We start from the raw sequence: 57,671 nt of genomic DNA, 5'->3' as shown, positions 1-57,671 counted from the left end.
ATCCTGTCAGCCCGACAGAAGGAGTGACAGATCAGAGGCCGTTCCCGGGAGACCGGGGACGGCCTCTGCTGTTGGCGAGGCAGTCGACCGCCCCGTGCGGCAACTCCTGGCAACCGGTGTCACCACCTCGCCGCGGTCGCCACCATGATCGCCATGGCCCTCCTCGTTCCCGCCGTGCCCGTTCGTGGCCGCTGGGGCGGGTCCGGGTCCGTCCGGTGGTGCCCTGCGCGTGACCCACGGGACCGTGGTCGACCGGGCCCGTGTGCCCGCGAGCAGGACCGGGAGGTGGCCGCCAGCGCGTCGTCGTGCCACCCGGAGTGACCGACGCCGGGAGCTCGGCCGCGGTGGCCGGGCACGACCCCGACGCCCGCCCCGGACCGCTCGACCCAGCTGGCGGGCTCCATCGGCGGCTGCCCTCGATGCCCGGACCAGCGGGCCCGGCAGGTTCTGATCCATGCTCGACCGGGCACGTCCTGCTCGAGGAGCGGATCCTGCACCAGCACACCGACCAGCGGGGCCTCGGTCCCGGGATGACGGAGAGACGGAGATGTCGAACGTGAGCGATGGAACGGGAACCGGTGGCCTACAGGTCGACCCGGTGCTGCGGGAGTTCGTGGCCGAGGAGCTGCTCGCCGGCCTGGACCTGGAGCCGGCGTGGTTCTGGGGGACGGTCGCGGACCTCCAGCAGCGCTTCGGTGGGCGGGTCGCGGGGCTGCTGAGCCGCCGGGACGACCTCCAGGAGCAGATCGACGCCTGGCACCGCGAGCACGGTGCCGGCGACGTGGCGGCACTGGAGGCGTTCCTCACCGAGATCGGCTACCTGCTGCCGCAGGAAGAGCCGACCCTTCGGGTCGAGCGCGTCGACCGGGAGATCGCCGAGGTCGCCGGGCCGCAGCTCGTCGTCCCGGCGACCGTGCCGCGGTACGCGCTCAACGCCGCGAACGCGCGCTGGGGATCGCTGTTCGACGCCCTCTACGGGACCGATGCGCTGCCGCTGGAGCACGAGCTCGCACGCGGCTACGACGAACGTCGCGGTGCTCAGGTCATCGCCGAGGCCGACCGGCTGCTCGACCAGCACTTCCCGCTCGCCGCGGGCAGCCACGCCGCCGTCACCGCCTACCGGGTGACCGCGCCGGGGGAGCTCGTCGTCGACACCGACGCAGGCACGACCGGGCTGGCCGAGCCCGGGCAGTTCGCCGGCCACCGGGCGGGGGAGGGCGACCGGGCCGCGGCGGTCCTGCTGCGCCGCAACGGGCTGCACCTCGAGCTCACCGTCGACCCGTCGACGAAGGTCGGCGGCCAACACCACGCCGGCGTCTCCGACGCCGTGCTGGAGTCCGCGGTCAGCACCATCGTGGACCTGGAGGACTCGGTCGCCACGGTCGACGGCCCCGACAAGGTCGGTGCGTACCGGACCTGGCTCGGGCTGCGCACCGGCGAGCTCACCGCGACCTTCGGCAAGGAGGGGCGCAGCGTGACGCGCACTCTCCACGGCGACCGGAGCTACGTCGGCGCCGACGGCGAGGAGCTGGTCCTCCCCGGCCGGTCGCTGCTGCTGGTCCGCAACGTCGGGCACCACATGCGCCTGGACGCCGTCCGCACCCCCGACGGTGAGCCGGTGCTGGAGGAGGTCCTGGACGTCCTGGTCTCCGCCGTGGCCGCCCTGTACGACCTGCGCGGCCTGGCCCGGTACACCCACACCCGGGCCGGCAGCGTCTACATCGTCAAGCCGAAGATGCACGGCCCGGACGAGGTCTCGCTCTCGGTGGAGCTGTTCGCCGCGGTGGAGGAGGCGCTCGGCCTGGAGCCACGGACCCTCAAGATCGGCATCATGGACGAGGAGAAGCGGACCTCGGTCAACCTCGAGGCCTGCATCGCCCGCGCCGCCGACCGGGTCATCTTCGTCAACACCGGCTTCCTGGACCGCACCGGGGACGAGATCCACACCGACTTCGAGGCCGGACCGGTGGTGCCCAAGGGCGACCAGAAGACCTCGACCTGGTTGACGACGTACGAGGACCGCAACGTCGACGTGGCGCTGCGCGCCGGGTTCGCCGGGCAGGCGCAGATCGGCAAGGGCATGTGGGCCAAGCCCGCCGCCATGCGGGAGATGCTCGACACCAAGGGCGGCCACCCGCGGGCCGGGGCGAACACCGCCTGGGTGCCCTCGCCCACGGCGGCGACCCTGCACGCGCTGCACTACCTGGAGACCGACGTCCGCGCGGTGCAGCAGGAGCTGGGCGGGCGCCCGCTCGCCGACCGCCGCGACCTGCTGGTGCCACCGGTGCTGGCCGACCGCGCCGACCTGTCGCCGGACCAGCGGGACCACGAGCTGGAGACCAACGCGCAGTCCATCCTCGGCTACGTGGTGCGCTGGGTCGGTCTGGGGATCGGCTGCTCCACCGTGCCCGACCTGGAGGGCGCCGGCCTGATGGAGGACCGCGCCACGCTGCGGATCTCCAGCCAGCAGATCGCGAACTGGCTGCACCACGGCGTCGTCGACGAGGCTCAGGTCCGGGCCACCTTCGCCCGGATGGCGGGCCTGGTGGACGAGCAGAACGCCGGTGAGCCGGGCTACCAGCCGATGAGCGCCGACCTGGACGCCAGTCCGTCGTTCCAGGCGGCCCTGGACCTGGTCTTCTCCGGGCGCCGGGAGCCCAACGGCTACACCGAGCGCGCGCTGACCGTCTGGCGGCAGCGGGCCAAGCAGGCCGACCCCGGCCAGGAGTCGGCGACCCGCAGCGCGGTGCTCGACGACGAAGCACCGAGCCCGGCGCCCTGACCAGCGGCCCGCCGGTCCCCGCGGGGACCGGCGGGCTCCGCACCCAGCCGGACCGACGACGGGGCCGGGCACGGACACCAGTCCGTGCCCGGCCCCGTCCGTCAGCTGTGGGTGCTGCCGTCCTGCCCGTTCAGCTCCATTCCGTTCAGCTCCTGGGCGAGCTTGAGCAGCGCCGAGTGGTCCAGCTCGCCGTCGCCCCGCGCGACGAGCGCACGCACGAGCTGCGTCACGGCGGCGGTCAGCGGGAGTGCCAGCCCCTCGGCGGCGGCGCTGTTCTGCACGATCCCCAGGTCCTTGGCGTGCAGGGCGAGGCGGAAGCCCGGCGCGAACGAGCCGTCGAGGAACGCCTGGCGCTTGCGCTCCAGGACGGTGCTCCCGGCCAGCCCACCGCCGATCACCTGCAACGCGGACGTCAGGTCGGCCCCCTGGGCGCGCAGGAAGACGACGGCCTCCGCGACCATCTGGATGTTCCCCGCGACGATCAGCTGGTTCGCCGCCTTCACCACCTGCCCGGACCCCAGCGGGCCCACGTGCACGATGGTCGTGCCCATCACCTCGAACAGGGGGCGGGCCCGCTCCACGTCGGCCGCGTCCCCGCCGACCATGATCGACAGGACCCCGTCGATCGCGCCCGCCTCGCCACCGCTCACCGGGGCGTCGAGCATCGCGACGGAGCCGGGCAGCGCCTCGGCGCGGATGTCGCGGGTCGCGACGGGGTCGATCGTGCTCATGTCGATCAGCAGCGCCCCCTCCCGGAGGTGCGGACCGATCGCGCTGACGACCGAGCGGACGTCGGGCGAGTCCGGCAGCATCGTGATGACGACGTCGGCGTTCTGCGCCGCCTCGACGGCGTCGTCGGTGGCCGCCAGACCTGCCTCGGCGGCGCGGGCCCGCCCACGGTCGGAGCGCACCACCCCGGTCACGTCGTGCCCGGACCGGGCCAGGTTGCGGGCCATGGGGAGACCCATGATGCCCAGGCCGATGAAGGTGATCGAGCTCAACGCTCGGCTCCTCTCCCGCGCTGGTTGCCCTGCGGGCGCGGGTGGTGGTGGGACGGGCCGCCCGGACGGCGACCCGGGTTGGCAACCGGTTGTCAGCTACGCTAGCCGGGCGCACCGGAACCCGCCAGGTCCCGGGCGGCGCGCCTTCCGTGGCGCCGGCGGCCGGATCCCGCGCGCCCCGGAGACCAGTGACGGCAGGTGCCCGCAGCGGGCGCCGGAGGAGGCAGCGGGATGAGCAGCGGCTACACCGGGGTCCTGGTGACCCCGACGAGCGACCCCTCCGGGGCGGCCGGCACCGTGGTCCTGGTCAACTCCCTGGCCACCACCACGGCGATGTGGGACGGCGTCGTCCCGACGCTCGCCGAGCGCTTCGGCGTCGTCCGGTTCGACCAGCGGGACCGTGGTGGTCCGGCGGCCCGCGAACCGTTCTCCCTCGACGACCTCGTCGACGACGTCGTCGGCGTGCTCGACGAGGTCGGGACGCAGCGGGTGCACCTCGCCGGCATCTCCCTCGGTGGGCTCGTCGCCCTGCGTACCGCCGCCCGGCGACCTGAGCGGCTGCTGTCCGTCACCGCGATGTGCTGCGCCGCCCGGTTCTCCCGGGAGGTCTGGGTCGACCGGTGCCGGCTCGTGCGGGAACAAGGCATCGCCCCGATCGTGCCGATGGTCATGGACCGCTGGTTCACCCCGGAGTTCCAGGCGAGCCGGCCGGACGTGCTCGCCCGCTACCGGGAGATGCTCGCGACCACGGACGCGGCGGGGTACGCGCACGCCGGCGACGTCCTGGCCGATGCCGACGTGCGGGACGACCTGCCCCGCATCACGGTGCCCACGCTCGTGGTCAGCGGCGAGGCGGACACCGCCAACCCGGTCGCCGACCAGGAGCTGATCGCCCGTGCCGTGCCCGGAGCGCGGCTGGAGGTCGTCCGGGGGGCGGCGCACCTGGCCCCGGTGGCCGAGCCCGCCGAGGTCGCGCGGCTGATCGCCGGTCACGCGACCGCGCACCCCGCCTGACGGGGGAGGGGGTCAGCCGCGCGGGGGCGCGGTCGAGCCGCGGAGCACGAACTCGGTGGCCAGCGGTGTCCGGCGGCCCTCCTCGCCCTTCTCGACGGCCGCGATGAGCCGGCGGGCGGCCTCGTCGCCGACCAGGCCGAGCGGGGTGCGGATCGTGGTGAGCGGGGGAGAGGTGAAGTCGGAGCCGAAGATGTCGTCGAAGCCGATCACGCTGAGCTCCTCGGGCACCCGGACGCCGCCGTCCCGGCAGGCCTTGAGCAGCCCGGTGGCCATGAGGTCGTTGTAGGCGAGCACGGCCGTCGCACCGGAGTCGCGGACGCCCTGCAGCGCGGCCTGCCCGCCGTGCAGCGTGGGCTCGCCCGGGCCGATCTCCACGATCGTCATGCCCCGCTCACCGGCAGTCAGGTCGAGCGTGCGGCCGCGCAGCCGGCTCATCCACGAACCCGAGGGGCCGGCCAGGTAGGCGATCGAGCGGTGTCCCTGCTCGGCGAGGTGGTCGAGCGCCGCGCGGATGCCCGGGACGACGTCCGGGACCACACCCGGGATGCCACGGACCTTGCGGTTCACCACGAACAGCGGCTTGCGCTCGGCCAGGGCCCGGATGTCGGCGTTGTCCAGCCGGGTGGCGACGAGGATGAGGCCGTCGACGGAGGCCAGGAGGCGCTGTGCCGTCTCGTTCTCGAGGTCGGCCGACTCCTGGGACTCGGCGAGGATGAGGATGTAGCCGCGACCGGCTGCCACTCGTTCGACCCCGCGCACCAGGTCGAAGTACACCGGGTTGGTGATGTCGGACAGGATCAGGCCGACCGTGTGCGTCCGGCCTGTCGGCAGCGCCCGCGCCATCGGGTTGAGGCGGTAGCCGACCGCATCGGCGACCTCCCGGATCCGCTTCTCGGTGTCGGCGCTCAGTCGTCCGGGGTTGTTCAGCGCGCGGGAGACGGTCGAGGGGCTGACCCCGCTCAGCCGGGCGACGTCGTAGATCGTGACGGGTCCGCGCGCGCGGCCGGCCGAGGTCCCGGTGCCGTTCTGTCTCTCCGTCACACCCGTCCGTCCTGGCCGCTCGGGACCCGCACGACACGGGACGCCGGCGGCATGCGCACTCGGAGGTCGGCCCGATCGTCGGGCCGAGGCGAGCATACCGATCTGGCATCCGGTTGCTGATCCGCAGTCGGTCCGCCCCACCCGGCACAGCGGGCGCTCAGCGCGGTTTGGTCACAGTTTGGCAACCGGTTGACACGGTCCTGTGACAGTTGCCACACTCGGTCCCAGACATCCCGCTCCGGTCTGCTGGGCCGGTGGGGAACCCGAGCCAGAGGAGTCGTCCCCGTTGGATGCCGGTCAAGAGCCTCGCGACATCCGCACCGTCCTCGCGACGGTCTTCTTCCAGCCCGACGAGGTGGAGCAACTGCGTCGCGCCTTCGAGCCGGCGGAGTTCCTCCACCTCAGCCCGGGCGACACCGAGGGCATCGCCCGAGCGCTGGAGAAGGCCGACGTGGCGGTGCTCTGGGGAGACCTCGACGAGCGTCACCTGGCGGCGCCCGAGCTCCGCTGGGTCCACTGCGACCACGCCGGCCTCACCCGGTCTGCCCGCCCCGAGGTGTTCGAGAAGGGCCTGCTCGTCACCGGGTCGGCCGGTCGCTCCGCCCCGGCGCTGGCCCAGCACGCCTTCTACTTCGCCCTGGCGCTCACCTTCGACGCGAAGGGGCTCCTGGAGATGCAGGCCGCCCGCCAGTGGCGCGGCCCCGTCGGCTACGAGAACCGCCTGGCGCTGCACGGCAAGACGCTGGGCATCGTCGGGTTCGGCAAGACCGGCCGGGAGATGGCGCTGCTGGGCAAGGCCTTCGGGATGCGGGTGATCGCCTACCGCCGGCGGGCCGACGAGGGCGCCCCCGGCGTGGACCGACTGCTCGCCGCGGATGCCGGCGACACCCTGGACCCGTTGATCGAGGAGGCCGACGTCATCATGCTCGCCGCCCACCTGAGCGACGAGACGTACCACCTCTTCTCCACCGACCAGTTCGCGCGGATGAAGTCGAGCGCCTACCTCATCAACCTGGCGCGCGGCGGCCTCGTCGACCAGGACGCGCTCGTCGAGGCCCTCCACAGCGGCGCGATCGCCGGCGCCGGACTCGACGTCGCCGACCCGGAGCCGCTGCCGTCGGAGTCCCCGCTGTGGGATGCGCCCAACGTCCTGCTCACCCCGCACATGACGCCGAAGCTGCCCGACCGCACCGCCCGGTCGATCGAGGTCATCGTGGAGAACGTCCGGCGGTACCGCAGCGGCGAGCCGCTGCTGAACGCGCTCACCCCCCGCGACATCTACACCCCCCGCTAGCCGGCCGCGCCGCAACGGCGGCGCGGCCGTACCCCGACACAGCTCGTGTGCGTCAAAGGAGACCTCATGTCCGTGCTTCCTCCCCGCAAGCTCTCGCTCGGGGTCCCCGCCGTGGCAGCGCTGCTCGCGCTGTCTGCCTGCGGCGGCGGGGACTCGCCGTCCGGCGAGTCCCCGGAACCCGGCTCCGGGGGTGCCGGCGACATCTCGCTCGCCGTCCAGGCCGCGCCGAACTCGCTGGACCCCGCCCAGCTCAACGATGGTCAGCAGCGCTACATCTGGGGCAGTGTCTACGACACGCTGCTGTACCCGGGCGAGGATGGGGCCCTGCAGCCGAACGCGGCCGAGAGCTGGGAGTACTCCGAGGACGCCCGGACGCTGACGCTCGACCTGCGCGACGGCATGACCTTCAGTGACGGCGACCCGGTCACGGCCGAGGCCGTGAAGACCACCCTGGAGCGGACCCGCACCACGGTCGGCCCGCAGCAGGGGAACCTCGCCGCCGTCGAGTCGATCGACACCCCGGACGAGGACACGGTCGTGCTGAACCTCAGCAGCCCCGACCCGAACCTCCTCGGCTCCCTGGCCCAGGGCGCTGGTGTGATCGGCGACCCGGACACGATCGACTCGCCCGACACGGCGCTCGATCCCGTCGGCTCCGGCGCCTATGTGCTGGACCAGGACGCCACGGTCGCCGGTTCGAGCTACGTGCTCGAGCGGCGGGACGACCACTGGAACGCCGACGCCTACCCCTTCGAGACGGTGACCGTCCGGGTGATCGCCGACCGCACGGCGGCGGTCAACGCACTCCTGGCGGGCGAGGTGGACGCCGGCGGCGTCGACGCAGCCCAGGCCAAGCAGGCCGAGGCAGCCGGTCTGGGGGTCACGGTGGTCGAGGGCCAGGGCGTCGGCGGGCTCGTCCTCGCCGACCGCGGTGGGCAGGTGGCGCCCGAGCTCGCGGACGTGCGCGTCCGGCAGGCGATCAACCTGGCCCTCGACCGACAGGGGTTCGTGGACGCGATCCTCCAGGGGCTCGGCACGCCGACCACGCAGATCTTCAACCCGGCGTCGCAGGCGTACGTGGAGGCGCTCGACGAGGAGTACCCCCACGATCCGGAGCGGGCGCGGGAGCTCCTCGCCGAGGCGGGCTACGCCGACGGCTTCACGTTGGAGCTCCCGGCCAACCTCATCGTGCAGAACTTCCAGCCCTCCATCACCCAGGCCCTCGAGGACGTCGGCATCACGGTCGAGTGGCAGCCCGTGACGATGCAGACCAACGTGCAGACGACGGACTGGGCCGGGTACTTCAACATCGGCAGCGTGGCCCCGCCGGCCCGGACCGCGGCGCTCTACTACGCGCCCGGTGGCTCGCACAACCCGTTCGGCTACCAGGACCCCGAGCTCGACGCCCTGCTGGAGGAGGCGGCGAACACGGTGGACCCGGACGAGGCCGCCGAGATCTACCAGGAGATCAACGAGTTCGGGGTCGACAACGCGCTCTTCGCACCGATCTTCGCGCTGAGCCAGGGGTGGGCGCTCGCCCCCGGGGTGACCTTCGAGGGCACGGCCAACTCCCCGCAGGACATCCGCTCCTTCGGCGCCGAGTAACAGCGGCGGACCTCGAGTCAGGAGGCCGGTCCGGGTGCGCCCGACGCATCCGGACCGGTCTCCCCGGGGCGCCGACCGACGTGCACCGTGCACGCCGCGGTCGGGCCCTCCCGGCACGCATTGCAACGGGTTGCCGTGGCCACCTGCATCACCGCATGCGCAGGTCGAACGAGAAGCCGCACACTTCGCGGCAACTGGTTGGCAACTGGTTGTCGCCCCGGTCACACCGGTGTTTCACTTCACAGCAACGGGCGCTCGGTCCTCCTGTGGTGCGCTGACGAGGCGTTCCAGGGCCGTGATCCGGGGGCCAGCTGCCCAGCCGGGAACGGCTCCGGCACCTCCCACCGCCCCTGATCGTCACCGACCTGACCGTCAGCAGGAGGGCCCTTCAGGCCAGCCGCCGTCCTGACCGCCCCTCGACACCGACAAGGGCCCGCATGCTCCAGTACATCCTCCGCAGACTCGCCACCGCGCTGGTCCTCGCGCTCCTGGTCACGTTCTTCGTCTTCTGGTTGCTGAGCTCCTCCTTCGACGGGGTGGCGGCCAGCATCCTCGGGCCGGCCGCGACCCCTGAGTCGATCGAGGCCCTCCAGGTACAGCTCGGACTCGACCGGTCGGTCGTCGTGCAGTACTTCGACTGGCTCGGTGGCGTGCTCACCGGCGACTTCGGGAACTCCTACTTCACCAGCGAGCCGGTGGCGCAGGCCGTGGGATCACGGCTGGGCGTCACGCTCTCCCTGGTGCTCGTCGCGCTGGCGATCAGCGTGGTCATCAGCGTCGCGCTGGGCGTCCTGGCGGCCTCGCGCGCCGGAGCGGTCGACCGGCTCTCCCAGGCGGTCTCGCTGACCGGGCACCTGTTCCCGAACCTGCTCATCGCGATCGTGCTCGTCGTCGTCTTCGCCGTGAACCTGGGCTGGTTCCCGGCAACCGGGTACACGCCGCTGACCGAGAACCCGGGCCGGTGGGCGCTGGCGATCACGCTCCCGGTCATCGTGCTCGTCATCAACGGCATCGCGAACATGGCCGCCCAGGTGCGCGGGACCATGATCGGTGAGCTGCAGAAGGACTACGTCCGGACCCTGCGGTCGCGGGGCGTGGCGACCCGGTCCATCGTCTACCGGCACGCGCTGCGGAACGCCGCCTCGCCCGCGCTGGTGGTCATGTCGCTGGAGTTCCTGTCGATGTTCGGTGGCGCACTGATCATCGAGAACGTCTTCGCGCTGCCGGGCTTCGGGTCGTTCGCCTTCAACTCCGCGCTGCGGGGCGACGTCCCGGTGATCCTGGGCATCACGCTCTTCAGCGTGCTGCTCGTCGTCTCCATCAACCTGCTGACCGACCTCATCAACGGCTGGCTCAACCCGAAGGCGAGGCTCTTTTGAGCGAGGCGCAGGCCACTGAGACGGAGACCGAGACGGAGGCCGCGGACACCACGCCGCGCCGATCGGCGTTCGGCCGGCTGATCCGGGACCCGCAGGCGGTCATCACGGCGACGATCCTCGTCGTCATCGTCCTGCTCGGGCTCCTGGCGCCGCTCATCGCCCAGCACGACCCGAACGAATCGGCGCTCAGCGCGGTGAACGTCGACCCAGGGACCCCGGGCTACCTGCTCGGCGGAGACCAGAGCGGCCGGGACATCTTCGCCCGGCTGCTGTACTCGATCAACACCAGCGTGCTCTCCGGGCTCATCGGCATGAGCGTCGCCGTCGCCGTCGGGCTGACCTTCGGGCTGATCGGTGGCTACTTCGGGGGACGGACCCGGTTCGCCACCGAGTGGCTGTTCAACCTGATCATGACGTTCCCCGGTCTGCTGCTGCTGATCGTGCTGCTGCCGGTGACCGGTGGCGACTTCCGGGCGACGATGCTCATCTTCGGCGTGCTGCTGGCACCGGGCGTCTACCGCATCGTCCGGAACCTGACCGTCGGCGCACGGAACGAGCTCTACGTCGACGCAGCGCGGGTGTCGGGCCTGTCGAGCCCGCGCATCCTGCGTCGGCAGGTGATGCCGACCGTGCGGGGGCCCGTGATCATCTCGGCCGCGTTCCTCACCGGCTCGGCGATCGGGGTCCAGGCCGGGCTGGCGTTCCTCGGTCTGGGGTCGACGGAGGTCCCGAGCTTCGGCGCGATGATCTCCGACGGTTTCCGCAACTACTACGTCGACCCGCTCCAGTTCGTCTGGCCGGCCGCCTTCCTGGGCGTGCTGACCTCGGCCCTGGTGCTCTTCGGCAACTCGCTGCGCGACGCCCTGGAGGGGGCGCGGCCCAAGGCCCAGAAGATCGCGACGCCCCGCGTCGAGGCCGGCTCTCCGGCGTCGAGAGGGGAAGCGGGGGAGGCCCTCGTGCAGATCGAGGGCCTCAGCCTTTCGTACCCGACGCCGTCGGGTGGGGTGAAGGACGTCCTCAAGGGCGTCTCGCTGGAGATCCGGCCCGGGGAGACCCTGGGGCTCGTCGGCGAGTCCGGCTCGGGGAAGAGCCAGACGGCCTTCTCCGTCCTGGGCCTCCTGCCGCCCGACGCCGTCGTGACCAGCGGGTCCATCCGGCTCGAGGGACGGGAGCTCCTCGGGCTGCGCGAGCGTGAGCTGATCCAGGTGCGTGGCCGGGCGATCGCCTACGTGCCGCAGGAGCCGATGTCCAACCTCGACCCGTCGTTCACGATCGGTGCCCAGCTGGTGGAGGGCATCCGGGCCACCTCGGGACTGCCCCGGGCCGCCGCCGGGAAGCGGGCGATGGAGCTGCTCGACCACGTCGGCATCCCGGACCCGAAGCGGGTCTTCTCCTCCTACCCGCACCAGATCTCCGGCGGCATGGCGCAACGCGTCCTGATCGCCGGGGCGGTGGCCAGCCGGCCCCGCCTGCTGATCGCCGACGAGCCGACGACGGCGCTCGACGTGACGATCCAGGCCGAGATCCTCGACCTCCTGCGCGACCTGCAGGCGGAGATGGGCATGGCGATCCTGATGGTCACGCACAACTTCGGCGTCGTCGCGGACATCTGCGACCGGATCGCCGTGATGCAGCAGGGCCGCATCGTGGAGACCGGCGAGGTCGAGGCCGTGTTCCGCGAACCCCAGCACCCCTACACACGGATGCTGCTCGACTCCATCCTCGACGAGAGCCACGTCCGCACGGACTCCCCGGTGCTGGTCGCACCGGGGGCGGAGGGACCCCGATGACCGCGACCGCACCGCTCCTCGAGATCGACGACCTCCGCGTCGCCTTCCCCGGCCGTGGGTTCCGGGCCCGGCCGATCGAGGTCCTGCACGGCGTCTCGCTCACCCTCGGCGAGGGGGAGGTCCTGGGGCTCGTCGGGGAGTCCGGCTCGGGCAAGACGACCATCGGGCGCGCGACGCTCGGTCTCGTCGAGGCGAGCGGGGGGACCATCCGGTTCCAGGACGAGGACATCACCCATGCCGGGACGGCGCAGCGTCGCGCGCTCGCGCGGGACATCCAGGTGGTCTTCCAGGACCCGTACTCGTCGCTGAACCCGGCGCTGACCATCGAGGACATCCTCAGCGAGCCGTTGATCGTCCAGGGCGTCACCGCACGTGATGCACGGGCCCGGGTGCTGGGCCTGCTGGACAAGGTGGAGCTGCCCAAGGACGCGGGGCAGCGGCTGCCCCGGGAGTTCAGCGGCGGCCAACGCCAGCGCGTCGCCATCGCCCGCGCGTTGGCGCCGGGGCCGAAGCTCATCATCTGCGACGAGCCCGTGTCGGCGCTGGACCTCTCCACGCAGGCTCTCGTCCTCGAGCTCCTGATGGACATCCAGCGCGAGACCGGCGTCTCGTACCTGTTCATCTCCCACGACCTCGGCGTGGTGCGCCATGTCAGCCACCGGGTCGCGGTGATCTACCAGGGCGACATCGTCGAGACCGGACCCGCAGCCGCGGTGACGTCCACCCCTGACCACCCGTACACCCGGCGGTTGCTGCTCGCCTCGCCCGTCGCGGACCCGGTGGAGCAGCGCCGGCGCCGGGAGGAGCGGCACCGCATGGCCCGGCTGGAAGCCGGTGGAGGAACACCCGCCGACCAGCAGGGCGACCCGGCCGGTGAGCAGGACGACCCGAACCAGGTGTCGGGTGCGGTCGCCGGGTGGCCCGGCCCCGCCATCCGGCCGGAGGCCTGAGCAGCCCGACCGTGCCCGCCGGGTCCCTGGCCCCGCAGGTCCGTCCCGTCCGCCCCCGAGCGTCGTCCGTCCCGCCCAGTTCGGGACGAACGACGTCCCCGCCCGCCTCGAGAGGTGCAGATGCCCGACAACTCCGGCCCCACCCAGCGCGATCTCCCTGCGGGGAGCCGCTGGCGCGAGCCGTTCACCGTCCTCCAGACCAACCTCCAGCAGGTCGACGCGGACGTCGATGTCGAGGTCGCGCTCGACGCGGTCGAGGACCACGGCGCGGACACCTGGCTGCTGAACGCCGGCGGGATCTCGTCGTTCTACCCGACCGACCTGCCCTTCCAGACCCGGAACCCGCTCCTGGCCGGCCGCGCGTCCGGGGACCTGTTCGGTGACGCGGTCGCCGCCGCGAAGCGCCGGGCCGTCCGGGTCATCGCCAGGCTCGACATGTCCAAGGTCTCGTCCGAGATCGCCGAGGAGCACCCCGACTGGCTGTACCGCTCCCCGGACGGCGAGCCGCAGCTCTACAACACGCTGTACAGCACCTGCCCCTCGGCGGAGTACTACCAGGAGCGCACCCTCGACGTCGTGGACGAGGTCCTCGACCGGTACGACGTCGACGGACTGTTCTTCAACTGGTTCAACTTCAACGAGCGCGACTACGACGAGGTGAACCACCCGCCGTGCCACTGCGCCGCGTGCCGGGCGGGGTTCGCGGAGTTCAGCGGCGGCAAGCAGCTGCCGACCACGCTGGGCGGTGAGAACTTCGGCCTGTGGCGGCAGTACACCAGCGCGACGCTCGCCCGCCTCACGGCGACGATCGTCGACCACGTCGCGGCGCGCGACCGGGACATCGGCGTCCTGCTCCGACGCGGGGCGCCCATCGTGTACCTGGAGGGCAACAACGCCTACCGCGCGATGCCCGGCAAGGAGTTCTGGCCGCACGCCACCGCCGAGGCGGTGAGCGCCCACGTGTCCTCGCAGCCGGGCTCGGCCGTCATGGTCAACTGCGTCGCCTTCATCGACCACGCCTACCGCATGGGCGCCGAGCAGCCGGAGCACTTCGCCCAGTACCTCGTGCAGACGGTCGCCCGCGGCGGCAACCCGTCGGCGTTCTTCTTCGGTGCACCCGGGCGGCTGCCGATGCAGCGGGCGCTGTCGCTCGGTCGCGAGGTGATGCGGTTCCGGCGGGACCACGTCGACCTCTACCGGCAGCTGGAGCCGGCGGCACCGGTCGCCCTGGTCCGTCCCGACTACGGCTCGGTGACCACCGGCACCTACTGGGAGGTCATCGACGAGTTCCGCGGTGTCTACGAGGCGCTGCTCGAGCAGCACGTGCCGTTCGACGTCGTGCCGGTCGGTGACCTGGCGGCGGTCGCGGCGGCGGGCGCGCTGGACCGGTACTCCCTCGTGGTGCTGCCCGACGTCGGGACCCTCGGCCGCGGTGCCGCCGGGGTCGACGACTACGTCTCCCGGGGCGGGAAGCTGCTCATCACCGGTGCGGCCGGGGTGAGCCGCGACGGCGCGGTGGAGCTGGAGTGCAGCCCGGCGCTGCGCCCGGTGACACCCGCGCTGGCCGGCGCCGACCTCTGGTCGACGTACGTCACCGACCGGGAGCAGCCACGGATGGCCGAGCACCACTACGACGCGCCGATCCTCCCGGTCATGGGCCGCTACCAGCGCTTCGAGTGGCGACCGGACGTCCGCACGGTGGGCTTCGTGCTGCCCCGAGCACCGCACGGACCGCCGGAGCTCGCCTACGGGCACACCGCGAGCGACGACCCGGACCGGGTGCAGCGCCGGTTCGGCAGCGGGGAGGTCGTGCTGGTGCCCTGGACCGTGGGGCGGACCTACCGCGAGTACGGCAAGACCGACGTGCGGGACCACCTCGGCAGCGTGGTCCGGTCGCTGGTCGACCCGGCGGTCACCGCGGAGCTGCACGACCGCGTCGAGGTGGTCGTGGGGGAGAGCGGTGGCAGCACGGTCGTGCACCTGCTCAACCACAGCGGCGCACGTCGCCGGTCCTACGGCGCGCACGTCCCGGTCGCGGGGGGCTCGCTGCGCCTCCGTGGGCGGGGCGCGGAGGACCTCCGGGTCGACGCCCTCGTGGCCGGCGTCCCCCTGCAGACCCGCGCCGACGGTGCGGACCGGGTCGTCGACCTGCCGACCGTCGGGCTCTTCGAGGTCGTCCGGATCACCGCGGCGAGCTGAACCGGCCGCCGTCCCCAGTCGTGCCAGGAGCCCGGGCAGATCGCCATCTGCCCGGGCTCCTGGCACGGGCGCGCTGCCCAGCGGGTAGGTGGGCGAGGCCGACTCGGCGGGACGGGTCGACGTCCGGGCCCGTCGACCACCCGTCGTGGTCGGCCTCGTCGACGGTGGCGCGACTGCTCCGGACGCCGGGCACGCACCCCGCCCTCGGCCGGGTGGCCGAGGGCGGGGTGGGACTCAGTCCTGCGTGCTCGTCGTCCCGCTCGTCGCCGGTGCCGCGGTGCTGTGCACCACGACGTAGGGCTGGTCGGACAGTGATGCACCGAGCCCCGGGATCAGCACCGGGTGCTCGCCGTCGACCTGCACCTCGGCGAAGAAGAGCAGGGGGAACGGTGCCGTGGTGTAGTCGGCCGGGACGGCGGCCTCGAAGTGCTCGCCGACGCGGCTCATCTCGACCGACTGCACCGCCTCGGCCTGGTTCAGGTGTCGGTAGCGCAGGACGGCGCCGGACACCGGCGCGTCCACGACGAGCCGGACGGCGAACGGCTCCCCGTGGGCGTACCGCTCGGCCGTCTCGAAGCGGCCGGGGACGACCGTGCGGCTCTCCCGCTGGGCGAGGGCCGGGGAGGGGGAGACGGGCTCCACCGCTCGGGCCCGCTGGAGCTCGATGCGGAGCAGGTAGGCGTCCTCCCGCATCGCCATGAGCCGGTCCTTCCACGTCCCGCGTTCCATCGCGCCCGATCCGAAGGCCAGGTCGTCCTGGTACACCCCGGCCACGAGGGCCGGGATCTCGCCGTAGGCCTTGTGCGACTGCTCGAGCAGGCGCGCGGACTCCTCCAGGTGCGCCACGTCCCTCGTGCGGGCGAACAGGGCGTAGGCCACCGCGGCACGGAACTTGCCGGCGAAGAAGCGCGTGAGCTGGACGAGCACCCGCAGGTCGATCAGCGTCCGCTGGGTCTGCGGGTCGGCGGGATCGCCGACCTCGACGGCGCGGTCGGTCGCGGCGCTCCCCTCCGCTGCCATCGTCTCCAGCCACGCCGCGACCTCCAGCGGCGTGTATCGGGCGTCGAGGGACCCGCCCAGCGCGTCGTCGCAGTACTGGGCGACGGAGTAGAAGAGCGTGGGGTCGAACGGGCTGACCCCCTCCCAGGTCCGCGGCTCCGGGGTGTCGTACACGTAGTGCGTCATCTGCCGCCAGAACGACACCGCCAGGTCGGTGTACATCTCCGGCCAGTAGTGGTTGTTGGCGCCGCTGACCCCGTGCACGACGGTCACCAGCGGCAGCACCCGGCTGAGCAGGGCGAGGGCCTCCTCGAGGTCGGCAGCCGCCGCGCCGTAGTCGTCCCGGAGGAAGCGACGCCACACCTCGGGGTCGGTGCTGGGGTCGTACAGCAGCCGCCCCCACAGCAGGTAGGTGTACCGGTACTTGCGCCAGTCGTGGACGCCCAGCCGGAGGTCGTCGCGGACGTAGGGGTCGCGCCGGCCGGGCTCGCCGGTTCCCCGCCGGCCCTTGAAGTACAGCGGCTCGCACAGGTCGACGCCGCGCGAGCCGCCGATCGTCGCCATCCGCCCGAAGCCGGCCGCCATCGCGGGGTCGCCCCACAGCAGCAGCTTCTGCGTGCCGGGCCACATCCGGAACATGAAGTCGATGGGCTGGTCCTCGGCGAGGAAGTCGGCGTAGCCGTAGCGGGTGAAGCGCCGCTCGACGTCGGTGACGCCGGTCATCTTCCGGTTCATCCCGGGCCAGGCGAACGGCGTGAGCTCCTGGGGGCGGATGGACGTCTGGTGGTAGGGCAGCCCCATGTGCTCGGCCCAGTACTTGCCGGAGATGACCGGCCGGATGTTCGGCTTGACGACGCTGTCGCGCAGCGCCTGGTCGACCCCCTTGGCGTGCATGTCGACCTCGATCGGCCGACCCACGCCGGAGATGGCCTCGAAGACCACGTCCCAGAACGTCTCGTGGCCCTCTTCGTGGATGCCGCCCTCGTGGTGGACCCGGAACGTCAGCCCGTCGATCTCGGGGATGCGCTCGAGCAGCTGGCCGAGCCCGGCGGCGGAGTACTCGGCGTGCGACTCCGGGCCGATCCCCAGGATCGGGTACCAGTGGGGGGAGTCGTAGCCGTAGTCGTAGGCGTGGTTCCACAGCCCGAGCTGGAAGGACATCCCGCGGCGCTTCGTCTCCTGGGCGATGTACGCCAACGCGTCGAAGTTGCGGTCCCGTTCCCCGTCGGTCACCCCCTGCGCGCGCACGGAGTGACCCGGGACGTCGAGCAGGAAGGGGTAGGGGAAGCAGAGGTAGTTGTCGGTGGCGGTGCGGCTCTCGAACCCCGTGCCGTAGTTGTACTGCATCCCGAAGGCCAGGTGGAACCGGTTGAACCGCTGCATCGCCAGGTGGTCCAGGTACTCGGTCCAGAAGGCCCGGTCGTGGAACCACGGGGAGTCCTCGTGGACGCTGGAGAACGCGCGCTGGATGCCGCGGACCGGGACGTGCGGACGCTGGACCTCGGACTCCCCGACCTCGAAGGAGGCCACGCCGCCCGCGGCCAACCGCTGGGCGACCTCCGTGAGGGCGTAGGTGAACCCGCGGTCGTCGGTCGCTGCGATGGACAGCCGGCGACCGTCTCCGGCGGCCGCCTCCACCGACATGGCGTAGGACTCGGCCTCCTCGGGGCAGGCCGGGCCACCGGTGCGGCGGAGGTCGTCCGGGCTCCCGAGCCTGATCGACAGGCCGCTCGCGGCCTCCGTCTCCGTGCCGCTCGCCGTTCCGACGTGCAGGCCCGTCGACCGGGCGTCGGCGGCCTCGCGGAGCTTGCTCAGCGCCCAGTCGACGGCCGGTCGTTCGGTGAGCCCCGGTGGGGCGGTCACCAGGATGGACGTCGGGTGGGGCATGGGGGCACACCTCTCCGTGCTCGGGGGCCACAGCTGGTCCGCGCGGGACGACGCCGTCGGCGCGTGGAGCTCGTCGCGTCGGCACCGGTCACCGGCACTGTGGACGGCGAACCTATGCACGGTGCGCGAGGCAGGTCAACCTCTTTGGCATCCGGTTGCCAATGAGTCGGGGGCGTCGATCGGGGCCGGCGCACCCCTCTGGCCGCCTTGTGCGCCCTGGCGCGGGACGTGACCGTCCTGTGATCTGTGCGACAGGTTGTGGCAACAAGTGGCAATCGGTTCACCGTGAGCTGCGCCACTGCTTGGCTGAGGTCAGCCAGAGGGCTCCGGTGTGCGGATCAACACCCGCGGCACCACGGGTCCTCCCGTGTCCGGCCCGTTCGCGCCGGTAGGTGCGCATCACAAGGGAGTGACCATGCTCGCCCAGTTCACCCGTCCGCGGCCTGTGCCGCGGCGTCTCGTTGCGGCCCTCGGGGCCACGGCGCTCCTCTCGACGGCCGCCTGTTCGGGCGGGTCGGAATCGTCCGGCGAGGGGGGAGGCGCGTCCGGTGCCGGCGATGCAACCCTCGCGCTGCCGATCCAGGCCCAGCCCAACTCGCTGGACCCGGCGCAGTTGCAGGAGGGTCAGCAGGCGTTCATCTGGACCGCGCTCTTCGACTCGTTGTTCGTCCTGGACGAGAACGGCGAACCGCAGCCGTACGCGGCCGAGAGCTACGAGTACTCCGACGACCTGCAGACCCTCACGCTGACGCTGCGCGAGGGCATGACGTTCAGCAACGGCGACCCGGTGACCGCCGAGGACGTGGCGGCCACGCTCGAGCGCACCCGCACCACGCCCGGGCCGCAGCAGCCCAAGCTCGCCAGCGTGGAGTCGGTCGAGGCGCCCGACGAGCGCACGGTCGTCCTCGACCTCTCGGAGCCGGACCCCACCCTGCTGTCCAACCTCGCGCTGGCCGCCGGCGTCATCGGGGACGCCGAGACGCTCGACGACGACTCCACGGCGCTCGACCCGGTCGGCTCGGGGCCGTACGAGCTCGACACCGAGGCCACGGTGACCGGTGCCACCTACGTGCTCAACCGCCGGGACGACTACTGGAACGTCGAGGACTACCCCTTCGAGACCTTCCGGGTGCGGGTGATCCAGGACCAGACGGCGGCGTTCAACGCCCTGCAGTCCGGGGAGATCAACGCCGGTTCGGTGCAGCCGGCCCAGGCCCAGCAGCTCCAGGGGGCTGACTTCACCATCTCCGAGCTGTCGCCGAACGCCACCGCGAGCATCAAGATCCTGGACCGGGAGGGGACCATGGTCCCCGCGCTCGCCGACGTCCGGGTGCGCCAGGCGATCAACATGGCCTTCGACCGCGAGGGGATCGTCGAGGGAATCCTGCAGGGCAACGGTGAGCCCACCGAGACCCTCTTCGCCCCGGGCACGCCCGGGTACGTCGAGCCGACCGTGTACGACTACGACCCCGAGGCCGCCCGCGCGCTGCTCGCCGAGGCCGGGTACGCCGACGGCTTCGAGCTGACCCTGCCCGCCACGTTGGTGTCGACGAACTTCCAGCCGACGGTCACCCAGGCCCTGGGTGAGGTCGGGATCGACGTCACGTGGGAACCGCTGCCCCCGACGGACACCGGTTCGGCCATCCAGTCCGGGGCGTACCCGGCGGCGTTCTGGATCGAGAGCCTCGACGTGCCGTCGCGGGTGTTGCAGGACCACTACAGCGCGACGGGCTCGGTCAACCCGTTCGACGTCACCAACCCGGAGATCGCGTCGCTGTACGACGAGATCGCGACCACGACCGACGTGGACGCGCGCACCGAGCTGTACGAGGAGGCCGGCACGGTCGTGGTGGACCAGGCGCTCGACGCGCCGATCGGTGTCATCGGGACGCGATGGGCCACCACGGACGGGATCGAGTTCGTCGGTACCGGCGCCCGGCCGCTCAGCACCATCCGGGCGTTCGACGTCGCCGAGTAGGTCCAGCCGCACCCGCTCGCACACGGGTCCCGAGTGGCGTCCGCCGCTCGGGACCCGTGCGCGTGTCGGCGCCGAGACCGGGGCTCAGTCCTCCAGGTCTGGGACGAGGGAGCTGAGGAAGGCCCGGATGACGGTGGGCACGCTCACCGTTTCGCGGTCGAGCAGCCACTGGGCCTGGAGGCCCCTCACCAGGGACACGGTCATGGTGGCGAGGGTCTCCGGGTCGAGGGGGGAGTGCAGTCGTCCCTGCGTGGCCAGGGTGGCGAAGGCCAGGCGGTAGAAGTCGCGCAGGGCGCGTGACTGTTCCGCGTAGTACGAGTGCGCGGGGTGGTGCGGCGACGTCGCCTCGGCCGACAGCACCACGTGGAGCTCGATGATCCCCGGCCGCTGCTCGTTGTCGACGAGCACGGCGAGCATGCCCCGGAGGGCTTCCAACGGGTGGGTGGCGGGGTCGAGCGCCTGGGCGGAGTGCAGGTACTCGGTGCTCTCGTCCGCGCGCAACCGGAGGACTGCGGCCAGCAGGTCCTCCTTCCGGCTGTAGTGGTGGAGCAGGGTCGTGTAGCCGAGGTCGGCCCGTCGGGCGACGTCCTTCATCGTCACCCCGTGGAAGCCGGTCTCGGCGAGGGCGTCGACGCACGCCTCGACGATCCGGTGCCGGATGTCGGCGGACTTGGCGTACGGCCCGCGGGTCGATGGCGTCGGCACGAGTTCTCAGCTCCAAAGTCGTATTCGGATCCAACATTGATGGTAGCGTGACGGCCACCACGCTCCCCGCGGACGTTTCCATGACCGACGGTGCTCCGGGCCTCGCCTGCACCCCGGCGCCGGGCTTGGCGTGGCCGCCGACGGCGCTCGCCGTGGCGTGCCGACGGAGGACTGACATGACCAGCGATCTGACCACCATGCCGTGGGACCCGACCGGCTTCTCCGCCCCCGGGCGGTTGCCGATGACCGCCCTGCGCCGGACCCCGGAGGTCCCGCTGGACGGTGACTGGCAGTTCCAGCTGCTGCCCGCCCCCACCGCCGCGCTCGGCAGCGAGTGGAAGACCGTGCGCGTACCGAGCCTGTGGACCATGTCCGAGGACGCCGACCGGCCGCACTACACGAACGTCCCCATGCCCTTCGACGAGGTGCCGCCGCAGATCCCGGCGGCCAACCCCACGGGTGTGTACCGGCGGACCGTGGAGTTCGTCCCGCCCGAGGGGCGGCGGGTGGTGCTGCACGTCGGCGCCGCCGAGGGGCTGCTGCGCGTGGCGGTCAACGGCCGGCCGATCGGGGCCAGCAGCGACTCGCACCTGGCGGCCGAGTTCGACGTCACCGATGCCGTGGTCGCCGGGACCAACACGATCGAGCTGGTCGTGGTGAAGTGGTCGGCGGTCAGCTACCTGGAGGACCAGGACCACTGGTGGCAGTCCGGGCTGGCCCGCTCGGTGTTCCTCTACACCGTTCCCGAGGTCCGGCTGGCCGACGTCGTCGCGGTCGCCGACTTCGACGCGGCGACCGGTCGCGGCTCGCTGCAGCTCACCGTGGAGACCGACGGGCTGGCCCACCTCCGCGACAACGACTTCTCGGTGGAGCTGTCCGTGTTCGGCCGGAGAGAGACGCTGCCGGTGTCCCCGCGGATGACGGCGCCCACCCTGCCCAAGGCCGGCCGGGAGCGCACCAGCCGCCCCGAGCCCCGGCTGCCGGCCGACTTCATGGACATGGTCAGCCTGACTGCGGCGCAGGCGCCGATCCCGCCGGAGCTGCGGGCCATCCCCGGCATGCTGGGGCAGGGCATGAAGCTCACCGCGGCGCCGGCGGGTCGGGCGGTGTTCTCCCTCGCCGAGCTCGAGGTGGAGCCGTGGTCGGCCGAACGGCCGCAGCTCACCGACGTCGCCGTCCGGCTGCTGGCCGCCGACGGCCGGGTCGTCGACGAGACGCAGCTGCGGGTCGGGTTCCGGCGGGTCGAGATCGTCGGGCGCGACCTGCTCGTCAACGGCCGCCGCATCCTCGTCCAGGGCGTCAACCGGCACGACGTGCACCCGCGCACGGGCCGGGTGATCACCCGGGACGACATGCTGGCCGAGCTGTCGCTGCTCAAGCGGTGCAACGTGAACTCGATCCGCACCGCGCACTACCCGAACGACCCGGTGTTCCTCGACCTCTGCGACGAGATCGGCTTCTACGTGGTCGACGAGGCCGACGTGGAGGGGCACGCGTTCGCCTCGACGATCCCCGACGACCCGCGGTACCTGACCCCGATCGTGGAGCGGATCACGCGGATGGTGCTGCGCGACCGGAACCACCCCTGCGTGATCTCCTGGTCGCTGGGCAACGAGACCGGGTACGGGGCCGCGCACGACGCCGCCGCCGCGTGGATCCGGCGCTTCGACCCGACCCGTTTCGTGCACTACGAGGCCGCGGTGGCCACCGACTGGTACGGCGGCCACGCCGCCACCGACGTCGTCGCCCCGATGTACCCCTCGTTCGACGCGCTGGCGGCGTACTCCGCCGACGCCCGGGCCGACCGGCCGTTGATCACCTGCGAGTACGCCTATTCGCAGGGCAACTCGACCGGTGGCCTGGCGGAGTACTGGCAGCTGTTCGAGACCCTGCCGGGGCTCCAGGGCGGCTTCCTGTGGGGCTTCAAGGACCAGGCGCTGGACCCGGACGGCGACGGCCGGTACCGCTACGGCGGCGACTTCGGTGACGAGCCGAACAACGGGCCCACCCTGCTGTACGGCATCGCGTTCGCCGACCTCACGCCGAAGCCGGCCCTGCTCGAGCTGCGCGGGATCTTCAGCCCCGTGCGGATCGTCTCCGGCCCCGAGGAGGTCGCGGCCGGCCGGCTGCGGCTGCTCAACCGGCAGACCTTCGCCGACCTGGGCGGCGCCGAGCTCGCACTGCGGATCGAGACCCGGACCGGGCCCGTGGGCGAGGTCGTCCTCTCCTGCCCCGACGTCCCGGCCGGCGCCGAGGTCGACGTGCCGCTGCCCACCTCGATCCGGGAGCTGCTCACCTCGGTGTCCCCGCTGGCCCTCACGCTGAGCGTCGCGACGCGGGAGGACGCCCTCTGGGCGCCGGCGGGGACCGTCGTCGCCGAGCAGCAGGTGGTGCTGCCGCGCCGCCCGGAGCCGGAGCCGGACACCGGGACCACGGTGCCGCCGGTCGACGGCTCCGGGACGCTGCGGCACCCGCTGCTGCGCCGGGCCCCGCAGCTGTCCCTGTGGCGGGCGCTGACCGACAACGACGGCTCCTTCAGCCTGGACCAGCGCTTCGTCCGCAGCGGCTTCTTCCGGCTGACCGCGCAGGAGGTCACCACCGAGGAGAGCGCAGCCGGCCTGGTGGTGCTGACCCGGTACGCCGCCGCCTGGGGGGACGAGGTCGTCCACCGCCGCACCATCCGCGGTGTGGGCGAGGGCGACGTCGTCCTCACCGAGCAGGTGACGCTGCCCGAGGGCACCACCGACGGGCTCCGGGTCGGGATGGAGTTCGAGCTGCCCGACGGCTTCGACCAGGCCGAGTGGGTCGGCCTCGGGCCGTGGGAGAACTACCCGGACCGGGCCGCCTCCGCGCTGCTCGGCGCGTGGTCGAGCCCGATCGACGACCTCGCGGTGCCCTACGTCCTCCCGCAGGAGAACGGCACCCGTGGCGGGGTCACCGAGCTGCGGCTGTCAGGCCCGGCCGGTGAGGTCCGGGCCACCTCGACGACCCCGCTGCACATGAACGTCAGCCGGTACACCGTCGACCAGCTCGAGGACGCCGCGCACTGGTGGGAGCTGCCCTCGAGCGCGACCACGGTGGTCCACCTCGACGTCGCCCACCGCGGCGTGGGCACGGCGCTGCTCGGCCCGGACACCCGCAAGCCGTACCGGCTGTCGGCTCGCGAGCACGCCTGGGAGTGGCGGCTCACCCTCGCCGGCCCCCGCTGAAGCACCCGGCGCCGGGTCCCCGGCGCCGCCGAACCAGGAGGAGATCGATGCTCAAGCCCCGCGCCACCCCGACCCGTGAACTGGTGAACCTCGACGGCCTGTGGCGCTTCGGCATCGCCGGCCGCGTGCAGGACGAGCCGTGGACCGGCCGCCTGGAGACCACGCTGGAGGCGGCGGTGCCAGCCAGCTACAACGACCTGTTCGCCGACCGGGAGATCCGTGACCACGTCGGGTGGGTCTGGTACCAGCGCTCGGTGCGGGTGCCCCGCGGGTGGGCCGGCGAGCGGGTGCTGCTGCGGTTCGACTCGGCCACCCACGAGGGCCGGGTGTACGTCGACGGCCACCTCGTCGCCGAGCACGTCGGCGGGTACACCCCGTTCGAGGCCGACATCACCGACGTCGTCCGGGCGGGGGAGGAGTTCCGCCTCACCGTCGGGGTCAACAACGAGCTGACCAACGTGACGCTCCCGCCGGGCACGCTCACCGTGGAGCAGTCCGGCCGGCGCAAGCAGACCTACCTGCACGACTTCTTCAACTACGCGGGGCTCGCGCGGTCGGTGTGGCTGTACAGCCGCCCCGCCACGCACGTCGAGGACGTCACGGTCGTCACCGGTGTGGACGGGGCGGCGGGCACCGTCGACTACGCCGTGCGCACCAGCGCCCCGGCCGACGTCCGGGTGCGCGCGCTGGACGTCACGGGCGCCGAGGTCGCCGCCGGCACCGGCGCGGAGGGCAGCCTGCGGATCGAGGACGTCACGCTGTGGCAGCCCGGCGCGGCCCACCTCTACGACCTCGTGGTCGAGGTGGTCGACGGTGACACGGTCGTCGACAGCTACACCGAGGCCTTCGGCGTCCGCACCGTCGAGGTCCGCGGCACCCAGTTCCTGATCAACGGCGAGCCGTTCTACTTCACCGGCTTCGGCAAGCACGAGGACACCCCCATCCGCGGCAAGGGCCACGACGACGCCTACCTGGTGCACGACTTCCAGCTGATGGAGTGGATCGGCGCCAACTCCTTCCGCACCTCGCACTACCCCTACGCCGAGGAGGTGCTGGAGTTCGCCGACCGGCACGGCATCGTCGTCATCGACGAGACCTCGGCCGTCGGCCTCAACCTCGCCGTCACCGGCGGGATCACCGGCGCGGTCACCACGCCGACCTTCTCCGCGGAGACCTTCAACGACCAGACGCAGGCGGTGCACGCCCAGCACCTCCGCGAGCTGATCGCCCGGGACAAGAACCACCCCAGCGTGGTGATGTGGTGCATCACCAACGAGCCCTCCTCCAACGAGGAGGGCGCCCGGGAGTACTTCGAACCGCTCGTGCAGCTCACCCGCGAGCTGGACCCGACCCGCCCGGTCACCTACGCCGTGGTCATGTTCGCCAACCCCGGCAACGACCGCATCGCCGACCTGTTCGACGTGATCTCGCTGAACCGCTACTACGGCTGGTACGTCGCCAACGGGGACCTCGTCACGGCCGAGGACTACCTGGAGCGGGACCTGCGCGGCTGGGCGGCGAAGTACGACAAGCCCATCCTCATGACCGAGTACGGCGCGGACACGATGCAGGGGCTGCACTCCCTGTGGGACATCCCGTGGACGGAGGAGTACCAGCGGGACTTCCTGGAGATGCACCACCGGGTGTTCGACCGGGTGGCGGCGTTCGCCGGCGAGCAGATCTGGAACTTCGCCGACTTCCAGACCACCCGGGCGATCCACCGGGTCGACGGCAACAAGAAGGGCGTGTTCACCCGCGACCGGCGCCCCAAGGCCGCCGCGCACGAGCTGCGGCGCCGGTGGCTCGGTCTGCAGAACCGCAAGCCGGGCACCCAGCGGTGACCGTCCCCGCCGGCGGGGACCCGGTCGTGCCGGTGGCCGGCGGTTCGCCGCAGATCACCGCCGTCCCGGCCACCCCGCCGGCGGGGCCCCGGCAGCCGGCCGGCCTGGCCCGGGCACGCCTGGTGCTGCTGGTGCTGGCCGGCTTCGGCTCCTCGATGGCCCTGCTCGCGCCGATGGCCTACTCCCTGGCCGTCCGGGTGCAGCAGCTGGCCCCAGGGCAGCCCGAGGTGCTGGGGTTCGTCCTCGGCGGTGGCTCGGTCGTCTCGCTGCTCGCCGCCCCGGTGCTCGGGACGCTCAGCGACCGAACCCGCACACGGCTGGGCCGGCGCCGTCCCTGGCTGCTCGCCGGGACCACGGTCGGCCTGGCCGGCATCGTGACCATGTCCGTGGCGGACGGCCTGGCGGTGCTGACCGCGGGCTGGGTGATGACCAGCCTCGGCTGGAGCACGGCGAACGGCGCCCTGACCAACATGCAGGCCGACCACCTCCTGCCCCGCCAGCGCGGCAAGCTCGCCGGGTACACCGGGTTCACCTCCCAGCTCGCCGCGGTCGTCGGCATCCTCCTCGCCGGCACGGTGTCGATCGACGGCCCGCTGCTGTTCCTGCTGCCCGGGCTGACCGGCGCGGCGTTCGTGCTGCCGTTCCTGGTGTTGCGGAGGGAGGAGGACTCCCGGGAGCTCCCGCTGCCCGGCAGCCTGACCCTCGGCGGGCTGCTGCGCTCCTTCACGTTCAGTCCCCGGGCGCATCCGGACTTCGCGTGGAACTGGCTCGGCCGCTTCTCGGTGTTCCTGGGCGTCTCGCTGACCACCACGTTCAGCACCTACTTCTACGCCGCACGGCTGGACGTGGGCCTCGCGGAGGTGGCCGGGTTCGTCGCGGTGACCGCGTCGGTGGGCATCGTGGGCAGCTTCGTGGGATCCCTCGGCGCGGGCTGGCTGTCCGATCGGCTGGGCCGCCGCCGGCCCTTCGTCGTCGGCGCCACCGTGATCCTGGCCTCCGGTGCGACCGTGCTGGCCTTCGCCTCCTCCTTCGCCACCCTGCTCACCGGCACCGCCCTCACCTCCACGGGCATCGCCGTGTTCGCCGCAGTGAACCAGGCGATCGTGCTCGACGTGCTCCCCGAGCGGGACACCGCCGCCGGGCGGTACATGGCGATCTTCACCTTCAGCCAGCGGGTGCCCAGCAGCCTGGCGCCGTTCCTCTCGCCGGTCGTCATCACCATCGGCGCCACGGCCGGCGGGGCCAACTACACCCTGCTCTACCTGCTGGCCGCCGGGCTGGCTCTGATCGGCGGACTGGTCATCGGGCTCCGGGTGCGCGGCGTCCGCTGAGCCCGGGTGACCCTCAGCGCGGGCCCGCGGCCGAGGCCGCGGCCACCCGGCCGAGGCCCTCGACCAGTGCGGGGAGGCGGGTGCGCAGGTCGGCGAGGACGGCGACGTGGTCGGCCGTGGCCTCCACCGGCGGTGGCTCGTCCTCCGGAGGGGCGAGGAGGGCGGGCGCGTCCTCGAGGTGGGCACTCTGGCCCAGGGCGTACAGCGCCAGCGCGGCCGCGCCGAGCGCACCGCCGCCGGCATCGGACCCGACGTGGACCGGACGTCCCAGGGCGGCGGCGACCGTGCTGCGCCACAGCGGCGAGCGGAAGGCGCCGCCGGTCACCCGGACCGTGGTGATCGGGGCGACCGCGTCCAGGACGTCCAGCACCACCGCCAGCTGGGTGGCCACGCCCTCCACGGCGGCGCGGACCAGGTGGGCCCGGCTGTGCCCCCGGCGCAGCCCCAGGTAGGCGCCGGGGATGTCCGGGTCCCACAGCGGCGCCCGCTCGGCGACCAGGTAGGGGATCATGACGAGCCCGTCGCTGCCGGCCGGTGCCTGCGCGGCCAGCTCGAGCAGGGCCTCGTCGTCCCCGTCCGGGCCGGTGAGGTCCGGCGCCAGCGCCGAGCCCGCCCACCGGACCACGTGCGCGCCGTTGCTGAGGGCGCCGCCGGTCACCCAGTGGTCGGCGGTCAGGGCGTAGCAGAACAGGCGGCCCGCCGGATCGGTCGTCGGCCGGTCGACGACGGTGCGCACGGCACCGCTGGTGCCGAGGTTCAGACCCGCGGTGCCCGGCCGCATCGCGCCGGTGCCGAGGTTGCCCAGCGGCCCGTCCGCGGCCCCGACGACGACCGGGGTCCCGGGGCGCAGGCCGGTGCGGTCGGCGGCAGCGGGGGAGGAGCTGAGGATGGCGGTGGTGGGCAGCACCTCGGCCAGCTGCTCCGCGCCCACCGACGCCAGCCCCAGGGCGTCGGGGTGCCAGTCACCGGCAGCCAGGTCGAGCAGCCCCGTGCCCGAGGCCGAGGACAGCTCGGTCACCAGGCAGTCGGTCAGCGCCAGCAGCACGTACTCCTTGAGCCCCACCCACCAGCGGGCGGCCGCGCAGGTCCCCGGGTCGTGCTCGGCGAACCACATGAGCTTGGTCAGCGGGGACATGGGGTGCACCGGCGTGCCGGTGACCCGCTGCAGCTCCGTCGCGCGGCCGGACTCCCGGAGCGCCTGCGCCTGGGCGGTCGCCCGCGCGTCCGCCCAGGTCACCAGCGGTGTGAGCGGGCGGTGGTGCCGGTCCAGCGCGATCAGCCCGTGCATCGCCGTGCCGACCGACACGGCGGTCACCGGAGCCCCCGCCGTGGCGGCGATGCACTCCTTCAGCGCCCCGAGCACGCCGGCCACGATGGCGTCGGGGTCCTGCACCTGCCAGCCGGCCCGCGGCTCGGAGAGCGGGTACTCGCGCAGCGCCGTGGCCTGCCAGCCGCTGCCGGGGGAGAAGGCCACGGCCTTGGCCGCCGTCGTGCCGACGTCCAGGCCGATGATGACGTCACCCGGAGGGCCGCTGGCACCGCCTGGGGTGCCTGGCGTCACCGCCGGCCCGACAGCTCGGCCGCCCGGTCCCGCACCGCACGGACCAGTTCCTGGTCATCGGCCAGCGCGGGATCGAGCGCGGACAGCACCCGGGGCGCGACCTCCGCGGGCTCGCCTGCGGCCAGGGCGCGGAGCTCGTCGGCGCGGACGTCCTTGACCGGCGCCCCGGCGCCCTGCAGGTGCAGCAGCCACGCTGCCAGCACCGTCACGGCAGGCTCGGGAAGGCGCCCGGCGGTCCGTTCCCACCGGAGGACCGGCAGGAACCGGACCGGCAGCTTCTGCGAGCCGTCCGTGGCGATCTGGGCGAGCGAGTGCCGGATCCGCGGGTTGGCGAACCGCTGGACGAGCGCGGCGCAGTAGGCCGCGACCTCATCGGGAGAGACGCTCAGGTGGGGCGTGCACACGTCCCACCAGCCGTGCAGCAGCGCGAGGCACCGGTGGTCGGCGACCGCCTCGGCCACCGTGGCGTGCCCGCGCACGGAGCCCACGTACGCGAGCAGCGAGTGCGCACCGTTGAGCAGCCACAGCTTGCGCTGCTCGAACGGGGCGACGTCGTCGGTCAGCACGGCCCCCGCGTCCTCCCAGGCCGGCCGCCCGCCGGGGAACCGGCCGGAGACGACCCACTCGCTGAAGGGCTCGGTGACCACCGGCGCGAGGTCCTCGGTGCCGGTGGCCGCGCGGACCGTGTCCCGGTCGGCGGCGGTGGGCTCGGGGGTGATCCGGTCGACCATGGTGGTCGCCGTCGTCACCTGGGCACCGATCCAGTCGGGCAGGGTCGGGTCCACGGCCGCGGCGAGGGCGAGCACGACCTCGGAGAGGGCGGCGCCGTTGTCGGGGAGGTTGTCACAGGGGACGAGAGCCAGCGGCCCCGCGTCGGCAGCCCGTCGGGCCAGCAGGCCGGCGACGATCCGCGCGGGCACCGAGCCCACCGGGGCCCGGGGGTCCCGGCGCAGCGCGGCGAGGTCGGCGGCGACCTGCGGGTGGTCGGTGTCCAGGCCGCCGGCCGGCCGCCGGTGGTAGCCGGCCTCGGTGACCGTGGTGGTGAGCACCCGGACCGCCGGGTCGGCGAGCAGCGTCAGCCACGCGTCGGAGTCCGCGGCGGCGTGGGCGCGGACCACCGACCGCACGACGTCGAACCGGTCGCCGTCCGGGCCGCGGGTGACGAGCGTGTAGAGCCCGTCCTGCGTGGTGAGCGCCGTGGCCAGGTCGGGCCGCCGACCGGTGAAGGCCGCGATGCCCCACGGCTCGGCGGCGCGGTCGGTGTACCAGGCCTGATGGGCGCGGAAGAAGCTGCCCAGTCCGAGGTGGACGGCGCGCACCGGGGGCGGCGCGCCGGGTCCACGGCGCAGCGGGGTGGCCGTCACAGCTTGAAGACCTCCCGTGGGCGCCGGTCGACGAGGTCGACGGCGATCTCCCGAGCCTCGTCCTCCGGCAGTCGGTGCTCGGCGACGAGCCGGGCCAGGTAGCCGCAGTCCAGGCGCCGGGACATGTCGTGCCGGGCCGGGATCGAGCAGAAGGCGCGGGTGTCGTCGATGAAGCCCGACGTCCGCCGGAAGCCGGCGGACTCGGTCACCGCCCCCCGGAACCGGCGGACGGCGTCCGGCGCGTCGAGGAACCACCAGGGCGCGCCGACGTAGACCGACGGGTAGAAGCCGGCCAGCGGACCCAGCTCGCGGGAGAACGCCGTCTCGTCGAGCGTGAAGAGGACGAGGTGGAAGCCCGGGTGGACGCCGAAGCGCTCCAGCAGCGGCCGCAGCGGGTCGGTGAAGTCGGCGCGCAGCGGGATGTCGTGGCCGGTGTCCGGGCCGAAGTCGGAGAGGGTGGGGCCGTGGTGGTTGCGGCGCACCCCCGGGTGGATGGTCATCACCAGGCCGTCGTCGCAGGACATCCGGGCCATCTCGAACAGCATGTGCCGGCGCAGCGCGACGCCCTCGCCGGGTGACGCCGTCCCGGCCAGGGCCGCCCGGTAGACCCGCTCCGCCTCGGCTGCGGACAGCGGCTCGGTGCCGACGTCCTCGTGGCTGTGGTCGGCCGAGGTCGCGCCGTGCACACGGAAGTGTGCCCGGCGCTGCTCCATGGCCTCGACCCAGCCGGCGTAGCTGCCGGTGTCGATGCCGCTGACCGCGCCCAGCCGGGCCACCGCGTCGGCCCAGCCGGGGGCCGCCGCCTCCAGGTACCGGTCGGGTCGGAAGGTCGGGACGACCCGGCCCGCGAACGCCGGGTCGGCGGCCAGCTCGGCGTGGGCGGACAGGTCGTCGCAGGGGTCGTCGGTGGTCGCCAGCACCTCGATGCCGAAGCGCTCGAACAGCGCCCGCGGACGGTAGGCGTCCTTGGTCAGCCGCTCGGCCACCTGGTCGTAGATCGAGTCCGCCGTCGCCACGGAGGGACGGACGGTCACGTCGAACACCTCGGCGAGCTCCGACTCCAGCCAGTAGCGGGTCGGGGTGCCCGCCAGGGCCGGCCAGTGCTCGCAGAGCAGCCGCCACACCTGCCGGGCCTCCGCCTCTGGCAGCGTCCCGCGGCCGATCCCGAGCGCGGACAGCGGGACGCCGCCGGCGTGCAGCAGGCGGGTGACGTAGTGGTCCGGGGTGACGAAGAGCGCGGCCGGGTCCGTGAAGGGGACGTCGTCGGCCAGCGCGCGGGGGTCCACGTGGCCGTGCGGCGAGAGGATCGGCAGGTCGCGGACCGCCTCGTACAAGGTCCGGGCGATCGCCCGGGTGCCGGGGTCTGCGGGGAAGAGCCGGTCCGGGTGCCGGTCGAGGGCGGGGGCGGACATGTGCTCATGGTGTGCAACGGATCACTGTCTGGGAACCGGTTGCCACGTGTTGCCGTCCGGAACCCGGCCAGCGGCGGTGGGCCGCGCGGGACGCTTGCCACCGCCGTCGCAGGCGGCGCATGGTGCCGTCATGACGCAGGTGTCCTCCCCCGAGTCCCAGGCAGCCGGCCGCGCCGCGACGATGGGCGGTGCGGACCAGGCGCTCGAGGCCGACCAGGTGACCGGCTTCCTCACCGACTGCCTGGCGGCCGAGGACCTGGACGGGCGCAGTGTGTGCGTGATCGTCCCGGACGCCACCCGCAGCTGCCCGCTGCCGATGCTGCTGTCGGCGGTGCACGGGGCGCTCGTCGGGCGGGTGAGCCGGCTGACCGTGCTCATCGCCCTCGGGACCCACGCGGCCATGACCGAGGCCCAGCTGGCCCGGCACCTCGGCCACCCCGCCGGTGACCTGGCCGCCCGCTATCCGGGCATGACCGTGCTGAACCACGAGTGGGCCGACCCCGGCACGTTCGTCTCGCTGGGCACCATCCCGGCCGAGCGGGTCGCCGAGCTGTCGGAGGGACGGCTGCGCGAGAGCGTGGACGTGCGGCTCAACCGCGCCGTCGTCGAGCACGACGTCGCGCTGGTGCTCGGGCCGGTGTTCCCGCACGAGGTGGTGGGCTTCTCCGGCGGCAACAAGTACTTCTTCCCGGGGGTCGCCGGCCAGGAGATCATCGACCTCTCCCACTGGTTGGGTGCGCTGATCAGCAGCGCGGAGATCATCGGCACCCGCGGCACCACGCCGGTGCGCGCGCTCATCGACGAGGCCGCGGCTCTCGTCCCCGCGCAGCGGCTGGCGATCTGCGTGGTGGCCCAGTCCGGGACGGGCGCGCTGCACTCGGTGGCCTTCGGTGACCCGCAGGCCGCCTGGGCAGCTGCGGCGGAGGTCTCCGCCCAGGTGCACGTCCGCTACCTCGACGCCCCGGTGCGCCGGGTGGTGTCGGTCGTCCCGGAGAAGTACGACGACATGTGGACGGCGGCGAAGGGCTTCTACAAGGTCGAGCCGATCGTCGCCGACGGCGGCGAGGTCGTGATCGTCGCCCCGCACATCACGACGATCTCCGCCATGCACCCGGAGATCGAGGAGATCGGCTACCACTGCCGGGACTACTTCGTGCAGCAGTGGGAGCGCTTCGCCCACCTGCACTGGGGAGTGCTGGCGCACTCCACCCACCTGCGCGGGACGGGCACCTACGACGCCGCGACCGGGGTCGAGCGGCCCCGCGTGCGGGTCACGCTCGCCACCGGGATCCCCGAGGACGTCGTCCGGAGGGCCAACCTGGAGCACCTGGACCCGGCGGAGGTCGACCTCGCCGCCGCCGCGGCCGACCCGGACACCCTGCTGGTGCCCGAGGCCGGAGAGGTGCTGTTCCGGCTGCGCTGACCGTGCGCACCGGCGACGGCAACAAGCGGCAAGGGGGTCGCCTCGTCCGCCGCCGCTGGTGGGATGGCCGGAGCCGACGACGTCCGCAGCGGCGTCCGGGAGCCAGCCGACAGGAGACACCCGATGACCGCGTCCACCGGTGACCCGTTGAGCCCCGAGGAGGCCGCTGCCCTGGGCAGCGGTGCGTCGTTCTGGACGACGGAGGAGACCGGTGGTGCCGCCTCGTTCTGGCTGGCCGACGGGCCGCACGGGGTGCGCAAGCAGGTCGGTTCCCCCGACCACCTGGGCCTGAGCGCCAGCGAGCCGGCGACCTGCTTCCCGCCCGCGGTGGGGCTGGCCCAGTCGTGGGACCCCGAGCTGGCCGCGGAGGTCGGCGCAGCGCTGGGACGCGAGGCCCACGCCCAGGGGGTCGGGGTGCTGCTGGGGCCCGGGGTGAACATCAAGCGTGACCCGCGTGGCGGGCGGAACTTCGAGTACTGGTCCGAGGACCCGGTGCTGACCGGCACCCTGGCCGCGGCCTGGGTGCGGGGCGTCCAGGGAGCGGGCGTCGGCACGTCGCTGAAGCACTTCGCCGGCAACGAGGCCGAGCACGACCGGATGCGGGCCAGCTCCGACGTCGACGAACGACCGCTGCGCGAGGTCTACCTGCGGGCCTTCCAGCGCGTCGTGGAGGAGGCGCAGCCGTGGACCGTGATGGCCGGCTACAACAAGGTCAACGGCGAGTACGTCAGCGCGAACAGCTGGTTGCTCACCGACGTCCTGCGTGGTGAGTGGGGGTTCACCGGCGCCGTGGTCAGCGACTGGGGTGCGGTGGCCGACCGGGTCGCGGCGGTCGCGGCCGGCCTGGACCTGCAGATGCCCGGTCCCGACCCGGACGGGGACGCCGCCCTGGTCGCTGCGGTCGGTGCGGGCCGGCTGGACGCCGATGCGCTGCAGCGTGGCGGCCGGAAGGTGCGGGAACTGGCCGACCGGGTCGTCGCCGGCCGCCGCGGTGCCGCGACCGTGGACGTCGACGGGCACCACGAGCTGGCCCGACGCGCGGCTGCTCGGTGCGTCGTCCTCCTGCGCAACGACCTCGTCGGGGGTGCTCCGGTCCTCCCGCTGGCGCCCGGGGCGTCGATCGCGGTGATCGGCGAGTTCGCCGAGCTGCCGCGCTTCCAGGGCGGAGGCAGCTCGCACGTCACCCCGACGCAGGTGGACGTCCCGGTGGAGCAGCTCCGCGACCGGCACACCGGCGACGTCTCCTTCGTCCGCGGGTTCACCACCGACGGCTCCGGGGACGCCGATGCCCTGCGTGCCGAGGCCGTCGCGGCGGCCGGCGCCGCCCAGGTGGCCGTGGTCTTCGTCGGGCTGGCCGCACGGCAGGAGTCCGAGGGCTTCGACCGCGTGCACATCGAGCTCCCGGCCGACCAGGTCCACCTGGTCCGCGAAGTCGCGGCCGTGCAGCCGCGGACGGTCCTGGTGCTGTCGCACGGCGGGGTGGTCCGGCTGGCGCCGGTCGCCGACGTCGTGCCGGCGATGCTCGACGGCGCGCTGCTGGGCCAGGGAGCGGGAGCGGCGCTGGCCGACGTGCTGGTCGGTGCGGTGAACCCGGCGGGCAAGCTGGCCGAGACGGTGCCGCTGCAGCTGCAGGACGTGCCCGCCTACCTGGACTTCCCGGGCGAGTTCTCCCGCCACCGCTACAGCGAGGGGCTGCACGTCGGGCACCGCTGGTACGACGCCCGCAACCTCGGCGTGACCTTCCCCTTCGGCCACGGTCTGTCCTACACCACCTTCGACGTGACCGGCCTGGAGGTCACCGCCGGCGAGGAGGGGATCACCGCGACGGTGACCGTCACCAACACCGGGGACCGGGCCGGCCGGGAGGTCGTGCAGTGCTACGTCGGCGTCCCCGGGTCGGCGGTGCAGCGGCCGGTGCGTGAGCTCACGGGCTTCGTCGGAGTGACCCTCGAGCCGGGGGAGCGCCGCCCGGTGAGTGTGCTGCTGGGCCGGGGCGACCTCTCCTACTGGCACCCCGTGCTGCAGCGCTGGGTCCTGGAGCCCGGCGAGTACGAGGTGCACGTCGGCGTCTCCAGCCGCGACCTCCGCGCCACCGCGCTCGTCGAGGTCCGGGGCGAGGAGGTCCGGTTGCCGGTGTCGGAGGAGACGACGCTCGGCGAGCTCATGGCCGACCCGGAGGCCGCGGCGGCGGTCGCGCCGATGCTCGGCGCCCTCGGCAGCGGGGACGCCGGCGCGGGGCTCGGCACGGACATGGTCCGGATGATGGCGTCCATCCCCATCGGGCGGCTCCGCGCGTTCGGCGCCGGCCGGACGGCGGCGGAGGACTCCTGAGCGCTCAGTCCGGGGCGTCGGTGGTCGGCGGCACCGGGGGCACGGGGATGCTGCGGCGACGTCCGCGGCGCCCGGTGGACCCGCGGACGATGAGGCGGACGGGGAGCACCGCCGACAGGATCGTCCCCCGCTGCCCGCTGGCCACCAGCGTCATCAGGTGACGGGTCGCCGTCGCGCCCTCCGTGTGCAGCGGTGCCGCGACCGTGGTGAGGCCGGGCGTGATCAGGCCGGAGAGGGAGATGTTGTCGAAGCCGACCACGCTGACGTCCCGCGGGACCCGGACGCCGTGGGCCGTGAGGCCACGGATGAGGCCGATCGCCAGCTGGTCGTTGAAGGCGATGACCGCGGAGGGCAGCCGCACGGAGAGCTCCTCCGCCGCGTGTGTGCCACCGGTCAGGTCCGGGGCGAACGGTCCGACCCGGCGGGCCCGCAACGACAGCGCGGTCGCCGACTCGAGCACGGCGCGCCATCGCGAGCCATCGGCCCAGGACGCCTCCGGGCCCGAGAGGTAGGTGACCGACTGGTGCCCGAGGTCGGCGAGGTGTTGCACGGCGAGCCGGATGCCGCGGGCGTTGTCCGGGACGACCGAGGGCACGTCGACGATGGTCCGGTTGAGCACGATCACCGGCTTCTGCTTGGAGAGCATGCGGATCGCCGAGTCGGACAACCGCGTACCAGCGAGCAGGACCCCGTCGACCAACGGCAACGTGCGTTCCAGCGTCGACCGCTCGAGCCGCTCGGACTCGTGCGCGTCGATGAGCAGCAGGGCGTAGCCCTCCGCGGTGGCCGCTGCCTGGGCGCCGTGGATGATCTCCGCGTAGAAGGGGTTCGCCACGTCCGACACCACCAGCGCCAGCAACCGTGTCCGGGAGATCGCCCGCGCACGAGTCGGGGGCGCGGTCCGGTAGCCGAGCTCGTCGGCGATCCGGCGGATGCGTGCCGCGGTCTCGGAGTTGACCCGGCCGGGGCGGGAGAAGGCCCGGGAGACGGTCGACGGTGCCACCCCCGCTGCCCGTGCAACGTCGTAGATGGTGACGGGCTGGCGGCCGTCGTCGACAGTGCCCGTCATGGCCGGACCCCGGGGGAGTGCGGTCGTGAGAAGGTCTGGCAACCGGTGGCCACGCCGCTATGCTAAGCCCCCGGCCCCGGCTGACCGCGCTCGCGCGTGGGCTGACCGAGGCTCTCCCCGAGCCCCCCGACGTCTGTCGGACCGGCCTTGTGCCGACCCGGGCCGGAGCTCCCCGACACCGGTCCCATCCCGGCCGGTTCCACCCGCGACAGGCAGGACGACGATGAGCGACGCAGCAGCGCCGGACGGCGGACGAGAGACCGGCGGCCGGGCCAACATCGGAGTGGTGGGTCTGGCCGTCATGGGCTCGAACCTGGCCCGCAACCTCGCCAGCCGGGCGGGCAACACGGTGGCGGTGTGGAACCGCTCCCCGGAGCGGACGCAGCTCCTGGTGGCCGAACACCCGGAGGCGGGGTTCGTCGCGGCGGAGTCGATCGACGACTTCGTCGCGTCCCTGGCGCGGCCACGGACCGCGATCATCATGGTGCAGGCCGGGGCCGGGACCGATGCGGTCATCGCGCAGCTCGCCGCGCGGTTCGAGCCGGGCGACATCATCGTCGACGGCGGCAACGCCAACTTCGTCGACACCATCCGCCGCGAGCGCGAACTGCGGGAGCGCGGGCTGGACTTCGTCGGTGCCGGGATCTCCGGCGGCGAGGAGGGGGCGCTGCGGGGGCCGTCGATCATGCCGGGCGGGTCGGCCGAGGCCTACCGCACGCTCGGGCCCATCCTGGCCTCGATCGCGGCGGTCGCCGAGGGAGAGCCCTGCGTCACCCACGTGGGCACCGACGGCGCCGGCCACTTCGTCAAGATGATCCACAACGGCATCGAGTACGCCGACATGCAGCTCATCGCCGAGTCCTTCGACCTGCTGCGCCGGGTGGGCGGGCACGACGTGAAGGCCATCGCCGACGTCTTCGCCGCCTGGAACCGGGGGGACCTCGAGTCCTACCTCATCGAGATCACCGCCGAGGTGCTCCGTCAGACCGACGACCGCACCGGTCTCCCGCTCGTGGACGTCATCGTGGACGAGGCCGGCTCCAAGGGCACCGGCGTCTGGACGGTGCAGAACGCGGTCGGGCTCGGCGTCCCGGTCTCGGGCATCGGCGAGGCCGTCTTCGCCCGCGCGGTGTCGAGCAAGTCCGCGCAGCGGGCGGCGGTCCGCCGGGTCGTGCACAGCCGACCGGCGGTGCAGCAGGCACCCGAGAGCTTCGAGGACGACGTGCGCGCCGCTCTCTACGCCTCCAAGGTGGTCGCCTACGCGCAGGGCTTCGACGCCATCGTCGCCGGCGCACGGCAGTACGGCTGGGACATCGACCTGGGCGCGGTCGCCACCATCTGGCGGGGCGGCTGCATCATCCGGGCCCGCTTCCTGAACCGCATCGTGGAGGCCTACGCCCGCAACCCCGACCTGGAGACCCTGCTCGCGGACGACTACTTCGCCGAGGCCGTCGCCCGGGGCGAGGACGCGTGGCGCCGCATCGTCTCGACCGCGGCGCTGTCCGGTGTGCCGGCGCCCGGCTTCTCGTCCGCGCTGGCCTACTACGACGCGCTCTGCTCCGAGCGTCTGCCGGCCGCCCTCATCCAGGGCCAGCGGGACTTCTTCGGGGCGCACACCTACCGGCGGATCGACGCCGAGGGCGTCTTCCACACGCTGTGGTCCGCCGACCGCAGCGAGATCGCCACGGAGCCGTCCAGCCACTGACGCCGGACGAGATCCTCCGTCCCGGCTCCCCGGCGGGGTGGCCCCCGCCGGACGTCGGCACGGTGGATCTCGTCCTCGGTCCCCGGTGCCGATGGCGCCGCGGCTCGCTGCGCCGTGCGCGACCCGCGAGGAGCGCACCGTGCGGCGGGGGTCTAGGGGTGTTGGGGTGCCAGCGTGCGCTGCAGGGCTTCGCCGTACCGCGCGATGATGCTCTCGGCCGGTGCCGTCTGGAGGTACTCGTCGTCGTAGACCGAGAGCGCCACCATCAGTCCGATGAACTGCGCGCAGAAGAGGTGGGCGCGCAGCGCAGCGTCGGGGCCGGGGAGGGCTGCTTCCAGCGGCTCGGACAGCTGCCTGGTGATGGAGTTCTTGAGCGTGGCGTGGATGTCGGGCCGACCCGAGGCGCGCACGATCGCGCCGAAGGCGCGATGGCCGTGCCGGTGCCCGTCGAGGATGGCCCGCACGGCGCGGGCGCCGATCTGGTCGAGCGGGCCGTCCAGCACGTCGCCCCAGCTCGCGTCGGCGCCCACCGTCTCGATGAAGAGGTGTTCCTTGCTCCGGAAGTGCCGGATCACCAGGGCGGGGTTGACGCCGGCATCCGCGGCGATGTCGCGGATGCCGGTCGCCTCGAAGCCGTCCCGGTTGAACCGCTCCCGGGCCGACCCGCGGATCCGGGCCTTCACGGCGGCGGAACGGTCCGGCCGGCCCGGCTCCGGCGGGACCGTCGGCGGCGCAGTCATCTGCACGACTCCGATCGTCGGTGGCGCGCCACGGTACCGGGGTGCACGCGCCCGTCCACCGGAGCAGCTCAGACCAGGTATCGGCCGCCGTTCACGCTGATCGTCTGCCCGGTGACGTAGCCGGCCTCGTCCGACGCCAGGTAGGCGACCGCGAAGGCGATGTCCTCCGGCTTGCCCGCTCGGCGCATGGGAGTGGTCACCGCGTGGTCGTCGACGTCGACCGGCGACTCGCGCAGCATCGGGGTGTCCACGAAGCCCGGGGGCACGTTGTTGACGGTGATGCCCGCTGGGGCGTACTCCATCGCCAGCGCCTTGGTGAACCCGATGACGCCACCCTTGGACGCGGCGTAGTGGCCCATCGCGGGTGCGCCGGTCTGCGCCGACGAGGACGAGATGTTGATGATGCGCCCCCACTTCTCGGCCAGCATGTCGGGCACGAGTTCCTGGGTGCAGAGGAAGGGGCCCTTGAGGTTGATCGTCATCATGCGGTCCCAGGAGTCCTCGGTGATGTCGAGGAACGGCACGAACCCGCTGATGCCCGCGTTGTTCACCAGGATCGCGACCTGACCGAGCTCCGCTCGCGTGCGGGCCGCGGATGCGGCGACCGTTGCCCGATCGGACGCGTCCCCCGCGCATGCGATCGCCGTCCCGCCGGCGGCCCGGATAGCCGCGACCGTCTCCTCGGCACCCTCGGCGTTGAGGTCCCACACGGCGACCGCAGCTCCCTGGGCAGCGAGGACCGTGGCGATCGCGCGACCGATTCCCCGGCTCCCGCCGGTGACGACTGCGACTCTTCCGTTCAACGACATGGCTGCTCCTCTGCTCGGCGGTCGGGCAGGTCAGGACCCGCCCGTGTCACGACCATGAGTAAACGCCGTTTACAAACGCTGTCAAGGCGGGTCGACCCGACTCGGAGCGACCCGACCGGGATCCCGCCCCGATGCCGCCGGCGCCCCGACCGCGATCCGGGTCACGACGAGTGGCGCGTCCTCCGTCGCGTCCGCGTGGCGGCCCGGGCGCGGGCGGCCAGGAGGACCACCGCGGCGGCCAGCACGGAACCGGCACGACGGCGGCGGCTGCGCCTGCCGGCTCCCGCCGCGCCGTCCGCCGGTCTGCCGGTGGCGCTGACGGAGGGGTGCGGCGGGGCCGGATCGTCCTCGACGCCCGCGGTGCTCACCGCAACGGACCCGGCCGTCGTGTGGTGCTGCGTGGTCACCGGCTCGTAGACCAGGCCGGCATCGTCCTTGCGGGCCTGGGTGATGGCGTCGGCCGCCGTCGCGTCGAGTCGTTCTCCCTGCATGGCGAGCTCTGCTTCGACGGTGGGGACCGGGCCGGTGACGACCCAGGCGGCGGCGTACATCACCACGCGGCAGACCAGGTTGATCCACACCAGCACGGTGACCACCGCCGTGAAGGCGCCGTAGACCGGGTTGTTGCTGGTGCCGGACAGGAACACGGTGGCGAGCTGCTTGAGGACCTCGATGCCGACGGCACCCAGGAGGGCGCCGGTCCAGGTGTTGCGCCAGGGCATCCGGTGACCGGGCAGGCGGGCGAAGACCACCAGGAGCACCGCGGTGTCGACCAGCACGGCCAGGCTGATCGCCAGGAGTTGCACACCGACGGCGGCCGCGGTGCTGGTGGCCACGCCGAGGAGCTCCAGGACCTGGTCGGTGAAGGCGGTGGTCAGGCTGGAGGTGGCCGTGGCCAGCAGCAGCGTGGTGCCCAGCAGGAGGAGCCCGAGCAGGTCGGAGGTCTTCTTGACGACGATGTTGGCGTCCCTGGGGGCCACCGCCCACATCCGCCGCAGCGAGGTGCGCAACGCGCTCAGCACCCCGAGCCCGGAGTACACCAGGCCCGCGGCCCCGGCCAGGCTCGCCGCCAGGCGGTCCGATCCGCCGGCAGCGACCGCCGCCAGGTCCAGGCCGCCGGGGCCGGTCAGCCCGGGCAGGTTCCCCGCCAGCCAGGAGGTGAAAAGCTCCCGCACCTCGGGGAAGAAGTCGAGGGCGGCGTAGGGGATGGCGATGAGCGGGAAGAGGGAGAGGAAGCCGAAGTAGGAGACCGCTCCGGCCAGGTCCTTCCCCAGCATCCCGTTGTAGTGCTCCACCATGCCCACCAGGTGGTCCAACCAGCGACGCCGGGAGCGCTGCTCGGCGAACGCCGTCTTGGCGCGCTCGAGGACGTCAGGCACGGGCGCCGCCCCGGGCCCGCGGGCCGGCGGTGCACGTCAGGGGCACGCGATCACGCAGGCTGTCACAGCAGCAGGGCGGCCGGGTGGTCGGTCACGCCCAGCGGGACGCCGGACCGGTGGGTGACCGGGGCCGACAGCATCCCGGCGATCGCGTCGGCGAGGAAGTCGCCCACCGCCTGCCAGGAGGGCGCCGTGCCGTCCCGCTCGGACAGGGCCTCGACGTCGGCGCACGTCGTCGAGACGATCCGGGTCATCAGCCTGGCTCTCCCCATGGTGACGTCCCGGTCCAGGTGGTGCAGACGCGCGACCACGGAGTGGGTGATCGCCGAGGCGGACGGTGCCAGGTCGGCCGATTCGCGCAGCAGGCCCGCGGCCGTCGGGTCGTGCAGCGCCTGGACCAGGAACCGGGCCCGGCTGCTGGGCTGCGGCAGTGCGGCCAGCGCGTCGGTGAACGGGACCACCAGGCTGCGGACGTCGCCCAGGACGGAGTCGGAACGGGCGGACATCGCCTGCCGCGGCCCCTCGAGGGGGGTGAGGTGGCGGGTGATCAGCGCGTGGAGCAGCCCCACCCGGCCGTCGAAGTAGTACCGCACGGCGGAGTGGTTGGTGTTGCCCGCGCCCTCGGCGACCTTGCGGTCGGAGACCTGGGCGATGCCGGACTCGGCGAACAGGCGCTCGGCCGCGTCCAGCAGAGCCGTGCGCGCAGCATCGGACCGTGCCACCCGAGTACCTCCTCCGTCGACCGCATCCGGCGGGACCCGGGTCACGCTGGCTGGACGCTGACTGTATGAGCCGCGTGGCTCACGTCCACATCGTCTCGTGTTCGGGTGCACGCGTCCGTCGTCGAGGATCAAGCGGAGCTCGTCGGGGAGACGTCGTCCGGCGGTGTGTGGACCCGTCGGTGCAGGTGCTCCATCAGGGAGTCCAGGTGGTGGGCGGTCTCGGCGGCCTCGCGCAGGTGCTGCCGCACGTCTGCGGGCACGGCGGCGTCGTACTTGTAGTGGATCTTGTGTTCGAGGCTGGCCCAGAAGTCCATGGCCGTGGTCCGCAGCTGGATCTCCACCGGTACGTGGACCACCGAGGTGGACAGGAAGACCGGGACGGTGACCTGGAGGTGCAGGCTCCGGTAGCCGTTGGCCTTGGGGGTGGCGATGTAGTCCTTGACCCGCACCACGGTGAGATCGGGCTGTTGCGTCAGCGTCTCGGCCAAGCCGTGCACGTCGGAGACGAAGCTGCACGTGACCCGCACGCCCGCGATGTCGGTGATGCCGGCGCGGATGGCCGGCAGTGACAGGGGCAGGTCCTTGCGCGCTGCCTTGGCGATGATCGACTCGGGGGTCTTGAGCCGGGAACCCACGTGCTCGATGGGGTTGTGGTCGTGCAGGGTGAGGAACTCCTGCTGCAGGATCGTGATCTTCGTCCGGACCGCCTCGATGCCGGACCGGTACTCCAGCAGGAACCGGTTCACCTCCGCCCGGGCGGGCCCGAGGCGTTCGAGGATGCTCAGGTCCGGGGCGGGGTCGTCGGAGAGGACACCGGTGGCGGTCCTCGGTGCCGGCTCCTGGTCCGGTGATCCGGTGGCCGGCACGCTCACCACAGCGAGGGGCCAGTAGCCGACGTTGGGGACCCAGTGACCGTCGTGCGCGAGCGCACTCACCGGGTGCCTCCGCGCGGGGCCACGGTCGTGGTCCGTTGCCCGCCAGGCTCGTAGGGCGTGCGAGGTGCGGCGTCGGACCGGGTCATCGACCGAGCTCTCTGTCCGGGGCGGCGGATGTGACGGGCCTCATCCGCCGCCCTTCTTGGTGCCCATAAGTCATGTGACTTACTGTAGCCCCGTCCCGTACATGGGGAGTCACCTCGCCCCGGGACCCCGCGTGCGTGCCCCGCACCGCCGCCTGACCCTCACCTGGAGCACTCGCATGGAGCCGTTCGCCGCCTCGACCGCAGCGAGTCCCGCCGCAGCCGGTCCCGCCACCGGTGGCCCCGCCGCGGTCGTCCCGCCGGAGGAGGACCGGAAGACCCGCATCGCGCGCTACGTCTTCCTGTTCCTCATCCCCTTCCTCATGGTCACGATGATGTACGCGACGTACGTCGGGACCATGCACTCGCCGCAGCCGCGGGACATGCCGGTCGCCGTGGTCGGGGTCGGAGCCGAGGCCGAGAGGGTCGTCGACTCGCTCGCCGCCGTCCCGGACGACGCCGTGGACCCGCGTCTGGTCCGGTCGGCCGACGAGGCGGTCGCGCTGCTGGAGAGCCGGGAGGTCGTCGGCGCGCTGGAGGTCCCGCGGCCGGGGGCCGACGCAGCGACGGTCTACACCGCGAGCGCGGCAGGGCCCTCGCAGGCCCAGACGGTCCAGCAGCTGCTCGCACCGGTCGCCGTGCAGCAGGGCTGGACCATCGAGCCCCGGGACGTCGCCCCGCTGCCTGCGGGTGACTCGTCGGGCACGGCGGTGCTCTTCGCCGCGATGGGCATGATGCTGGCCGGGTACGTGCCGCTCAGCGTGATCCTGCTGGGCGTGCCACACCTGCTGGCGGTCCGGCGGTTCGTGCCCGTCCTCCTCGGCTGGGCGGCCGGGACCAGCGCGCTCATCTGGCTCATCCTGGGGCCGATCGTCGGGGCCGTGGACGGGCACTTCCTCGGCTTCTTCGGCGTCGGCATGCTGGCCGTCGCCGCGGTCGGGGCGGCCCAGCTGCTGTTCACCAAGCTGATGGGTCCCCTCGCCGTCCTCATCGGCATGCTGCTCTACGTCGTGCTGGGCATGCCGGCCTCGGGCCTGGCGCTGTCGGTCGACGTCATGCCGGGCTTCTTCTCCTTCCTGCACGGCGTGCTGCCGCTCCCGGCAGCGGGGGAGGCCCTGCGCGCGCTGGTGTACTTCGACGGCGACGGGATCGGCAGGCACCTGCTCACGCTGACCCTCTGGGTGGTGGTCTCGCTGGGGCTGTCGCTGCTCAAGGAGCGCGCGAGCGGCCTGGCGGTCCCCGGTGCCCCGCCGGTCACCGACCCGGACGCGCCGCTCCCCGCGCTGGCCGGCGGCCCGCTGCGGTCCTTGCGCTTCCGCTACGTGACCGCGGCGGTGTTCCCGCTGTCCATCCTGGTCATGGTGGTCGGCCTGATGAGCTTCTCCATGCACGAACCGACGGTGCGTGACCTCCCGGTCGCGGTGGTCGCGTCGACGGAGCAGCAGGCGGCGCAGGTCGCCGACGGTCTCCAGTCGAGCCTGGGGTCGATGGTCGACGTCCAGGTGGCCGGCTCGGTGGACGAGGCCACCGACGCCGTCCTCGACGGGGAGGTCGTCGCCGCCTACGTGCTCCCGTCGAGCGCGGGTGGTGAGGCCACCCTCTACACCTCCGCGGGCGCCGGCGTCAGCCAGCAGAACGTGGTGCGTGCGGTGTTCGGCCAGGTCGCTGCCGGGCAGCAGGTCCCGCTCACGGAGACCGACCTGACGCCGCTGCGCGACTCCGACTCCATGGGCAGCAACAGCATGTACGTCGGCATGGCCTGGATCATGGCCGGCTTCCTGATCATGGCCGTGTTCCGCGGGGGTGCTCCCGAGCTGACCAGGTCGCGCCAGTTCCTGCCGCACCTCGCCGGCTGGTCGCTCGGGATGGCCTTCTGGCTGTGGTTCCTCTTCGACGTGATCATCGGCGCGGTCAACGGGAACGCCTGGCAGATGATCGGTTTCGGGGCGGCGACCATCTTCGCCATGGCGGCGGTGACCGGCGTCTTCACCCGGACCCTCGGGCTGGCCGCGATCGTCCCGGTGATGGTCGTGCTGATGCTGGCCGGGGTGCCGGCCTCGGGGGGTGGCCTGTCGCTGTACATGGTCCCCGAGGTCTTCCGGGGCCTGTCGGGCGTGCTGCCCCTGCCCGCGGCGGTGGACGCGGCGAGGTCGCTGGTCTACTTCGACGACGCCGGGGTCGGCCGGGACCTCCTGGTCATCGCGATCTGGGGCGTCGTCGGCGTGCTGCTGAACCTCGTCGTGGACCGGTGGCTGCGGCGCCGGGAAGACGGGGTCGGCATCCCCGGGCCGGACGGCCGTCCCTCGCCCTCCGGGACGGCGGCCGAGGACACGGATCAGGGACGGCATCGACCGGGACGGCACCGATCGGCACGACCCCGACCGGGACGACGCCGACAGCTGGAAGGCGCCGGGTCTCGCTGAAGAGGCGGGCTGGACGGCCACTCGCCGTCCAGCCCGGGCCACGCCCGGGTCGGGGCCGGGCGGGTGGAGGCAACTCCTGGCATCCGCTGCGCTCGCCCGGCCGCGGCCGCGCACCATGGTCGGGGCGTCGGTCCGGGCCGCCCGGCCCGGCCACGTCGCCGGGTGAGGAGTGATCGTGGCGCAGCTGCCGGACGTCGACACCGACTCTCTCGGGCCCGGCCGCTCACGCCGGGACGAGCGGGCGCTGGCGCGCCGGCTGGCCCTGCTGGACGCCGAGCTGGCCGCCGTGCCGGGGGTGCTGGTGGCGTTCTCCGGTGGGGTGGACTCCGGGGTGGTGCTGGCTGCGGCGGTGCGGGCGCTGGGGGTGGAGCGGGTGGTGGCGGCGACGGCGGTGTCGCCGAGCCTGCCGGCGGCGGAGCGGGTGGCGGCGCACGAGTTCGTGGTGGGTCTGGGGGTGCGGCACGAGCAGCCGGGCACCGATGAGCTGTCGCGGCCGGGGTACGTGGCCAATGCCGGGGACCGGTGTGCGTTCTGCAAGTCCGAGCTGGTGGACGTGTTGACGCCGTTGGCCGTGGAGTTGGGGATCGCTGATGTGGTGACGGGGACGAACGCCGATGACCTGCGGGCGGGGTTCCGGCCGGGGATCGCGGCGGCGGCGGCGCGGGGGGCGTGGGCGCCGCTGGCCCGGGCGGGGATGGGCAAGGACGACGTGCGGGCGGCGGCCCGGTTGTGGGGTCTGCCGTTGGCGGAGAAGCCGGCGGCGGCGTGCCTGGCCAGCCGGATCGCCTACGGGGTGCCGGTGTCGGCGGTGGGGCTGGCCCGGGTGGAGGCGGCGGAGGCGGCGCTGCGGGCGGCGTTGACCGGGGCGGGGCACGTGGTGCGGGACCTGCGGGTGCGGGACATGGGGGGCGACGTGGCGCGGGTGGAGGTCGATGCCGCGCTGGTGCCGGTGGTCGGGCCGGAGCTGCTGGCCGTGGTGACCGGCTTCGACCGGGTGGAGCTGGACCCGCGTGGCTTCCGGTCGGGGGCGATGAACGAGCTGCTGCCGGACCCGGTGCGCTACCGCTGAGCCGACCGGACGGCCCGGTGCGCTCAGGCGCAGCGCGGGGTCCGGGCACCGAAGGCCCAACGCAGGGCGACGAACCGGCCCAGGCCGATCACACCGGTGACCAGGGCCACGGTGGCGAGCTGGGTGACCGCACCGCTGCCGGGAGCCACCGTGTCGACCCATCCCAGGGCCACCGAGGTCGCCACCATCCCGCCGAGCGCCAGGCCGCCCCCCTCCCACTGGGCGGCGTGCCAGCTCACCCGCCCACCGGCCCGGAAGGTGCGCCGGCGGTGGAGCTCGTTGGCCACGACCGAGGAGACGAACGCCCCCACGAGATTGGCCACCTGCGCACCGGCCTCCGCGGTGAGCAGGAAGGCCAGGGCGTACAGGACGTTCGCCAGCCCGCCGACGGCCAGGAACCGGAGGAACTGGCCGGCGCCGTCGTCCCGCCCGGCACGATGCACCAGCCGCTCCACGGCACGGCGGGCCGGCGACCCGTTCCCGCGAGTGGTCGTCCGCTGGTCGCTCGTGTCGGTCACCGTGTGGGCCTGCCTCCGGGTGGACCGGCGTCTGTCGCCGGTCGGACACCGCTGAGCCTGCCCGGCCCGGTGACGCCGCACGTCGTCCTGCGGGACCGTGCTGGGCTGCTGCGTCCGCAGTAGCCGGCTACCGCGGGGTGATGCCCGCCCGGATGGCGAAGGCGACCAGCTGCGCCCGGTCCCGGGCCCCCACCTTGGTCATCGCCCGGTTGGCATGGGTCTTGACGGTGAACGGGGAGAGGAAGAACCGCTCGGCGATCTCGGCGGCGTCGAAGCCGGCGGCGATCGCGGCGACGACCTCCCGTTCCCGCGGCGTGAGTGCGGCGAACCGGGCGGCCAGCGCCGGGTCGACGTCGACCGCCCGCTGCTGCACGACGTGGTCGACCACGGCGCTGACCGCGCTGGGGGAGAGCGCCCGGCCGCCGGCGGCCACGGACACGATGGCGTCGGTCAGCTCGGTCGGGCCGGCGCCCTTGCTGAGGAAGCCGTCGGCGCCGGCCCGCAGCGCCTGCAGCACGTTCTCGTCCTGGTCGAAGGTGGTCAGCACCAGGATCCGCAGCTGCTCGGCGGACCGGGTGAACCGGATCCGCCGGGTGGCCTCCACCCCGTCGATGCCGGGCATGCGGATGTCCATCAGGACGACGTCGGGACGCGCCTCGTCCAGCTGCCGCAGCACGGCGAGCCCGTCACCGGCCTCCGCCACCACCTCGAGCTCGGGATGGGCGCTGATGATGGCGCGCAGCCCGGCCCGGATCATCTCCTGGTCGTCGACCAGCATCACCCGGATCACCGCAGCACCCCGTCGACGACGGGCAGCTCGGCCCGGACCCGGAAGTGCCCGCTCTGCACGGCCACGTCGAGCCGGCCACCCGCGGCGGACGCCCGCTCCCGCATCCCGATCAGCCCCTGCCCGGCCCTGTCGACATCGGCCTGCGGGCCGACCTCGTTCACCGACTCCACGGTGACCGCGGCACCGGAGACGTCGACGGTCAGCCGTACCCGTCCGCGGCCGTGCCGCTGGGCGTTGGTCAGTGCCTCCTGGGTGATCCGGTAGGCGGCCGCGCTGATCTGCGGCGGCAACTCGCGGGACAGGTCGCCGAGCACGGCATCCACCTCCAGGCCCGCCGCCCGGACCTTCTCCACCAGGTCGGGGACGTCCCGGTGGCTGGCGACCGGACTCGGCATCGCGCCGTCGTCACCGGTGTGCAGCACCCGGAGGATCTCCTGGGTCTCGGCCAGCAGCGACTTCACACTGCACCGGGCGGCGCCGAGGTGCTCCCGGGCGGGAGCGGCCGATGCGGGCAGCTGCACCTCGGCCGCACCCAGGTGCATGCTCACCACGGCGATCTCGTGGCCGAGGGTGTCGTGCAGGTCCCGGGCGATCCGCAGCCGCTCCTCCACGACGCTGCGCTGCACGGCGGCGTCCCGACCGGCGACCGCCTCGTGGGTCCGCTCCTGCAGCGCCCCCCAGTACTCCCGCTGCCCCCGGATCGCGCTCCCGGTGGCCGCCGCGGCGAGGGCGGTCCCCCCGGCGATCCAGGCGAGCGGGTCGGTGGAGCCGAACGTGCCTGCAGCAAGCCCGACGGCGAGGAGGTTCGCGGCACCGACCACCGGCCCGCTGAGCAGACCGGACACGCCACGCAGGGTGAACAGGAACGTCCCGAACACCGCGACCTGCCACATCACGAGCGGCTCGGCCCCGGTGGCGTGGGCGGCCAGGGGACCGAGGGCGAGCAGGCCGATGCCGAGCAGCGGCCAGCGGTGGCCCAGGACGACGCCGGCGGTGCTGATCAGCAGGGCCGCCAGGCCGCCGGCGCCGTGGTCGTCGAACGGCACGGTGGCGAAGCCGGCCGCGATCGTCGCCCCGATGACGATCGGGGTGCTCACCTCGAGCAGCCGGGGGCGGCGCATCCACACCGGGGGCCGTGGCATGTCCCTCGCACGCGAGGACGACCCGGTCACCGGTCGATCCTCGCACCGGCCGGGTCACGCCTTCGTCCGACAGGCGGCAGCGCATCCCGCCCATCTCCAGCGGGGAGGGTCGCGACGACCACGAACCCGCCGGCCGACGGGGTGTCCACCCGCAACGCCCCGTCCGCCGCCAGGACCTGGTCGCGGGTGCGGCGGAAGCACCGGTCGGGGGAGACCGCCGGTCGGGGCCCGGGGCCGCCGTCGGGGACCCCGACCACCACGAGCACGTCCAGGTGCTGCGCGGACCAGGTGAGCGACAGCGAGAGAGCAGCACCGGGGGAGCGGGCAGTCACGGTGGTCAGCGTCTCCTGCGCCAGCTGCTGGATCGCCAGCTCGCCGGCGGCGGAGAGCGGTCGCCCTTGGCCCACCACCGAGATGCGAAGCGCCGCGCCGCCCGCGCGGAACCGGGTCAGCAGCCCGCCGAGCCACCCGGCGCCGGGGTCCTCGGACGGAAGCGGTTCCGGCAGCACGTCGGTCCTCTCAGCAGGGGCACGTCATCGGCGGGCCGGCCCGGTCGCAGGGCGCGACCGGGCCGGTGGTCGGGAGGTGTTCGAGGTCAGCGCCGACCGGTGGTCTCGAGCTCCGGGACCGCCGGGTCCTCGGCCGGCGTGTCCTCGGTCGGTGCGGCCGGCTCCCCTTCGACGGACACCCGGGGGGTGATCCGCTCGGCCCAGCGCGGGTACCACCAGGTGCGTGCGCCGATGCGGTGCATCACCGCGGGCACCAGCACCAGCCGGACGAGGAAGGCGTCGACCAGGACGGCGGCCCCCATGCCCACGCCCAGCTCGGCGATGATCCGCTCGCCGGTGAACCCGAAGGAGGCGAACACGCAGGCCATGATGGCGGCCGCGGTGGCGATCACCCGGCCCGTCTCGGCCATGCCGACCCGGACGGCGCGGCGGTTGTCGCGGGTGTGCGCCCACTCCTCGTGCATCCGGCTGACCAGGAAGACCTGGTAGTCCATCGACAGCCCGAACACGATCCCGACCACCATCACCGACACGAACGGCTCCACCGGTGCCGCCGAGCCCACCCCGAACAGGGCGGAGCCCCAGCCGAACTGGAAGACCGCGGTGACGATGCCCAGGCCCGCGGCGATGGACAGCAGGTTGGTGACCGCGCCGATCAGCGGCACCAGCACGCTGCGGAACGCCAGCGCCAGCAGCACGAAGCCCAGCACGGCGATGATCGCCAGGTAGACCGGCAGTTTCGAGGTCAGCGCCTGGGCGAAGTCGATGCCGCTGGCGGTGCTGCCGCCGACGTACACCTGCAGGTCGGTGCCGCCCTCGGCGGCCGGGACCACGTTCCCGCGCAGCGCGGTGACCAGGTCGGCGGTCTCCTCGGCCTGCGCGGTGGACGCCGGGGTCACGGTGATCACGCCGATCTCCTGCCCGGCGGCCGGCGGTGCGGTGCTCACCGCGGCCACGTCGTCGACGGCGGAGAGCTCCCCGGCCAGGGCGGTGAAGGCGGCGCGCGAGGCGTCGTCGGGGGTCTGACCGACCAGCAGCAGCTGGGCGTCGAACCCGGGACCGAAGCCCTCGGTCATCACCTGGTGGTACTGCTGGGTCACCGAGTCCGCCGGGTCGCTGCTGGCGTCGGCGGAGCCCAGCCGCATGCTGAGCGCCGGCGCGGCGAGCAGGACGACCAAGGCGGCCGCGACGATGCCCAGCACGCCGGGACGGCGCTGGACGGCGGTGGCCCAGCGGCTCCACAGCCCCCCGCCGGGCTCGGTGACCGGCCCACCGGCGGCCAGGGCGCGGCGCTGGCTGCGGCCCAGCACGCGGTTGCCCAGCACGGCGAGCAGCGCGGGCAGCAGGGTCAGGGCGGACACCACGGTCAGCAGCACGGTGACCGCCGCACCCAGCGCCATGCCGGTGAGGATCCCGATGTCCAGCACGGTCATGCCCAGCAGCGCCACCACGACCGTGGCCCCGGCGAAGACGACGGCCCGTCCGGAGGTGTTCACGGCCTGGGCGATGGAGTCCCGCAGCGGCAACCCGGACAGCAGCGCCTTGCGGTGCCGGTTGACGATGAACAGCGCGTAGTCGATGCCCACGCCGAGGCCGACGAGCGAGCCCATGGCCATCGAGTAGCTGGGCAGGTCGATCACGTTGGAGCCGAGCAGGATCACCAGCGCCGCGACGCCGACCCCGGCGACGCCGGTGATGATCGGCAGCACGGCGGCCCACAGCGACCGGAACACCAGCAGCAGGATCACCAGCGCGCAGAGCACCCCGATGACCTCGGTCACCCCGCCGCCGGTGCTGAAGCCGGGGTCGAAGGCGGACCCACCGGTCACGGCCAGCAGGGTCGCGCTGTCGAGGGAGTCGGCGAGCGCGGTGATCTGTGCGGTGTCGGCGTCCTCGGTCAGCGCCAGTGACGCGTAGGCCACGTCGCCTCCGGCGGAGACCTGTGCGGCGCCGGCGGCGTCGTACGGGCTGACCACGGACTCGACCCCAGGGAGGGCAGCGATCTGGGCCAGCACGTCGGAGACCCGGGCGACCACGGTGGGATCGGTGACCGGGACGCCGTCGGTCTGCCAGACCAGGTCGCCGGTGCTGGTGGCGCCCTCGCCGGGGTCCACCCCGGCCTGGGCGAGCAGGTCGTAGGCGGTGCTGGACTCGCTGTCGGGCAGGTCGGTGGAGTCGGTGAACGTGGACCCGATCCCACCCACCGCCCCGCCGAGACCGACGAGCGCGACCAACCACAGGGCGAGCACGACGAACCGTCCTCGCGCACACCATCGAGCAACAGCAGACACAGCGGGTCCTCCGGGTTCGGTCGGGCAACTGCGATCAGCCTCGGCCGCTCGACCCGTCCGGACGTCGTCCACGGGGACCGATCACGGCTACTGCGATCGCAGCAGCGACCCGCGCGGACGGTGCTGGTCCACACCGTTGCGGCAGTTGCCATGAGTTGTCGCGGCGTTGGACGTGAGACCCACCACGCCTCGCCGATGACCAGGTGAACGGCTCGCACGGGCGGGCCGTCGACCCTGGGAGCAGGCATGGACACCAGCACGGAGAGCGGACCGGACATCGGCGTCGAGGCAGGAGACGGGCGCCGGTCTCTCGCGCGACGTGTCGGGCTCCGCGGGCGGCTGCTGACGGCCATCCTGCTCGTGGCGGTGACCACGCTGACCGTCGGAGGTGTCGGCATCCAGCGGATGGCCGTGCTGAACGACAAGGCGCACGAGGTCTACGACGAGGGCGCCGTCCCGCTCGACGCACTCCGCACCCTGCAGGCGCAGTGGTGGCAGCTGCAGAGCAACATCAACATGCTCAGCATCCCCCGCATCCCGCAGAGCATGGTGGACGAAGCCACCGCGAACGTCGCGGACGTGACCGCGGGTCTGCAGGAGGGGAGCGCCGACCTGCGCGATGCCGATCTCCCCCCGGAGGTCAGCGCGCCGTTCGACACGTTCGAGTCGGCGACCGGGGAGTACCTGGACACGCGGGCCCAGCTCGTCGCGGTCCAGGACAACGCGGCCAAGTTGGCGCTCGTGGGTCAGCTGTCGGACCTGCAGCAGGTCATCTCGTCCTCCATCGAGGAGGCCACCGCCGCGGCGAGCGCATCTGCGGCGGCGACCGCGGGCGAAGCCGAGGACGCATACACCTCGGCGCGCGCCATCACGCTGGCGATCATCGCCCTCGGGCTGCTCGTCTCCGTGGTACTCGCAGTGCTCATCCTGCGGTCGGTCATGACCCCCGTGCGGCGGGTCCGGGAGGTGCTGGCGCAGGTCGCCGCCGGTGACCTGAGCGTCCGGGCGGGGGAGACCGGCGGTGCGGAGCTGGGGGACGTCGCCCGGTCGCTGGACGCCACCCTGGACTCGCTGACCGGCGTCCTCGCCCTGGTCAGTGGTTCCGCCGGCCGGCTGGCCGACGCCTCGCAGGCGCTGAACGCCGGTGCGGCCGGCATGGCCGCCAGTGCGCGGACCGCCACCGGGCAGGCCGACGTGGTGGTGGCCTCGGCCGGTGAGGTGGCCGCCAGCGTGGACACGGTGGCGACGGGGTCGCAGCAGATGGAGGCGGCGATCCGGGAGATCAGCCGGAACGCCAGCGAGGCCAGCCGGGTGGCGGGCCAGGCGGTGAACGTCGCGGAGAACACGACGCGCACGGTGGGGAAGCTGGGTGACTCCTCGCAGGAGATCGCCACGGTGGTGAAGCTGATCAACGGGATCGCCGAGCAGACGAACCTGCTGGCGCTGAACGCCACGATCGAGGCGGCCCGCGCGGGTGAGGCGGGCAAGGGCTTCGCGGTGGTGGCCAGCGAGGTGAAGGAGCTGGCGCAGGAGACGGCGCGGGCGACCGAGGACATCTCCCGCCGCGTGGAAGCGATCCAGGCCGACACCGCCGGGGCGGTCTCGGCGATCGGGGAGATCAGCTCGGTGATCGGCGAGATCAACGACTACCAGGCGACCATCGCCGCGGCGGTGGAGGAGCAGACTGCGACCACGAACGAGATGAACCGCAACGTCGCCGAGGCGGCGGGCAGCTCGCGGAGCATCGCCATCGCGATCACCGGGCTGGCCGCGGGCACCCAGCAGACCAACGAGGGCGTGGCGGAGGCGCAGCGCTCGGCGGCGGACCTGGCCCGGATGAGCGACGAGCTCCAGGACGCCGTCCGCCGCTTCACCATCTGACGGACGGGTCGCACCGGCGCCGCCCCAGCACCCCCCGGGGTGCCGGCGGCGCCGGTGTCAGGGCAGGGGCAGCAGGGCGCGCACGCGCTCGACGGCCGGCGCGACCTCGCGGGGATCGGTGGTGGTGACCACCACGCCGAAGACCATCCGCCACGCCAGCAGGACGTCGTCCGGGGTGAGTCCGGCGTCCACGGAGCCCGACTCCTGCGCCCGCGGCAGGGTGGCCTGGACCAGCTCCAGGAGCCGGACGTTGCCGCGGTACCCCGGTAGGTCCTCCCGCGCGTCCAGTGCCATCTCCACGAACGCGGACGACTCGACCGTCAGCTCCACCAACCGGGTCCACAACCGGGCGAAGGCGTCCGGCCCGGGATCGGCGGCCACGGCCGCCAGCTCGGTGAAGTTGTCCTCGAAGACGGCGAGGGCCAGGTGCAGCCGGGTGGGGAAGTGGCGGTACAGCACGCCCTGGCTCACCCCTGCCTCGCGCACGATCGTGCTCAGCGGGACCCGGTAGCCGCGTTCGGCCATCACCCGGCGTGCCGCCACGAGGATCGCCCGGCGGTTGTCGACAGCCGCCGCGGGACCGCGGTTGACGGCGCCAGGACGTATGACCATGCTCACACCCTAAGCATCCGGACAACATTGTCCGGTGGGAGGGAGTGACTGCATGGCCATGACCGACGGAGCGACGCAGGACGAGACCTTCGACGTCGTGGTGGTGGGCAGCGGTGCTGCCGCGTTCGCCACCGCGCTCGGGGCGGTCGACGAGGGGCTCAGCGTGGTGCTGCTCGAGAGCACCGACAAGTGGGGCGGCAGCACCGCGATGTCCGGGGGTGGCATGTGGCTGCCGGACAACCCGCTCATGGCGCGTGACGGCGTGGGGGACTCCCGGGAGGAAGCACTGACCTACCTCGCGGCGACGGTCGGCGAGGAGGGCGCGGCCGCCTCCTGGGCGCGGCAGGAGGCCTTCGTGGACGGGGTGGCGGACTTCGTCACGACGGCCGAGCGGCACGGCATGCGCTTCGCCCGCGCCACCGACTACCCCGACTACTACCCGGAGCGCCCGGGCGGCAAGGTCGGGCGCTCGATGGAGGTCGAGCCGCTGGACTCCAAGGTCATCGGGGAGTGGTGGCGCACCCTGCGCAACGCGGTGCCCCTGCCGGCGAAGACCGACGACGTGTGGCTGCTCGGCCGGGCCTGGTCCACGCCGGGTGGGTTCGTCCGTGGGGCGCAGTTCGTGTTCCGGGCGCTCGGCGGGGTGCTGCGCGGCCAGCGGCTGGCCGGCATCGGCGTCGGCCTGGCCACCTCGTTCTGCAAGGCCGTGGTGGTGGACCAGGGGGTGCCGTTGCGGCTCAACTCGCCGCTGGAGGACCTGGTCGTCGAGGACGACCGCGTGGTGGGCGTCCGGGTCCGCCGCGACGGCCGACAGGTGACCGTCCGCGCCCGGCGGGGCGTGATGCTGGCCGGTGGGGGCTTCGAGCACAACGTGGACTGGCGGCAGAAGCACCACGGCATCGACGGGGCGCCGTCCGGCAACCCGGGCAACGTCGGGGGCCCCATCGCGGTCGCCCAGCGTGCCGGGGCAGCCGTCGAGCTCATGGACGAGGCGTGGTGGGGAGGGTCGATCGCACCCCTCCCCGGGGCTGCGCCGGCCTTCATCGTGGGCGAGCGCTCGATGCCGTACTCGGTCTTGCTCGACGCGAACGGGGACCGGTTCACCAACGAGTCCGAGTCCTACGTCGACCTGGGTCACCACATGCTCGCCCATGACAAGGACGGCCCGTACTGGCTCGTGGCCGAGACCCGGCACGCCCGCCGGTACCTGCGCACGTACGCCCTGGACCCGCGGGCCAACAAGGCGATGCGCAAGGCCGGCATCATGGTCAAGGCGGACAGCGTGGACGAGCTCGCCAGCGGGCTGGGTGTGCAGCCGGCTCGGCTGCGCGCCACCCTCGAACGGTTCAACGGCTACGCCCGCGCCGGCAAGGACGGCGACTTCGGTCGAGGTGACTCCGCCTACGACCGGTACTACGGCGACCCGACCGTCCGGCCCAACCCGTGTCTCGGCCCGCTGGAGAAGCCGCCGTTCACGGCGTTCCGGGTCGTGATCGGCGACCTGGGCACCAAGGGCGGGGTGGTCACCGACGGCGACGGCCGGGCCCTGCGTGAGGACGGCTCGGTCATCGAGGGCCTGTACTCGGCGGGCAACAACTCCGCGTCCGTGATGGGCCGCACCTACCCCGGACCCGGCTCGACCATCGGTCCGGCTGCGGTGTTCGGCGTGCGCGCCGCCCGGCACATGGCCCGCCTGGCCGGCTGAGCCGGTCCGGGTCCGACCGCCCTGCCGGCGCACGTCCGTGCGCCGGTCCCGCTGCACGACAGGAGCTCGCATGAGGGCAGCAGCTGCCTCCGACGGCGGGGGAGGCGGCCGTCCTGTCGTGCCGCGGGGGCCGGCCGACCAGCCGCAGGGGAGGACCACGCCCGGTCGTCCCCGCAGCACCGAGGACGTGGCGGCCTTCGCGGCACTGGAGTGGGAGCTGACGCTCCTCATCCGCCGGTCGCGCACGGTGCAGGGCCGGTTGGGCGGTCAGCTCCACGATGGCCTGGACGGCGCCGTCCACGCCCTGATGCTGTTGCTGGACGACGCCGGACCCCTGCGCGCCGGTGACCTGGTCGCCCGGCTCGGCATGGACAAGAGCACGGTCAGCCGGCAGGTCACGTCGTTGGTGGACCTGGGGCTCGTCGAGCGGGCGCCGGACCAGGACGACGGTCGGGCGCAGCTCCTCTCCATCTCGGCGGAGGGTCACCGTCGGGTGAGCGGGTCGCGAGCGGCCCGGCGGTCGCGCTGGGAGGCCGACCTGAGCGACTGGGACGCCGAGGAGGTGGCCGCGCTGGCCACGCTGCTGGAGCGGTTGAACCAGGTCGGAGCGGTGCACGAGCAGGAGTTCTCCGCACGCTGAGCTCGCAGCACCACGGTCGCACCCGGCCGTGGTGCCCGGTCGGTCAACCGGTGGCCGCTCCGGCCGGGGCCGTCCCGGGCGGACGACGGGCCACGGCGAGCGCGGTCCAGCCGATGACCGCGTTCAGGCCCATCGTGAGCCCCCGGTGGACGAGGGTCAGTGCGGTCGCGGTGGCCAGGTCGACGCCGCCGGCGCTGAGGACGGCGATCAGCGCGGTGTCGGTGACCCCGAGTCCGCCCGGCGTGACCTGGACGAGCGAGGTGGCGCGGACGGTCAGGTAGGCCGCGAGCAGCAGCGTGGGTCCGAGCTCGGCGCCCACCGCCTGGCTGCAGCCCCACAGCGTGAGCAGGCCGCCGAGGACGGTGGCGACCGTCCATGCCGCCGCCTGCGCCCCGGCGACCGGGGACAGCCGCTGTGCCAGCAGCTGGTCGAGCATCCGCCGCCAGCCGCCCCGGGCTGCGTCCGCGGCGCGGGAGGCGCGGCCGGGGAGCCGCTGGAACGCGCCGATGCCGCGCGTGACGCCGGCACCCAGGACGCTCAACGTCGCCGCGGGCCTGGCGAGCGCGGTCACGGCCAGCAGGGCGACCCCGCCGGTCAGCACGGTGCCGGCGGATCCCTCTCCGGTGCTGAGGAGGCCGACCAGGCCCGCTGCGGCGAGGACCACGCCGCTGAGCAGGGCGGTCATGGAGGTGATCCAGAGCGCCTCGCCCGTGCTGGCTCCCCAGGAGCGCAGCCGCGAGACCGCGTAGGCGGCGCCGACGACGCTGCCTCCGGGCAGGGCCTGGGTCATGGCGGTGCTGCTGTAGCTGACCGCGAGCAGCTTCCGGTGGGTGACCCGCGCGTGCGCCGGCTGGAGGGGGCGGGTGGCGACGGCCCAGCTCGCTGCCGACTGGTGCGTCCCTGCGGCCGCCACGAGCAGCCAGGGCCACTGGGCTCGGGAGACGACGCGCCAGGTGTCCGTCCACGGCACCGAGGTCAGGGCCCAGACCGCCAGCGCCAGACAGGTGAGGACGATCGCGAACCGGCCGAGCCGACGCCTCGGCGAGGCGGTGGCGGCCGCCCGCGCCGTCGGGCGGCCACCACCGGGCTGGGAGGTGTCGCCGTCAGTCGGGTCGGTGGGACCCGGCCGTTGCCGGTCGTCGCCCGGCGCGCCCTGCTGGTCGGCTGTCATCAGCTGCGCGCCGGTCGGCTCAGGCCGCATGGGCGTGCGCCGGAGCACGTTCCGCGTCCTGCGGGGCGGTGGGGATGACCAGTGCGATCAGGGCACCGAGCAGGGCGGCGCCGGCGCACATGCCGAAGAGCAGTCGGTAGGAGCTCAGCGAGGGCAGCTCGAACGCGCCGAGGGTGAGGGTGGAGGCGGCGAGGACCGTGCCGCCGATGGCGCTGGCCAGCGAACTGCCGAAACTGCGGGCCAGGGCGTTGAGCCCGTTGGCCGCGGCGAGCTCGGACCGGGGGGCGGCGCGCAGGACGAGCGCGGGCATGGCGGCGTAGGCGATGCCGGTCCCGGCTCCGACGACGGTCGTCCCGATCACGATCTGGGTGAACGAGCCGGT

41 protein-coding genes and 1 tRNA gene (2 of these 42 cut by a window edge) are annotated in these 57,671 nt (G+C 73.3%); 21 read left to right on the top strand and 21 right to left on the bottom strand.

Annotated elements, in window-relative coordinates; translation table 11 throughout:
• Together O2W16_RS09540 and O2W16_RS09535 are read left to right on the top strand one after the other, a co-directional pair.
• Window positions 1-15 (top strand) — tRNA-Pro (locus O2W16_RS09540) (it extends 59 nt beyond the left edge of the window).
• A 541-nt stretch (window positions 16-556) separates the two neighbouring features.
• The gene (locus tag O2W16_RS09535) at window positions 557-2,782 is read left to right on the top strand and encodes a malate synthase G (RefSeq protein ID WP_269158579.1); all 2,226 of its coding nucleotides are present in this window, start codon (window positions 557-559) and stop codon (window positions 2,780-2,782) included.
• Window positions 2,783-2,883: 101 nt separating this feature from the next.
• On the opposite strand, the gene O2W16_RS09530 is transcribed toward O2W16_RS09535, so the two are convergent.
• Window positions 2,884-3,783 carry an NAD(P)-dependent oxidoreductase gene (locus O2W16_RS09530; protein ID WP_269158578.1) on the bottom strand — a complete coding sequence of 300 codons (900 nt, stop codon included), beginning with the start codon at window positions 3,781-3,783 and terminating at the stop codon, window positions 2,884-2,886.
• A 231-nt stretch (window positions 3,784-4,014) separates the two neighbouring features.
• On the opposite strand from O2W16_RS09530, the gene O2W16_RS09525 reads away from it, so the two are divergent.
• A complete protein-coding gene (locus O2W16_RS09525) occupies window positions 4,015-4,797 on the top strand; it encodes an alpha/beta fold hydrolase (protein WP_269158577.1) in 783 nt (260 codons plus the stop codon).
• Between the two features lie 12 nt (window positions 4,798-4,809).
• On the opposite strand, the gene O2W16_RS09520 is transcribed toward O2W16_RS09525, so the two are convergent.
• Entirely contained in the window at window positions 4,810-5,838 is a 1,029-nt protein-coding gene (locus O2W16_RS09520; RefSeq protein WP_269158576.1) for a LacI family DNA-binding transcriptional regulator, read from the bottom strand.
• Between the two features lie 286 nt (window positions 5,839-6,124).
• Here O2W16_RS09520 and O2W16_RS09515 point away from each other — a divergent pair, with 286 nt between their 5' ends.
• The 6 genes from O2W16_RS09515 to O2W16_RS09490 all read left to right on the top strand — a co-directional run bounded on the left by O2W16_RS09515 (window position 6,125) and on the right by O2W16_RS09490 (window position 15,055).
• Complete coding sequence (locus O2W16_RS09515) at window positions 6,125-7,132, top strand: D-2-hydroxyacid dehydrogenase (RefSeq protein WP_269158575.1); 1,008 nt, start codon at window positions 6,125-6,127, stop codon at window positions 7,130-7,132.
• A gap of 66 nt (window positions 7,133-7,198) precedes the next feature.
• Window positions 7,199-8,737 (top strand): ABC transporter substrate-binding protein, encoded by a 1,539-nt coding sequence (locus O2W16_RS09510; RefSeq protein WP_269158574.1) that lies wholly within the window; start codon window positions 7,199-7,201, stop codon window positions 8,735-8,737.
• A 437-nt stretch (window positions 8,738-9,174) separates the two neighbouring features.
• Complete coding sequence (locus tag O2W16_RS09505; RefSeq protein ID WP_269158573.1) at window positions 9,175-10,116, top strand: ABC transporter permease; 942 nt, start codon at window positions 9,175-9,177, stop codon at window positions 10,114-10,116.
• Window positions 10,113-11,906, top strand: a complete 1,794-nt coding sequence (locus O2W16_RS09500; RefSeq protein WP_269158572.1) for a dipeptide/oligopeptide/nickel ABC transporter permease/ATP-binding protein — start codon at window positions 10,113-10,115, stop codon at window positions 11,904-11,906. Before O2W16_RS09505 ends, O2W16_RS09500 begins: the two co-directional genes overlap by 4 nt.
• Window positions 11,903-12,856, top strand: coding sequence for an ATP-binding cassette domain-containing protein (locus O2W16_RS09495; RefSeq protein ID WP_269158571.1), 954 nt, complete (start codon window positions 11,903-11,905; stop codon window positions 12,854-12,856). The genes O2W16_RS09500 and O2W16_RS09495 overlap by 4 nt, the downstream gene beginning before the upstream one ends.
• Window positions 12,857-12,976: 120 nt before the next feature.
• Window positions 12,977-15,055: an alpha-amylase family protein gene (locus O2W16_RS09490; protein WP_269158570.1), complete on the top strand. Its 2,079-nt coding sequence runs from the start codon at window positions 12,977-12,979 to the stop codon at window positions 15,053-15,055.
• Window positions 15,056-15,289: 234 nt separating this feature from the next.
• Here the strand turns inward: O2W16_RS09490 and O2W16_RS09485 are convergent, their stop codons facing one another.
• Complete coding sequence (locus O2W16_RS09485) at window positions 15,290-17,941, bottom strand: hypothetical protein (protein ID WP_269158569.1); 2,652 nt, start codon at window positions 17,939-17,941, stop codon at window positions 15,290-15,292.
• Window positions 17,942-18,554: 613 nt separating this feature from the next.
• On the opposite strand from O2W16_RS09485, the gene O2W16_RS09480 reads away from it, so the two are divergent.
• Complete coding sequence (locus O2W16_RS09480) at window positions 18,555-19,919, top strand: ABC transporter substrate-binding protein (protein ID WP_269158568.1); 1,365 nt, start codon at window positions 18,555-18,557, stop codon at window positions 19,917-19,919.
• Between the two features lie 84 nt (window positions 19,920-20,003).
• Here the strand turns inward: O2W16_RS09480 and O2W16_RS09475 are convergent, their stop codons facing one another.
• Window positions 20,004-20,624, bottom strand: coding sequence for a TetR/AcrR family transcriptional regulator (locus O2W16_RS09475; protein WP_269158567.1), 621 nt, complete (start codon window positions 20,622-20,624; stop codon window positions 20,004-20,006).
• A gap of 176 nt (window positions 20,625-20,800) precedes the next feature.
• Here O2W16_RS09475 and O2W16_RS09470 point away from each other — a divergent pair, with 176 nt between their 5' ends.
• The 3 genes from O2W16_RS09470 to O2W16_RS09460 are packed head-to-tail and all read left to right on the top strand — an operon-like array spanning window position 20,801 to window position 27,005.
• Complete coding sequence (locus O2W16_RS09470; RefSeq protein WP_269158566.1) at window positions 20,801-23,833, top strand: glycoside hydrolase family 2 TIM barrel-domain containing protein; 3,033 nt, start codon at window positions 20,801-20,803, stop codon at window positions 23,831-23,833.
• A 47-nt stretch (window positions 23,834-23,880) separates the two neighbouring features.
• On the top strand, window positions 23,881-25,674 hold the full coding sequence (uidA, locus tag O2W16_RS09465; protein WP_269158565.1) for a beta-glucuronidase: 1,794 nt from the start codon (window positions 23,881-23,883) through the stop codon (window positions 25,672-25,674).
• Window positions 25,671-27,005 (top strand): MFS transporter, encoded by a 1,335-nt coding sequence (locus O2W16_RS09460; RefSeq protein ID WP_269158564.1) that lies wholly within the window; start codon window positions 25,671-25,673, stop codon window positions 27,003-27,005. The genes uidA and O2W16_RS09460 overlap by 4 nt, the downstream gene beginning before the upstream one ends.
• 13 nt (window positions 27,006-27,018) lie before the next feature.
• Here O2W16_RS09460 and O2W16_RS09455 read toward each other — a convergent pair whose 3' ends face one another.
• From O2W16_RS09455 to uxaC, 3 genes are read right to left on the bottom strand one after another with little or no spacing between them, the layout of a single operon-like run.
• Window positions 27,019-28,566 carry a gluconokinase gene (locus O2W16_RS09455; RefSeq protein WP_269158563.1) on the bottom strand — a complete coding sequence of 516 codons (1,548 nt, stop codon included), beginning with the start codon at window positions 28,564-28,566 and terminating at the stop codon, window positions 27,019-27,021.
• A complete protein-coding gene (locus tag O2W16_RS09450) occupies window positions 28,563-29,930 on the bottom strand; it encodes a mannitol dehydrogenase family protein (protein WP_269158562.1) in 1,368 nt (455 codons plus the stop codon). Before O2W16_RS09450 ends, O2W16_RS09455 begins: the two co-directional genes overlap by 4 nt.
• Window positions 29,927-31,342, bottom strand: a complete 1,416-nt coding sequence (gene uxaC, locus O2W16_RS09445) for a glucuronate isomerase (RefSeq protein ID WP_269158561.1) — start codon at window positions 31,340-31,342, stop codon at window positions 29,927-29,929. Before uxaC ends, O2W16_RS09450 begins: the two co-directional genes overlap by 4 nt.
• A 130-nt stretch (window positions 31,343-31,472) precedes the next feature.
• Between uxaC and O2W16_RS09440 the strand changes: the two genes are divergently transcribed.
• A complete protein-coding gene (locus O2W16_RS09440) occupies window positions 31,473-32,765 on the top strand; it encodes a lactate racemase domain-containing protein (protein ID WP_269158560.1) in 1,293 nt (430 codons plus the stop codon).
• 123 nt (window positions 32,766-32,888) lie between these two features.
• The gene (locus tag O2W16_RS09435; RefSeq protein ID WP_269158559.1) at window positions 32,889-35,096 is read left to right on the top strand and encodes a glycoside hydrolase family 3 C-terminal domain-containing protein; all 2,208 of its coding nucleotides are present in this window, start codon (window positions 32,889-32,891) and stop codon (window positions 35,094-35,096) included.
• A 4-nt stretch (window positions 35,097-35,100) separates the two neighbouring features.
• Here O2W16_RS09435 and O2W16_RS09430 read toward each other — a convergent pair whose 3' ends face one another.
• Complete coding sequence (locus O2W16_RS09430) at window positions 35,101-36,165, bottom strand: LacI family DNA-binding transcriptional regulator (RefSeq protein ID WP_269158558.1); 1,065 nt, start codon at window positions 36,163-36,165, stop codon at window positions 35,101-35,103.
• Window positions 36,166-36,388: 223 nt separating this feature from the next.
• Between O2W16_RS09430 and gndA the strand changes: the two genes are divergently transcribed.
• On the top strand, window positions 36,389-37,870 hold the full coding sequence (gndA, locus tag O2W16_RS09425) for an NADP-dependent phosphogluconate dehydrogenase (RefSeq protein WP_269158557.1): 1,482 nt from the start codon (window positions 36,389-36,391) through the stop codon (window positions 37,868-37,870).
• Between the two features lie 152 nt (window positions 37,871-38,022).
• On the opposite strand, the gene O2W16_RS09420 is transcribed toward gndA, so the two are convergent.
• From O2W16_RS09420 to O2W16_RS09400, 5 genes are all read right to left on the bottom strand, one after another.
• Window positions 38,023-38,610: a TetR/AcrR family transcriptional regulator gene (locus O2W16_RS09420; RefSeq protein WP_269158633.1), complete on the bottom strand. Its 588-nt coding sequence runs from the start codon at window positions 38,608-38,610 to the stop codon at window positions 38,023-38,025.
• Between the two features lie 68 nt (window positions 38,611-38,678).
• Window positions 38,679-39,419: an SDR family NAD(P)-dependent oxidoreductase gene (locus O2W16_RS09415; RefSeq protein ID WP_269158556.1), complete on the bottom strand. Its 741-nt coding sequence runs from the start codon at window positions 39,417-39,419 to the stop codon at window positions 38,679-38,681.
• Window positions 39,420-39,580: 161 nt separating this feature from the next.
• Window positions 39,581-40,798, bottom strand: coding sequence for a YihY/virulence factor BrkB family protein (locus O2W16_RS09410; RefSeq protein WP_269158555.1), 1,218 nt, complete (start codon window positions 40,796-40,798; stop codon window positions 39,581-39,583).
• A 62-nt stretch (window positions 40,799-40,860) separates the two neighbouring features.
• Entirely contained in the window at window positions 40,861-41,520 is a 660-nt protein-coding gene (locus tag O2W16_RS09405; RefSeq protein ID WP_269158554.1) for a TetR/AcrR family transcriptional regulator, read from the bottom strand.
• Window positions 41,521-41,648: 128 nt separating this feature from the next.
• Window positions 41,649-42,455 (bottom strand): GTP pyrophosphokinase, encoded by an 807-nt coding sequence (locus O2W16_RS09400; protein WP_269158553.1) that lies wholly within the window; start codon window positions 42,453-42,455, stop codon window positions 41,649-41,651.
• 262 nt (window positions 42,456-42,717) lie between these two features.
• Here O2W16_RS09400 and O2W16_RS09395 point away from each other — a divergent pair, with 262 nt between their 5' ends.
• A complete protein-coding gene (locus O2W16_RS09395) occupies window positions 42,718-44,961 on the top strand; it encodes an ABC transporter permease (RefSeq protein ID WP_269158552.1) in 2,244 nt (747 codons plus the stop codon).
• A 175-nt stretch (window positions 44,962-45,136) separates the two neighbouring features.
• On the top strand, window positions 45,137-46,030 hold the full coding sequence (locus tag O2W16_RS09390; RefSeq protein ID WP_269158551.1) for an ExsB family transcriptional regulator: 894 nt from the start codon (window positions 45,137-45,139) through the stop codon (window positions 46,028-46,030).
• 23 nt (window positions 46,031-46,053) lie between these two features.
• Here the strand turns inward: O2W16_RS09390 and O2W16_RS09385 are convergent, their stop codons facing one another.
• From O2W16_RS09385 to O2W16_RS09365, 5 genes are all read right to left on the bottom strand, one after another.
• Window positions 46,054-46,548: a GtrA family protein gene (locus O2W16_RS09385; protein WP_269158550.1), complete on the bottom strand. Its 495-nt coding sequence runs from the start codon at window positions 46,546-46,548 to the stop codon at window positions 46,054-46,056.
• A gap of 127 nt (window positions 46,549-46,675) precedes the next feature.
• Complete coding sequence (locus O2W16_RS09380; protein ID WP_269158549.1) at window positions 46,676-47,338, bottom strand: response regulator transcription factor; 663 nt, start codon at window positions 47,336-47,338, stop codon at window positions 46,676-46,678.
• A complete protein-coding gene (locus tag O2W16_RS09375; protein WP_269158548.1) occupies window positions 47,335-48,480 on the bottom strand; it encodes a sensor histidine kinase in 1,146 nt (381 codons plus the stop codon). The genes O2W16_RS09380 and O2W16_RS09375 overlap by 4 nt, the downstream gene beginning before the upstream one ends.
• A 26-nt stretch (window positions 48,481-48,506) precedes the next feature.
• Window positions 48,507-48,989: a hypothetical protein gene (locus tag O2W16_RS09370; RefSeq protein WP_269158547.1), complete on the bottom strand. Its 483-nt coding sequence runs from the start codon at window positions 48,987-48,989 to the stop codon at window positions 48,507-48,509.
• An 86-nt stretch (window positions 48,990-49,075) separates the two neighbouring features.
• Window positions 49,076-51,238: an MMPL family transporter gene (locus O2W16_RS09365; protein WP_269158546.1), complete on the bottom strand. Its 2,163-nt coding sequence runs from the start codon at window positions 51,236-51,238 to the stop codon at window positions 49,076-49,078.
• A gap of 288 nt (window positions 51,239-51,526) precedes the next feature.
• Here O2W16_RS09365 and O2W16_RS09360 point away from each other — a divergent pair, with 288 nt between their 5' ends.
• Window positions 51,527-53,161: a methyl-accepting chemotaxis protein gene (locus O2W16_RS09360; RefSeq protein WP_269158545.1), complete on the top strand. Its 1,635-nt coding sequence runs from the start codon at window positions 51,527-51,529 to the stop codon at window positions 53,159-53,161.
• 57 nt (window positions 53,162-53,218) lie between these two features.
• Here the strand turns inward: O2W16_RS09360 and O2W16_RS09355 are convergent, their stop codons facing one another.
• Window positions 53,219-53,773 (bottom strand): TetR/AcrR family transcriptional regulator, encoded by a 555-nt coding sequence (locus O2W16_RS09355; RefSeq protein WP_269158544.1) that lies wholly within the window; start codon window positions 53,771-53,773, stop codon window positions 53,219-53,221.
• 52 nt (window positions 53,774-53,825) lie between these two features.
• On the opposite strand from O2W16_RS09355, the gene O2W16_RS09350 reads away from it, so the two are divergent.
• Complete coding sequence (locus O2W16_RS09350; protein WP_269158543.1) at window positions 53,826-55,478, top strand: FAD-binding protein; 1,653 nt, start codon at window positions 53,826-53,828, stop codon at window positions 55,476-55,478.
• Between the two features lie 70 nt (window positions 55,479-55,548).
• A complete protein-coding gene (locus O2W16_RS09345; RefSeq protein WP_269158542.1) occupies window positions 55,549-56,118 on the top strand; it encodes a MarR family winged helix-turn-helix transcriptional regulator in 570 nt (189 codons plus the stop codon).
• A 43-nt stretch (window positions 56,119-56,161) separates the two neighbouring features.
• Here the strand turns inward: O2W16_RS09345 and O2W16_RS09340 are convergent, their stop codons facing one another.
• The gene (locus O2W16_RS09340) at window positions 56,162-57,289 is read right to left on the bottom strand and encodes a lysylphosphatidylglycerol synthase transmembrane domain-containing protein (protein WP_269158541.1); all 1,128 of its coding nucleotides are present in this window, start codon (window positions 57,287-57,289) and stop codon (window positions 56,162-56,164) included.
• 19 nt (window positions 57,290-57,308) lie between these two features.
• Window positions 57,309-57,671 carry the end of an MFS transporter gene (locus O2W16_RS09335; RefSeq protein ID WP_269158540.1) on the bottom strand. The gene runs 1,119 nt beyond the window's last position, so the window shows 363 of its 1,482 coding nt (coding positions 1,120-1,482); its start codon lies off the right edge, out of view — the gene reads right to left on this strand; it ends in the stop codon at window positions 57,309-57,311.

Origin of the sequence: Modestobacter sp. VKM Ac-2984, from assembly GCF_026967985.1 — a bacterium.
Taxonomy (GTDB): domain Bacteria; phylum Actinomycetota; class Actinomycetes; order Mycobacteriales; family Geodermatophilaceae; genus Modestobacter.
The sequence above is the reverse complement of the archived record's forward strand: the minus strand, read 5'-3'. Positions and strand labels throughout refer to the sequence as shown.

Coding starts and splice junctions, on each gene's coding strand:
- O2W16_RS09525 (WP_269158577.1), top strand. CDS start 4,015: ATGAGCAGCGGCTACACCGGGGTCCTGGTGACCCCGACGAGCGACCCC.
- O2W16_RS09510 (WP_269158574.1), top strand. CDS start 7,199: ATGTCCGTGCTTCCTCCCCGCAAGCTCTCGCTCGGGGTCCCCGCCGTG.
- O2W16_RS09505 (WP_269158573.1), top strand. CDS start 9,175: ATGCTCCAGTACATCCTCCGCAGACTCGCCACCGCGCTGGTCCTCGCG.
- O2W16_RS09495 (WP_269158571.1), top strand. CDS start 11,903: ATGACCGCGACCGCACCGCTCCTCGAGATCGACGACCTCCGCGTCGCC.
- O2W16_RS09490 (WP_269158570.1), top strand. CDS start 12,977: ATGCCCGACAACTCCGGCCCCACCCAGCGCGATCTCCCTGCGGGGAGC.
- O2W16_RS09485 (WP_269158569.1), bottom strand. CDS start 17,941: ATGCCCCACCCGACGTCCATCCTGGTGACCGCCCCACCGGGGCTCACC.
- O2W16_RS09470 (WP_269158566.1), top strand. CDS start 20,801: ATGACCAGCGATCTGACCACCATGCCGTGGGACCCGACCGGCTTCTCC.
- uidA (WP_269158565.1), top strand. CDS start 23,881: ATGCTCAAGCCCCGCGCCACCCCGACCCGTGAACTGGTGAACCTCGAC.
- uxaC (WP_269158561.1), bottom strand. CDS start 31,342: ATGTCCGCCCCCGCCCTCGACCGGCACCCGGACCGGCTCTTCCCCGCA.
- O2W16_RS09440 (WP_269158560.1), top strand. CDS start 31,473: ATGACGCAGGTGTCCTCCCCCGAGTCCCAGGCAGCCGGCCGCGCCGCG.
- O2W16_RS09435 (WP_269158559.1), top strand. CDS start 32,889: ATGACCGCGTCCACCGGTGACCCGTTGAGCCCCGAGGAGGCCGCTGCC.
- O2W16_RS09430 (WP_269158558.1), bottom strand. CDS start 36,165: ATGACGGGCACTGTCGACGACGGCCGCCAGCCCGTCACCATCTACGAC.
- gndA (WP_269158557.1), top strand. CDS start 36,389: ATGAGCGACGCAGCAGCGCCGGACGGCGGACGAGAGACCGGCGGCCGG.
- O2W16_RS09420 (WP_269158633.1), bottom strand. CDS start 38,610: ATGACTGCGCCGCCGACGGTCCCGCCGGAGCCGGGCCGGCCGGACCGT.
- O2W16_RS09415 (WP_269158556.1), bottom strand. CDS start 39,419: ATGTCGTTGAACGGAAGAGTCGCAGTCGTCACCGGCGGGAGCCGGGGA.
- O2W16_RS09395 (WP_269158552.1), top strand. CDS start 42,718: ATGGAGCCGTTCGCCGCCTCGACCGCAGCGAGTCCCGCCGCAGCCGGT.
- O2W16_RS09375 (WP_269158548.1), bottom strand. CDS start 48,480: ATGCCACGGCCCCCGGTGTGGATGCGCCGCCCCCGGCTGCTCGAGGTG.
- O2W16_RS09360 (WP_269158545.1), top strand. CDS start 51,527: ATGGACACCAGCACGGAGAGCGGACCGGACATCGGCGTCGAGGCAGGA.
- O2W16_RS09355 (WP_269158544.1), bottom strand. CDS start 53,773: ATGGTCATACGTCCTGGCGCCGTCAACCGCGGTCCCGCGGCGGCTGTC.
- O2W16_RS09350 (WP_269158543.1), top strand. CDS start 53,826: ATGGCCATGACCGACGGAGCGACGCAGGACGAGACCTTCGACGTCGTG.
- O2W16_RS09345 (WP_269158542.1), top strand. CDS start 55,549: ATGAGGGCAGCAGCTGCCTCCGACGGCGGGGGAGGCGGCCGTCCTGTC.
- O2W16_RS09340 (WP_269158541.1), bottom strand. CDS start 57,289: ATGACAGCCGACCAGCAGGGCGCGCCGGGCGACGACCGGCAACGGCCG.